The sequence below is a fragment of the Kitasatospora phosalacinea genome (genome assembly GCF_000717185.1).
GTDB classification, from domain to species: Bacteria; Actinomycetota; Actinomycetes; order Streptomycetales; family Streptomycetaceae; genus Kitasatospora; species Kitasatospora phosalacinea_A.
Genome location: NZ_JNYE01000003.1, coordinates 1 through 55,316 on the forward strand (window position 1 = coordinate 1; position 55,316 = coordinate 55,316).

The following is a 55,316-nucleotide window of genomic DNA, read 5'->3' on the forward strand; positions in this document are numbered from 1 at the left end:
AGGGGGGACCCTGTGGGAGAGTAGGACGCCGCCGAACAATCATTCAGAGAAAGCCCCCTGACGGGATGTCAGGGGGCTTTCTCGCGTTTCCGGGCCGGATGGTTTCAGCAGCGACGACGGCGCCGTCCCATCCGCTCACTTGGCGCATCCGGCGGGGTGCCTGGTGATCAGCGCGGTGGTGAACATCGCGGCCGGCCCAGGACGAGGAGGTGGCGGAGTTCCTGCGCGCTCTGCGGGCGGAGAACCTGCGGCTGTTCGAGGAGCGGCTGGGCGGGGGCGGGGGCGGGGGGCGCCAGCGGGGAGTAGTGCCCGTACGGAATTCGGAGGGGAGAACGTACGCTCGCTGGTATGCGGACTTCTGAGAACACGTCAGGCGCGGGCCCGGTCGAGCGGGTCGAGGTGCTGACGGCGGAGCAGGCCGGGCAGGTGCGGGAGCTGCTGGCGGCGGCGGCCCGGGCGGACGGGCGGGAGGCGGTGTCGGAGGCCGGGCGGCTGCGGATCCGGCCGGACAGCCCGCGCGAGGGGGTGCGGCACCTGCTGCAGCCGGTGGACGGCACGGTGGTGGGCTACGCGCAGGTCGAGGGGGAGCGGCCGGGGACGGTCGAGCTGACGGTCGCCCCGGCCGAGCGCGGCCGGGGCCTGGGCGGCGAGCTGGTCCGCGCGGTGCTGGCCGGGGCCGGGGGCGGGCTGGACTTCTGGGCGCACGGCGGCCTCCCGGCGGCCCGGCACCTGGCGGAGGTGCACGGGGCGGTGCTGGTGCGCGAGCTGCGCCAGATGCGGCGCACCGCGCCCGCGCCGGACGCGGTGCCGCTGCCCGCGGGCGTGCGGCTGCGGACCTTCGAGCCGGGCCGGGACGAGGCGGCCTGGCTGGCGCTGAACGCGCTGGCCTTCGCGCACCACCCGGAGCAGGGCTCCTGGACGGAGCGCGACCTGGCGGAGCGGATCGCCGAGCCCTGGTTCGACCCGGAGGGCTTCTTCCTGGCGGAGCGGGACGGCCGGCTGGTGGGCTTCCACTGGACGAAGACCCAGCCGGACGGGCCGGGCGAGGTGTACGTGGTGGGGGTGGATCCGGCTGAGCAGGGTAATGGCCTGGGTAAGGCGTTGACGGCGGTGGGCCTGCGGCACCTGGTCCTGGAGCGAGGCCTGCCGACGGTGATGCTGTACGTGGACGCGGACAACGCGGCCGCCGTCCGGGTGTACGAGCGGCTCGGGTTCGAGGTCCACGAGGTCGACCTGATGTACCGCTGGGAGCCGTCCGGCCCGCGCTGAGCCGGTCGGGGGCGGGCGGAAGGGAGCGTCCGCCAGCAGCCACGGGGGTGACGGACTCAGCTTTCCTCCTGGCCATGCGGTGTTTACCGTGGATTCAATTGACGCCGCGAAGATCACAGAATGTCGTCCGTATTGCCGCGTCCGCGTCACCGCTCCACCCACCGCCCGTCCGGGCGGATCCCGGCGTCCCCGGGCGGGTGGACGTGGGTCGACGAGGACGAGCAGCCTGCGGAGTCATGTCCTTCGCCCCACCGGGGCCGCGTCCTGCAGGAGGAGCTGGAACCGATGAGCATCCCCCGCCCCGTCTCCGACTCGGCCGGTCCGGCCGAGCGCAGCAGTGAGCAGCAGAAGCCGGCCGTGCGGTCGGGTGTGAGGTCCGGGTCCGGTGCCCGCGGCAGGGCCGCGACCGGCAAGGACACGGGCAAGGACGCCGAGAACGAGAAGGAGGCGCGGCCGCGCCCGGTGCCGGTGCGCGGCAAGGCCAAGGCGGTCGAGCTCAAGGCCGACGCGAAGGCCGCCGTCAAGCCCGCCCCCAAGCCCGGTGCGAAGGCCGGCCCCGAGCCCGGGGCCGGGTCGCCGCGGGCGGCCACGGCGCTGCCCGCCGCGGTGTCGGCGGCCTTCCCGGCGGGGTCGCCGGGCGGCGGCCCGGGCTCCGGGGCCGCGGAGGAGGTCGAGCTGCCGCAGGGCCGGTTCCTGGACCGGGAGCGCAGCTGGCTGGCGTTCAACGAGCGGGTGCTGGAGCTCGCGGAGGACCCGGAGATCCCGCTGCTGGAGCGGGCCAAGTTCCTGGCGATCTTCGCGTCCAACCTGGACGAGTTCTTCATGGTGCGGGTGGCGGGCCTCAAGCGCCGGATCGCCACCGGGGTGGCGCAGCGCTCGGCGTCGGGGCACCAGCCGCGCGAGGTGCTGGACCTGATCTGGCGGCGCTCGCGCGAGCTGATGGCGCGTCACGCGGCGACCTTCCAGCAGGAGGTGCTGCCGGACCTGGCGGCCGAGGGCATCGAGCTGGTGCGCTGGCCGGACCTGGCGGAGACCGAGCAGGCCCGGCTGCACACGCTGTTCCGGCAGCAGATCTTCCCCGTCCTGACGCCGCTGGCGGTCGACCCGGCGCACCCGTTCCCGTACATATCGGGGCTGTCGCTGAACCTGGCGGTGGTGGTCCGCAACCCGGTGTCCGGCCACAAGCACTTCGCCCGGGTGAAGGTGCCGCAGTCGCTGTCCCGGTTCCTGGAGGCGTCGCCGCAGCGGTACGTGCCGCTGGAGGACGTGATGGGGGCGCACCTGGAGGAGCTGTTCCCGGGGATGGAGGTGCTCGCCCACCACGCGTTCCGGGTCACCCGCAACGAGGACCTGGAGGTGGAGGAGGACGACACCGAGAACATCCTGAAGGCGCTGGAGAAGGAGCTGATGCGGCGCCGCTTCGGGCCGCCGGTGCGCCTGGAGGTCGAGGAGTCGATCGACCCGTACATCCTGGACCTGCTGGTGCGGGAGCTGAACATCACCGAGGCGGAGGTCTTCCCGCTGCCCGGGCCGCTGGACCTGACCGGGCTGTTCGGGATCGCCGACCTGGACCGGCCGGAGCTGCGCTACCCGAAGTTCGTGGCGGGCACGGCGCGCGGGCTGACCGACGTGGAGTCGGCGACGCTGCCGGACATCTTCGCGGCGATGCGCGAGCGGGACGTGCTGCTGCACCACCCGTACGACTCGTTCTCGACCTCGGTGCAGGCGTTCCTGGAGCAGGCCGCCGCGGACCCGCACGTGCTGGCGATCAAGCAGACGCTGTACCGCACCTCCGGCGACTCGCCGATCGTGGACGCGCTGATCGACGCGGCGGAGTCCGGCAAGCAGGTGCTGGTGCTGGTGGAGATCAAGGCCCGGTTCGACGAGCAGGCGAACATCAAGTGGGCCCGGAAGCTGGAGGAGTCCGGCTGCCACGTGGTGTACGGCCTGGTCGGGCTGAAGACGCACTGCAAGCTGTCGCTGGTGGTCCGCCAGGAGGGCGAGACGCTGCGCCGCTACTCGCACGTCGGCACCGGCAACTACCACCCGAAGACGGCCCGGCTGTACGAGGACCTGGGCCTGCTGACGGCCGACCAGCAGGTCGGCGCGGACCTGTCGGACCTGTTCAACCGCCTGTCGGGCTACTCGCGGCGCGAGTCGTACCGGCGGCTGCTGACCGCGCCGCGCGGGCTGCGGGACGGGCTGGTGGCGCGGATCAACGGGGAGATCGCGCACCACCGGGCCGGGCGGCCCGCCTTCGTCAAGGTCAAGGTCAACTCGATCGTCGACGAGGTGGTCATCGACGCGCTGTACCGGGCCTCGCAGGCCGGGGTGCCGGTGGACGTGTGGGTGCGCGGCATCTGTGCGATCCGGCCGGGCGTGCCGGGGCTGAGCGAGAACGTCCGGGTGCGGTCGATCCTCGGGCGGTTCCTGGAGCACTCGCGGGTGTTCGTGTTCGGCAACGGCGGCGACCCGGAGGTGTGGATCGGCAGCGCCGACATGATGCACCGCAACCTGGACCGCCGGATCGAGGCGCTGGTGCGGGTCACCGACCCGGCGCACCGGGCCGAGCTGAACGGGCTGCTGGAGCTCGGCGTCTCCGACGAGACCGACTCCTGGCACCTGGGCGCGGACGGCACCTGGACCAGGCACGCGCAGGACGCCGAGGGCCGCCCGCTGCGCCACGTCCAGGACCTGCTGATCGACTCGCGCCGCCGCAACCGCGGCTCCGCCGCCGCGCGCTGAGCGGCACCCCGCCCGCGCCGGGAGCCCCGGCGCGGGCGGACTGCACCCCTGGGGCAGGCCCAGGGAGGGAATCGGGGAGAGCCACAGCCATGACCGATGCGCCGACGACGGCCCCGGTGGCGCGCGCCGCGACCGCCGGGGAGGTCCTAGCCGGCTACCTGACCGCCCAGGCGGGCGCGTTCCTGCGCGCCCTGCCGCAGGTGGTCGGCGAGGCGGGGTCCAGACCGGGGTCGCTCCCGGCGTCGGCGCAGGCCGCGGACGACCTGCTGCGCGCGGTGCGCCGGGTCGGCGGGGCGCTGCACACCTTCGCGGCGGCGTTCGACCCGCAGTGGGCGCAGGAGTCGCGCACCGAGCTGCGCTGGCTGCTGAACCTGCTCGCCCAGGAGCCGGGCTACCGGCGGCGGGCGGCGCGGCTGACGGGCGCGCTGGACTCGCTGGCCGACGCCTCCCCGGACGGGGCGGGCATGCTGGCCGGGCACGCGGGCGCGCCCAAGGCCCGGGCGCTGCTGGAGCGGCAGCTGACGCTGGCTAGGACCAGGGCGCACACCGCGGTGCTGCAGGAGCTGCGCTCGGCCCGGCTGCACGCGCTGGCGGACCGGATGACCCTGCTGGCCGGGGAGGTGCCGCTGACCGCGGCGGCCGCGGAGCCGGTGGCGGCGCTGCTGCCGCGGGCCGCGGCGGCGCTGGCGGCGCTGCTGGGCGCGGGCGAGCGGCTGCCGTGGCAGCGGGCGGCGCAGGCGTACGGCGGGGCGGGGCTGCACCGGCTGGGCGCGGCGCAGGCGGAGCCGGGCGAGGTGCCGGCGGCGCGCGCGGCGGCGGACGCGGACGCGGCGCTGGCGGCGGACGACGCGCCGTGGCTGCGGGCCCGGATCCTGGTGAAGCGGGCCCGGTACGCGCTGGAGGTGTGCGGGGCGCCGGGCGGGGGCCTGGCGGAGCTGGACGGGGTGCTGGCGCGCCACCGGGAGGCGTCGGACGCGGCGGCGACGGTGGCGACGGCGGCGCGCACGCCGCGGATCACCCCGGCGACGGCGTACGTGCTGGGCGTGGTGCACGCGGACCAGCGTTTGGAGGTCGAGTCGGCCCGGTACGCTTTCGGGCGCCAGTGGCCGGGGGTGGCCCCGGGGCTGGTGGGCCCGGTGGCGGCGCTGCCGGGCTGAGGACCTCGTCGCCCCCGCCCGGACGGACCGCGTACCGCTGATGCCCGATCGCCCCTCCCCGCCCGACCGCGCCCCGGCCCGGTCGGGCGGTGCCCGGCAGAGCCGCCGCCCGGCGGCGGGTTCCCGTTCGACGGTGCTGGCGGCGGGGGCGGTGCTGTGGGTGCCGGGGCCGCCGAAGAAGGGCGGCAGGGGGCGGAAGAAGCCGCGGATCGCGCTGGTGCACCGGCCCAAGTACGACGACTGGAGCCTGCCGAAGGGGAAGCTCGACCCGGGGGAGGGCTGGCGGGCGGCGGCGCTGCGCGAGGTGCTGGAGGAGACCGGGATGCGCTGCGTGCTGGGGGCGGAGCTGCCGGCCCAGCACTACCTGGCGCAGGGGCGGCCGAAGGAGGTCCGGTACTGGGCGGCGGTGCCGACGGGTGGCGCATTCCGGCCCAACCGGGAGGTGGACCGCCTGGAGTGGCTGCCGCCGAAGCGCGCCAAGGAGCGGCTGACCCACCCGCGGGACCGGGTGCTGGTGGACGCGCTGCTGGAGCTGCTGCTCGGTTGAGGGCCGTCCGGGTGGTTCGCGCAGGTCGTGCGGGTGATCTCACCGCGCCCCCACCGTGACGCAACCGTTACTACCGGCCGCAGTTTCCTGACGTCCCTTCGAGGTTCACTCCCCGTTCATTTGCGACCGGCTGACGCGTCACCTGTCCTGCCTAACTTCTGGGTTACCGGAGGGCCGGAAGGGCCCCGGACCACAGCAAAACCGGTCGTTCCGAGACCGGCATTGCCTCAGAAAGGGACACCCAGTGAACCTGCGGAACGGCCGCTCCAAGGCCCTCGCCATCGGTGCCGTCGCGCTCGTCTCCACGCTGTCGCTCTCGGCTTGCGGCACGGACGACAACACCTCGAAGACCACCTCGGGCTCCTCCACCGGTGGTTCGACGGCGGCCGCTCCGGCCAAGATCGCCTGCGCCGACAAGGGCGGTCAGCTGCTGGGCGCCGGTTCGACCGCGCAGGCTCCGGCCATCGACGTCTGGAAGGCCGCGTACAGCGCCGCCTGCTCCAGCGCCACCCTGACCTACTCCGGCGGCGGCTCCGGTGCCGGCGTCACCCAGTTCAACCAGGGCAAGATCGCCTTCGCGGGCTCCGACTCGGCCCTCAAGGCGACCGAGGTCGACGCCTCGAAGGCGGTCTGCACCGGCGGCCAGGCGATCGACCTCCCGATGGTCGGCGGCCTGGTCTCGATCGTCTTCAACATCGAGGGCGTCGACAAGCTGGTCGTGGACGGCCCGACCCTGGCGAAGATCTTCGACTCGCAGATCACCAAGTGGAACGACCCGGCGATCGCCGCCCTGAACCCGGGCGTCACCCTCCCGGCCGCCGACATCCAGGCGATCCACCGCTCGGAGGACTCCGGCACCACCGCCAACCTGACCGGCTACCTGGCCAAGGCCGGCGGCGGCAACTGGAAGTACCCGGCGGCCAAGGCCTGGGCGGGCCAGGGCGGCCAGTCCGCGAACGGCTCGGCCGGTGTCGCGGCCCTGGTCAAGCAGACCAAGAACTCGATCTCCTACGTCGAGCTCTCCTACGCCCAGACCAACAAGCTGAACAGCGCCGCGATCAACACCGGCGCCTCCAAGCCGGTCGAGGCCACCGCCGCCAACGCCGCCGCCACCCTGGCCTCCGCCAAGGTCGTCGGCACCGGCTCCGACCTGGCGCTGGACATCGACTACGCGACCAAGGCCGAGGGCAACTACCCGATCACCCTGGTCACCTACGAGATCGTCTGCGACAAGGGCAACAAGGCCGACACCCTGCCGGTCCTGAAGTCCTTCCTGAACTACACCGTCAGCGACGCCGGCCAGCAGGCCATCGGCGCGGTCGGCTACGTGCCGCTGCCGGCCGAGCTCGCGGGCAAGGTCAAGACCCAGATCGACGCCCTCGCCTGAGGCTGAGCGACGACCGGCCGGGCGGCCCCCGCAGGAGGGGGAGGGGCCGCCCGGCCGGGGCATTCGTCCACGCGCACCACGCACCACCACCACGAGAACGTCCGGGGCACCGCCGCCAAGGTGCCGCCCTCCGCGGGGCAGCGCCGCCAGACCGGAGTAAACGACCATGACTTCTGCACCCCCCGCCGACGCGCGGGGACGGGCTCGACGGAGCCGGGGCGACAGCCGCCGCGGCGACAACGTCTTCTTCAACCTCTCGCGCGGTTCGGGCATCCTGCTGCTGGTCGTCATGGCCGCCATCGCAGGCTTCCTCGCCTACCGCTCCTTCCTCGCCCTGGGAAAGAACGAGGGCAACTTCCTCACCACCTTCGAGTGGACCCCGGACGCCACCGAGCCGGTCTTCGGCATCGCCGTCCTCACCTTCGGCACCCTGGTCAGCGCGTTCGTCGCGATGGTCATCGCGGTGCCGGTCGCGGTCGGCATCGCGCTGTTCATCTCGCACTACGCGCCCCGCCGGATCGCCCAGCCCTTCGCCTACCTGGTGGACCTGCTGGCCGCGGTCCCGTCCATCGTCTACGGCCTGTGGGGCGTGCTGTTCCTCGTCCCGCACATGGACGGGCTGACCGGCTGGATGGACCAGTACCTCGGCTGGACGTACGTCTTCGACCAGTCCAGCACCGGCGTCCCGCCGCGCAACCTGTTCACCGTCGGCATCCTGCTCGCGATCATGGTGCTGCCGATCATCACCGCGGTCACCCGCGAGGTCTTCCGGCAGGTCCCGCGGATGCACGAGGAGGCGGCGCTCGCGCTCGGCGCGACCCGCTGGGAGATGATCCGCACCGCGGTGCTGCCGTTCGGCCGCCCCGGCATCATCTCCGCCTCGATGCTCGGCCTGGGCCGCGCGCTCGGCGAGACCATCGCCGTCGCCACCGTGCTGTCCACCAACAGCCAGCTGTCGCTGCACCTGCTCGACCCGGGCGGCGGCACCTTCGCGCAGAACATCGCGCTGAAGTTCAACGAGGCCCAGCCGCTCGGCCGGGACGCCCTGATGGCCTCCGGCCTGGTCCTGTTCGTCATCACCCTGCTGGTGAACGGCGCGGCCCGCATGATCATCGCCCGTCGCAAGGAGTACTCGGGGGCCGCCGCGTGAGCAGCACCGTGACCATCACCGACGCCACCCCGCCGCAGCTGGCCCACCGGCTGACCGCGGCCCGGCTGCCCCGCTGGGCACCGGCCGCCACCGCCGCCGCCTCGGTCGCCCTCGGCTGCGGCATCGGCGCCGCCGCCGGGCTGGAGAGCCGCGTGCAGTGGGGCCTGCTCTCCGCGCTGCTGTTCCTGGTCGTCAGCTACACCGTCTCGGCCTCGGTCGAGGGCCGCCGCCAGGCCAAGGACCGGTTCGCCACCTCGCTGGTCTGGGTCTCCTTCGTCTGCGCCGTGGTGCCGCTGGTCTCGCTGACCTTCTACACCGTCCAGCAGGGCATCGACGCGATCAGCCCCGAGTTCCTCACCCACTCGATGAAGGGCGTCGTCGCCACCCTCAGCCCGGACGGCGGCATCTACCACGCCATCATCGGCACCATCGAGCAGGTCCTGCTGGCCACCCTGATCGCCGCGCCGATCGGCCTGCTCACCGCCGTCTACCTGGTGGAGTACGGCCGCGGCCGGCTCGCCAAGGCGGTCACCTTCTTCGTCGACGTCATGACGGGCATCCCGTCCGTCGTCGCCGGTCTCTTCGTCCTCTCCCTCTGGAACATCGCCCTCGGCTTCCAGTACTCCGGCTTCTCGGGCAGCCTCGCGCTGGCCATCCTGATGATGCCGGTGGTGGTCCGCTCGACCGAGGAGATGCTCAAGCTCGTCCCGAACGAGCTCCGCGAGGCCTCGTACGCGCTCGGGGTGCCGCGCTGGAAGACCATCCTGCGGATCGTCCTCCCCACGGCCATCGGCGGGATCACCACCGGCGTGATGCTGGCGGTCGCCCGCATCACCGGTGAGACCGCCCCCGTGATGATGCTGGTGTTCGGTGCCGACTTCATCAACAGCGACCCGTTCGACGGGCCCCAGCAGTCGCTGCCGCTCTACATCTGGCAGCAGTACTCGCAGATCAACAACGACTTCGGATACCAGCGCGCCTGGGGCGCGGCCCTGGTGCTGATCGCCTTCGTGATGGGGCTCAACCTCGTCGCCCGGGGCGTCGCGCGCTGGCGCTCGCCCAAGGGCGGGCACTGACACCGACTGACGTACGAGAAGACGAGAAGAGACCAAGGATCATGGCCAAGCGCATCGACGTCAGCGGACTGTCCGCCTACTACGGCTCCACCCGCGCCATCGACGACATCTCGATGACCATCGAGCCCCGCTCGGTGACCGCCTTCATCGGCCCCTCGGGCTGCGGCAAGTCCACCTTCCTGCGCACCCTCAACCGGATGCACGAGGTGATCCCCGGCGCCCGCGTCGAGGGCAAGGTGCTGCTGGACGACGAGAACCTGTACGGCGCCAACGTCGACCCGGTCGCCGTCCGCCGCTCGGTCGGCATGGTGTTCCAGCGCCCCAACCCGTTCCCCACCATGTCGATCTACGACAACGTGGTGGCCGGCCTCAAGCTGGCGGGCGTGAAGAAGAAGTCCGTCCTGGACGGGGTGGTGGAGAAGTCCCTGCAGGGCGCCAACCTGTGGAACGAGGTCAAGGACCGCCTGGGCAAGCCCGGCGCGGGCCTGTCCGGCGGCCAGCAGCAGCGCCTGTGCATCGCCCGGGCGATCGCGGTCGAGCCCGAGGTGCTGCTGATGGACGAGCCCTGCTCGGCCCTCGACCCGATCTCCACCCTCGCCATCGAGGACCTGATCGGCGAGCTCAAGTCGCAGTTCACCATCGTGATCGTGACCCACAACATGCAGCAGGCGGCCCGGGTCTCCGACCGCACCGCCTTCTTCAACCTGGCGGGCGTCGGCCAGCCCGGCAAGCTGGTCGAGCTCGACGACACCCAGCGGATCTTCTCCAACCCGTCGGTCCAGGCCACCGAGGACTACATCTCCGGCCGCTTCGGCTGACCGGCCCGCGGTCCGGCCGGGCCCCGGGCCCGGTTCGGGCCCGCGTCCGGTCGGCCCCGCGCCGCAAGGACCGCTCCGCGGCGCTGCATGGCGGTGCCGCCGCGGAGCAAGCAGGAAGGGCCCGCCCCCGTGCTGTGGGGGCGGGCCCTTCCGTGTGCCGCCGCGGTGCCGTCCGCGGGTCAGAGGACCAGCAGGTCGGTGATCCCGAACACCGCGGCCGCCACGATCGCCGCGGCCGGCATGGTGATGAACCAGCCCATCACGATGTTCTTCGCCACCCCCCAGCGGACCGCGCGGACCCGCTTGGTGGCGCCCACGCCCATGATCGCCGAGGTGATCACGTGGGTGGTGGAGATCGGCGCCGCGTAGACGAACGAGGTGACGTACATGACCGCGGAGGCGGTCGCCTCGGCGGCGAAGCCCTGCGGCGGGTCCAGCTCGATGATCTTCCGGCCGAGGGTGCGCATGATCCGCCAGCCGCCCGCGTAGGTGCCCAGCGAGAGCATCGCGGCGCAGGAGATCTTCACCCAGATCGGGATGCCGGTGCCGGAGTGGTGGCCGGAGATGGTCAGCGCCATCACCACGATGCCCATGGTCTTCTGCGCGTCCTGCAGGCCGTGCGCCAGCGCCATCGCGGCCGCCGAGGCGGTCTGCGCGACCCGGAAGTTGCGCTTGGCCCGGTGCGGGTTGGCCCGCCGGAAGATCCACAGGATCGCCAGCATCACCAGGAAGCCGCCGACCAGGCCGACCACCGGCGAGACGATCATCGGAACGATGATCTTGTCGACCACGCCGTGCCAGACCACCCCGATGCCGCCCGCCAGCGCCGCGCCCACCATGCCGCCGAACAGCGCGTGCGAGGAGGAGGACGGCAGGCCGAAGTACCAGGTCACCAGGTTCCAGGCGATCGCCCCGACCAGGGCCGAGAACAGGATCGCCATGCCCCTGCTGCCGGTCGGGGTCTCGATGATCCCCTCGGAGACGGTCTTCGCGACCCCGCTGCCGAGGAACGCGCCCGCCAGGTTCATCACCGCGGCCATCGCCAGCGCCGCCCGGGGCGTCAGCGCCCGGGTGGAGACCGAGGTGGCGATCGCGTTGGCGGAGTCGTGGAAGCCGTTCGTGTACGTGAAGAAGAATGCGACGCCGATGACGACGATCAGTGCTGCCATGTCCACGGAGGTCAGGACTCCTTGACGGCGATGGTCTCCACCGTGTTGGCCACGTGCTCGAACGCGTCGGCGGCCTCTTCGAGGACGTCCACGACCTGCTTGAGCTTCAGCACCTCGATCGCCTCGTACTGGCCGGAGAACAGGTGGGCCAGCAGCTTGCGGTGGATCTGGTCCGCCTGGTTCTCCAGCCGGTTCACCTCGATCCAGTACTCGGTGAGGTTCGACATCGACCGCAGGTTGGGCATCGCCTCCGCGGTCAGCTCGGCCGCCCGGGCCAGCACCTCGATCTGCTGCTCGATGCCCTTCGGGAGGGTCTCGATGTCGTACAGCACGACCAGGTCGACGGCCTCCTCCATGAAGTCCATGATGTCGTCCAGCGAGGAGGCCAGGTTGTAGATGTCCTCCCGGTCGAACGGGGTGATGAACGAGGAGTTCAGCTGGTGGAAGATCGCATGGGTGGTGTCGTCCCCCGCGTGCTCGGCGGCGCGCATGCGCTCGACGATCTCCGCGCGGGCTGACACGTCAGAGCCCAGTAGTTCCAGCAGGAGCTTCGATCCGACGACCAGGTTCTCCGCCGCGGCGGCGAACATGTCGTAGAAGCTCGTCTCCTTCGGGGTCAGGCTAAAACGCACGGAAATCTCCGATGTGCGGGGTCGGTACTTGACGATGCTAGGCGCACGCCCCCCGCCCGTGAACACGGGGTTGCCGACGCGCGCCCTAAGTGTGTCCCACGACACGCCGGTTTGCTCCCGCTCTGCACGGGGATCTCTGACCTGACGCCCGGACGGCGGAACAGCGCACCGGTGCCGGGTGTTGGATCTGGGGGCACCTCCCGGCCGTAGGCTGGGGGCGGGCCGAGTACCGAGACCAAGAGGGCGGACCGGATGACCACCATCGACACCCCGAGCACCGAGACCGCTCCGGCGGCCTGCCACGGCGCCGCCGCGGCCGCCGGGCCGCACGGCTACAGCGGCGAGAAGGAGGCGCACCTCAAGCGGCTGCGCCGGATCGAGGGGCAGGTCCGCGGGCTGCAGCGGATGGTCGACGAGGACGTGTACTGCATCGACATCCTCACCCAGGTGTCCGCCTCCACCAAGGCCCTGCAGTCCTTCGCGCTCTCCCTGCTGGAGGAGCACCTGCGGCACTGCGTCGCCGCCGCGGCCGCCGCGGAGGACGGCGGCGAGGAGCTGAACGCCAAGGTGGCCGAGGCCAGCGCCGCCATCGCCCGGCTGCTGCGCACCTGAGACCGGCTGCGGCCCGTCCGCCGGGCGCGCCCGGGCCGCCGAACGCCGCAGAACGCCGCCGAACGCCGCCGACCGTGCGGCGGGCTGACGGCCGCTCAGTCCTCCGGCTGCTCAGTCCTCCGGCCGCTCCGGTCCGCGCCGGGCCAGCAGGACTTCGTCGATCTGCTCGGCGGCCAGCCGTTCGGCCCGGCTGGCCGAGGCGGCGATCATCAGCTCGCCGGTCAGGTCGATCTCGTCCAGCGCGGTTCTGTCGTGGCCGCCGGTGCCGTTCTCCCCGGATGCCATGGCCTCCACCCCTTCCGCGCCCCGTCCGCCCGCACCGGCTTGCCCGCCCCCACCAGGGTAAGGAGCGGAGGGCCGGGCCACATGGCACGGACGGGCCATCTCTGCCGCCCGAAACGGGTGGGCCCGGCACCGTCGGTCGCCGCCGCCGCCGGTCACTTCGGCGAGGGGCTGGCCTTCATCGAGTAGATGTCGGCGGCCGCGGGCTCGGCGGCCTCCACCGGCTCGCCGAAGGCGGCCAGCGACAGCGTGGACACCACCTTGACCTGGTCCTTCGCCGCGGTGGACCCGGCCACCCCGGCGAAGGTGAAGTGCTCCACCACCTTGTGCAGCCGCCCCCGGTCGTCCAGCCAGACCTCGTACGGGACCTCCTTCACCGTGAAGGTCTGGGCCGCCATCCGCAGCCCGTCCGCCCCGCGGCCGCCGGTCGCGTCGGCGGCCTTCGCCAGGTCCAGGGTGCCCCGGTAGTGCTTGAGCTCCACGCCGCCCACCTGCTCGGTGCCGACCAGCTCGGCGTGCTGCGCGCCGCGCAGCGCGCCCGCGGCGGAGGCCGGGTCGGTGGCGCCGGAGCTCACCAGGTTGCCGTCCGGCAGCTGGCGCACGTCCAGCCTGACCCACTTGCCCTCGGGGATCTTCGCGCCGCTGTTCTGCAGGTACACCGTGCCGGGCAGCACCACTTCGGTGATCTTCCCGGTGGTGGCGGCGCCGGGCGGGACGTCGACCTCCAGCCGGCCGATCCGCTTCACGTAGTCGTAGCCGCCGGTGCCGTTGAAGACCGCCTTCTTCTCGGCGGACTCGGTGATCAGCTCGGTCGTCGCGCGCACCGAACCCGTCCGGCCGGTGATGTCGGCGGCCGAGCGGACCGCCGTCAGCGGGTCGGAGGACAGCTGGTCGGCGGAGTTCGGCCGGTCCTGGCCGCCGCCGGTGCAGGCCGACAGCACCGTGACGAGCAGGGCCGCGGCGGCGGCGCGGTTGAGCTTCTTCACTTCTTCGACAACCCCCTCGGGCCCCGGATGACCCGGCAAGCAACCGCCCCGGATGGGCAGAGCGCTTGCCCGGCAAACGAGTTGGGGCGCAGAAGGTTACGCCGTTGTTCACCCGGAGGTCGGGAGGCCGGGCCGTCCGGCCGGGCTACGGTGAAGGGTGTGGCAGACCAGCGCCCAGGGGCACCCGGCGGGACAGCGCGCACCGACCACCCGGACGAGCACCGGGTGGAGGTGGAGGAGCGCGGCTCGTTCAGCTTCGCGCACTGCACGTGCGGCTGGTTCGCCCCCGGACGGCGCTCGCGCGACAAGTCCCGGCGCGACGCCGCGGGCCACCTGCTGGAGACCGGCGCCGAGGTCGCCTGAACCCGGCGGGCCCGCCGTCGGCGCCGCCGGTCAGGCGGCGAGGTCCTCCGACGCGCGCTCCCGCTCCGGCTGCGGCTCGCCCCGGCCCCGGCGCCGCCCGGCCCGGCGGCCCGCCGGAGCGGCCGACCGCCGCCCGCCCGGCTCCGCGGCGACCGAACGGGCCACCACCAGCGGACGCAGCGCGGTGCGCGACAGCGCGTGGCACAGCGGCACCAGGACGGCCATCGCGATCGGGGCGAGCAGCAGCACCACCGCGGTGGCCAGCGCGTAGCCGCCGATCACGTCGGTCGGGTAGTGCACGCCGACGAACAGCCGGCAGAACCCCTGCAGCAGCGCGAGCGCGCCGGCCGCCAGGCCCAGCCTGCGGTTGACCAGGAACAGCGCGACGGCGATGCCCATGGACATCGCCGAGTGGTCGCTGACGAAGGACAGCGTGTCCTCCTTGCCGGGCACCAGCACGTCCAGCTCGGGGTGGCTGACGAACGGCCGCGGCCGGTCCACCAGCTGCGAGATCGGCAGGTTGGCCAGCTCGGAGATGGCCACGGCCAGCGGCGCCCACAGCACCCCGGCCACCGCGACCGGGGCGTCCGGCCGGCGGCGGGCGACCAGCCAGGCGGTCAGGCCCAGCGCGGCCAGGCCCAGCAGGATGCCGTACTCGGCCGTCCAGGCGACCAGTGAGTCCAGCCAGCCCGGGGCATCGGCGGCCAGGCCGTTGACGGCCTTGAGCAGGCCGAGGTCGGGATCGCCCGAACCGGCTCCGGCGTCGGCGAGCAGCGTCGGCACGCCGCACCTCCCTGTCCGCTCTCCGCAGTGGTCCCAGGTCGTGGTGCTGCCGGGTGCGGACTTACCGGTAGCCTCCCCAGTCAACGCGATCAAGGCCGCCGCGGTTTCCGTCGAAACGCACCGTTATGCAAAATTGACTCACCGTCCACGGGGCGTGCACATGCCGGGGACGGACCGCGGTCAGCTGACCTTCGGCGCCTCGCTCCGCGTGATGGTGCCGTCGTTCGGGTTCCGGTTCGGCAGCGCGGCCGCGCCGTCCGAGGTGACCCGGGTCGCCCCGATGTAGTCCTTCTGGTCGATGGTGTCGTAGCGCACCTTCGCCCCGGTGTGCGGCGCGTCGATCATGTACCCGCCGCCGACGTAGATCCCGACGTGGTGGATGGTCCGCGGGTCCTCCAGGTCGTTGGCGAAGAACACCAGGTCACCCGGCCGGAGTTGGTCCCGCGACGGGTGCGGCCCGGCGTACCACTGGTCGTTCGCCACCCGGGGCAGCTGGATCCCGACGCTCTCGTACGCGGCCTGCGTCAGCCCCGAGCAGTCGAACCGCCCGTCCTCCCAGGTCTGCCCGGTCCCGCCCCACAGGTAGTCCGTCCCCAGCTTGCCCTGCGCGAACCAGATCGCCCCGGCCGCCTGCTGCGTCAGCGCCAGCTGCGCCCCCGGGTCGGCCGGCGCGGTGAAGGACTTCGCCAGCGCCTGGATGCTGCGGACGTAGCCCTGGGTCTCCTTGTACGGGGGGATGCCCCGGTGCTCGATCACCGCGTACGGACCGGCGTTGTACGCGGCCAGCATGTTGGCCTGCCGGTCCCCGGGCACCCCCGCCACGTCCCGGGCCAGCGCGCAGTCGTAGGTGGCGGCGGAGGCGATCGCGTCGAAGGCGTTCCAGATGTCCCGCTCGCCGTCGCCGTCGCCGTCCGTCCCGTACGTGGCCCAGGTGGCTTCCAGGAACTGCGCCATCCCGTACGCCTTCGCCGGGCTCTTCGCCCGCGGGTCGAAACCGCTCTCCTGGTACAGCTGCGCGGCCAGCATCGGCGCGGAGATCTCCGGGCAGAGGCCGCCCCACTGCTGGATGTGCGCCCGGTACGCGGCCGGCACCGTCCCGCCGGACAGCCCCGGGCGGGCGGAGGAGCGCTCCGGGACCCCGCTGGCCGCGTACGTCCCGAGCGTCACGACGCCCACGAAACCGATCGCGAGCACCGCCGTCGCGGCGCCCGCCAACCGAGCCTTCCGGAGCACCATCCAGCACCATCCCGACGGAACGTCAGCGGCCATGTCCTGTTGCGCATTTGCCCGGTGCAATCATCACAGATACCAGGGGCGGGAAGTATCCTTGAAGCACCGGACATCCTGGCGGAGGCGTCCGGCCAGCCACGAGCAATCCGCGAGAAGCAGCCAAGTCGACGTCAGATCTGGCCAAGAGTAGGCCCTGCCCCTTCGCTCGACCGTGGTCCGGGGCCTTGAATTTTCCTGATCGGGCGGTGAGATGGGATGGACCTGAACGTGGACAGCACAGTGATCCGGCACCTGGCGGAGGACCCGCCGAAGAAGGCCGACATCGACACCATCATCGGCGGGATCGCCCCCGACTGGGGCCCGTTCGCCACCCTCGGCTCCTCGGCCCGGGTGATGGTGCAGGTCGTGATGGCCATCGCGATCCTGGTCTGTCTCGCCATCGCCATCTGGGGCGCCGCCAAGCAGCGGATCGGCGCCACCGCGATGCGCGACACCTTCAGCGCCGAACAGGGCAAGGGGCTGATCATCGCCGGCCTGACCGGCGTGTTCATCATCGGTTCGCTCGGCACCCTGTTCACCATTGTCTACGGCATGGCCATCTGACGATCGGACCGCAACTCCCGCCCCGGAGCAGTTGATCCGTCCCGCCGCACCACCCCCGCCCCCGCCCCGTACCCCCGCCGAGCACCCGTAGCGCCGCCACCCGCACCCCGCGCGGCGGCGCCTCACCAGGAGGGCCCCCGTGCCGTTGTCCGACGACCAGCCGCACACCCGTACGCGGCTACCGGTCGCCGAACAGACCGCCCCCGTGACCGGCCGTCAGGCCAGGCCGCTGCGCACCCTCCTGACCGTCCTCGGCATCGTCACCCTGCTGGTCGTCGCCGTCTCCGTCGCCAACCGCGACAAACCCGCGGTCGACCGCGGCAACGGCACCACCACCTCCGGCGACCACGCCCCCGGCGCCGCCGCCTCCCCCGACCGCACCGCCGCCAGCGGCCAACAGCCCGTCACCACCACGGCCAACGGCATCGGCACCGGCTACCCGCACACCGACCAGGGCGCGGAGTCCGCCGCCGCCAACTACGCCGTCGCCCTCGGCTCCGCCGACATGTTCCGCACCGACAGCCGCCGCACCGTCCTCACCACCATCGCCGACCCCACCGTCCTCCCCACCCTCCAGGCCCGCCTGGACCAGGCGTTCACGCCGGAGACGGTCGCGCACTACGGGCTGGACGCCCAGGGCAGGGCGCCCAAGGGACAGACCTTCGTCAGCCGGATCGTCCCGGTCGGCACCCGCACCACCAACGGGGCCGACACCGCCACCCGGGTCGACGTCTGGTGCACCGGCCTGTACGGACTGGCCGGCGAGGGCTCCACCGTCCCGGTCACCCAGGACTGGTACACCCTGACCGTCACCATGCGCTGGACCGGCAGCGACTGGAAGCTCACCGACTACTCCCGCGCCGCGGGCCCCGCCCCCCTGCCCGCCGACCAGCAGGCGGCCACCGCGAAAGAGATCGCCGATGCCGTCCAGCAGTTCGGAGGGTTCCGCTATGCCCGCTGACGCCCAGCCCCGACTGCACCTGCTGCGCCGCGCCGGGGCGCTCGGCGCCGCGATGAGCGTCCTCCAACTCGCCGCGCTGGTGGTCGCGCAGCAGGTGGCGGCGGAGCCGTCGCCGAGCCCTTCGTCGACCTGCGCCGCGCAGAACGTCCCGCTGCCCGGGGCGGGCAGCCAGTGCGCCCCGCCCGGTGCCACCGTGATCCCCGGGACGGACGCCGTGTCCGGGGTCACCGATCCGCTGGGGTCGTTGGCGAAGGGGTGCGCGCAGGCGGCGGCCTGGGTGGTGCGGCAGTTGTCGGGGGCGATCGACGGGACGACGAAGGTCGACTTCACGAACGCGGCGTTCCTGCAGCAGTACGCGGTGGTGTTCGCGGTCTCGACGGTGGTCACGCTGGTGCTGTGGCTGCTGGCGGTGACGAAGCGGGCGGTGCGCGGCGCGGCGCTGGGGCAGGCGTTCGGCGAGGCGGTCGGGTACCTGTGGCTGACGGTGATCGCGTCGGCGTTCACGCCGCTGATCCTGTACACGGTGGTGACGGTCACCGACGGGCTGACGGACGCGATCGCGGCGGGGACGAAGTCGGACACCGGCACGTACCTGGGCGGGTTCGCGGACACCCTGGAGAAGGGGAGCATCGGCGGTGGCCCGCTGATCCTGATCCTGGTGTCGCTGGTGGCGGTGCTGGCCGCGACGGTGCTGTGGGTGGAGCTGGTGATCCGGGCGGCGATGCTGTACGTGGGTGCGCTGCTGGGGACGGCGGTGTACGCGGGGCTGGTGGACAAGCAGATGTGGAAGCACGTCCGCCGGTGGGCCGCGATGATGCTGGCGGTGGACCTGGCGAAGCCGATCGTGGTGATCATCCTGGGGCTGGCGGGCGCGGTGGCGACCGGTGCGGGGGCGGACGACGACTTCGGGCGGGTGCTGGCGGGGCTGGCGATCCTGTTCCTGTCGATCTTCGCGAGCGCGGCGGTGTACCGGTTCGTGCCGGGCTTCGGCGACGAGCTGATGGCGATGCGCCACGCCAGGGCGAGCGCGGTGCAGGCCGGCAGCGCGATGATCAACGGCCCGGCGAACTTCGTGAAGCAGGGCATCTCGACGCACGGTTCGCGCGGCGGCGCGGAGGGCGCGGGCGGTGGCGGCGCCCCGGCCGGTGGCGGCGGGGCGGGCGCGGGCATCGCGGCGCACGCCTCCCGGCCCGCGAACCCCCCGCGGGCGGCGGTGCCGCCCGCGCAGGGCCAGGTCCAAGCTCCGGTCAACAACCCGAAGGGAGGGTGACGGGTAGATGAGCAGCGACCAGCTCGGCCAGTACGGCACCCAGTACGCCCAGCCGTATGCCCACCAGCGCCGCAGCTACCTGATCGGCAAGGCGCGGCCGAACGCGCCGATCGGGCGCAACCGGGAGAACGGCGAGATCGTGCTGATCATCGCCGGTGCCGGCCTGGGCATGGTGTGGGGGCTGATCCCGAGCCTGCTGCCGCTGCGGATCGCGGGGCTGGTGGGCTTCCCGCTGCTGGCGATCATGGCGGTGTACGTGCCGTACCGGCGGCGGACGTTCTACAAGTGGGTGGAGATCAACCGGACGTTCCGGCGGACGGTGCGCAGCGGCCGGGCGGTGTGGAAGCCGGACGTGCACGAGGCGGGGACGCGGTTGGACGGGCGCGAGGTGGAGGTCGGCCCGCCGCCGGGGGTGGGGCGGCTGCGCTGGCTGGCCGCGCCGTTCGGGCCGGACGAGGTCGCGGTGCTGATGCACCTGGAGCGCCGGACGGTGACCGCGGCGATCGAGATCGAGGGCCCGGGCGTGGGCCTGCGCGACTCGGAGGACCAGGAGGCGCTGGTCGACCGGTTCGGGACGCTGCTCAAGCACGTGGCCAACGGCGACGGCTTCGTGACCCGGCTGCAGATCCTGGCCCGCACCCTGCCGGCCGACCCGGACGCGCACGCCAAGGACGTGGAGCGGCGCGGCGACCACACGGCGCCGCGCTGGCTGCAGGAGAGCTACGACCAGCTGCAGTCGATGGTGTCGACCTCCTCGGAGCAGCACCGGGCGTACCTGGTGGCGTGCATGCACTACACCCGTGACCTGGCGGCCGAGGCGCACGCGATGGGGCGCACCGCGTACGGGCGGGGCGAGAAGCGGGACCGCAGCGACGACGGTCTGGCGACCGTGATGGCGCGCGAACTGACCGACATCTGCGCGCGGTTGGCGGAGGCGGACATCCGGGTGCGGCAGCCGCTGGGGCAGGCCCGGCTGGCGTCGCTGATCCACTCGATGTACGACCCGGACCACCCGATCGACCACATCCAGGCGATGAGCCGGCGCAACGCCTGGCCGGCCGAACTGGACGCCACGCACCCGCAGTTCCTGCAGGCGAAGACCCGGGAGGCGGCGACCCGGGAGCCGTGGTGCCACGCCACCGCGTGGATCAAGGAGTGGCCGCTGACGCCGGTCGGGGTGAACTTCCTGGCGCCGCTGCTGGTGCACACGCCGGACGTGATCCGGACGGTCGCGGTGACCATGGACCTGGAGCCGACCGACGTCGCGATCGAGCGGATGCTGACCGAGAAGACCAACGACGAGGCGGAGGCCAGCCGGGCGGCGAAGATGAACCGCACGGTGGACCCGCGCGACCTGGCGCACACCGGCCGGGTGGACCAGCGCGGCGACGACCTGGCGTCCGGCGCGGCCGGGGTGAACCTGGTGGGGTACCTGACGGTGTCCTCGCGCAGCCCCGAGGCGCTGGCCCGGGACAAGCGCACCATCCGCGCGTCCGCGGGCAAGAGCTACCTGAAGCTGGAGTGGTGCGACCGCGAGCACCACCGGGCGTTCGCCAACACCCTGCCGTTCGCCACCGGCATCCGCCGCTGACGCCGCTGACCCCCGGAGGCCCGTCGATGCTCGGCAAGCTCACCGATTCCTTCACCAGCACCCTGTTCGGCCGGGTGGAGACCACCCGGCTGCCGGTGCGCACCTCCAGCGGCCAGGCGCAGGCGGTGTACCTGCCGACGGCGGCGCCCGGGCTGGGCGACTCCGGGGTGATCATCGGCCGCGAGGTGTACAGCGGCAAGGGCTACGTCTACGACCCGTTCCAGCTGTACGGCCAGCAGCTGCCGGCCCCGCACTGGCTGGTGCTGGGGGAGTCCGGCAACGGCAAGTCGGCGCTGGAGAAGACGTACGTGCTGCGGCAGTTGAGGTTCCGCGACCGCCAGGTGGTGGTGCTGGACGCGCAGGGCGAGGACGGGGTCGGCGAGTGGAACCTGATCGCCAACGCGCTGGGGATAAAGTCCGTCCGGCTGGACCCGATGGCGGCCCTGGACGGCGGGGTGAAGCTGAACCCGCTGGACCCGGCGATCACCACCACCGGCCAGCTGTCGCTGCTGCGCACCATCATCGAGGTGGCGATGGGCCGCGCCCTGGAGGAGCGGGCCGGGTTCGCGCTGAAGGCCGCGCACGCGTACGTGCTGGCGACGGTGAAGGACCGTCAGCCGGTGCTGAACGACATCATCGACACGCTGCGCAGCCCCGACCTGTCGGCGGTGGAGTCGCTGGGCGTGGAGGTCGGCGAGGTGCAGTCCTGGGGCCTGGACGTGGCCCTGGTGCTGGACCGGCTGGTCGACGGCGACCTGCGGGGGATGTTCGACGGCCCGACCTCGGCGGGCATCGACCTGGACGCTCCGCTGATCGTCTTCGACCTGTCGCACATCGACCGGAACTCGATCGCGATGCCGATCCTGATGGCGATCGTCGGGGTGTGGCTGGAGCACACCTGGCTGCGGCCGGACCGGGTGAAGCGGATCTTCCTGGTCGAGGAGGCCTGGCACATCATCAACAGCCCGTTCGTGGCGCAGCTGTTCCAGCGGCTGCTGAAGTTCGGCCGCCGCCTGGGCCTGTCCTTCGTCGCGGTGGTGCACCACCTGTCGGACGTGGTGGACGGGGCGGCGGCGAAGGAGGCCTCGGCGATCCTGAAGATGGCCTCCACGCGGACGATCTACATGCAGAAGGCCGACGAGGCGAGGGCCACCGGCCGGGTGCTGGGCCTGCCGCGCTGGGCGGTGGAGATCATCCCGACGCTGTCGCCGGGCATCGCGGTGTGGGACGTCAACGGCAACGTGCAGGTGGTCAAGCACATCATCACCGAGGCCGAGAAGCCGCTGGTGTACACCGACCGCGCGATGACCGAGGACGCGGTGGCCGAGCGGGACCGGGCCGACCAGCAACTGGCGGCGCAGCCGCGGATCTGAGGGCCCGCCCGCGGAGCGTTCGTCAGGTGCCGGATACCAGCTCGTTACTCGTAGGTTCCTGACAGCTACGCGCGTTGACCCTAGGCTGCACCCTGACAACGCCAGGCCGCGCTGCCGCGGCCCCGACGGTCCAGGGGACAGCCATGCCCATTTCCGGTTCCACCGGCCGCCGCTCGACCGCCCTCGCGGTCGCCGCGGCCGCCGCCCTGTTCGGCACGATGGCCCTGCCGGCCACCGCCGAGGCCCACGGCCGGGGCCACGACAAGCCCAAGTACGAGGACCTGCAGCTCCTCGCGATCAACGACTTCCACGGCAACCTGGAGCCCCCGGCCGGCTCCTCGGGCACGATCACCGAGATCGACCCCGCCACCGGCAAGACCGTCGCCACCCCCGCCGGCGGCGTCGAGTACCTGGCCACCGCGCTGCGCGACGCCCGCCAGGGCCACGCCAACAGCCTGACCGTCGCGGCCGGCGACATCATCGGCGCCAGCCCGCTGGTCTCCGGCCTGTTCCACGACGAGCCGACCATCGAGGCGATGAACGAGATCGGCCTCGACGTCACCTCGGTCGGCAACCACGAGTTCGACGAGGGCTCGGCCGAGCTGCTGCGCATGCAGAAGGGCGGCTGCCACCCGACCGACGGCTGCTACGAGGAGGGCCGCACCTTCGAGGGCGCGGACTTCCCGTACCTGGCGGCGAACGTCACCGACGAGAAGACCGGCAAGCCGCTCCTCAAGCCGTACTGGGTGAAGAACGTCCACGGCGTCAAGGTCGGCTTCATCGGCGTGACCCTGGAGGGCACCCCGAACATCGTCACCGCCGCCGGGGTCCAGGGCCTCGGGTTCGGCGACGAGGTCGAGACCATCAACAGGTACGCGGCCGAGCTCAAGCGGCAGGGCGTCAACTCGATCGTGGCGCTGATCCACGAGGGCGGCCTGCCCGCCAGCAACGTGTACAACTACGACTGCGGCGCGGCCGGCGCGGGCATCTCCGGCCCGATCGTGGACATCGCCCGGAACATCGACCCGGCCGTCGGGGCGATCGTCACCGGCCACACCCACAACGCGTACGCCTGCATGATCCCGGACCCGAAGGGCGTGCCCCGCTCGGTCACCAGCGCCGCCTCGTTCGGCCGCCTCTACACCGAGATCAACCTCAAGCTGGACAAGCGCACCGGCGCCATCGTCCGCCCGTCGGTCACCGCCGCCAACCACGTCGTGCGCCGCGACCTGCCGAAGGCGCCGGACCTGACCGCGCTGCTCGACCGGTACACCAGGCTGGCCGCCCCGATCTCCAACCGGGCCACCGGCTACATCACCGCCGACATCAACGGCCGCGGCTCCAGCGCGCTGGAGAAGCCGCTCGGCGACCTGATCGCCGACGCCCAGCTGGCCGGGCTCTCCGCCCCCGACAAGGGCGGCGCGCAGGTCGCGTTCATGAACCCCGGCGGCATCCGCGCCGACCTGGTGTACAAGGCCACCGGCGCCGAGGGCGACGGGGTGGTGACCTACGGCGAGGTGTTCGCCGTCCAGCCGTTCACCAACATGATGCAGGTCAAGACGCTGACCGGCGCCCAGCTGGTGCAGGTCCTGCAGCAGCAGGTCTCCGGCGCCAACGAGGCCTCCCCGAAGGTCCTGCAGATCTCGGGCAACCTGCACTACACGCTCGACCTGAACCAGGCCGGCGCGGCCCGCGTCCTCGTCGACTCGATCCGCCTGAACGGCGCGCCGATCGACCCGGCCGCCAGCTACCGGGTCGCCGCGAACGAGTTCCTGGCCGGTGGCGGCGACGGCTTCCCCGCCTTCGCGGCCGGCACCGACAAGCTGGTCGGCGCCTCCGACCTGGACGTCTTCAACGCGTACCTGACCGCCCACAGCTCGGCGGGCGCCCCGATCGCGCCGCCGGCCTCGGACCGGATCAACGTCGTCCCCGTGGTCAAGGCGGGCTGACCCCGCGGCACGGCGGAGGGCGGGGCACCCCGGTGTCCCGCCCTCCCGCGCGTCCTCAGCGCGGCTCCTCCGGCTGCCCGGGCAGCACGATCACCGCCTGCGTCCCCGCCCCGCCGTCCGGGGCCGGGCCCAGCGAGACCTGCCCGCCGGTGTCCCGCACGGTCTGCGCCACGATCGACAGGCCCAGGCCCGAACCCGGCAGCTGCCGCGAGGACGGCGAACGCCAGAACCGGTCGAAGACGTACGGGAGTTCCTCCGCCGGGATGCCCGGCCCGCGGTCCCGGACCGTCAACCGGCCGCCCTGCAACCGGACGTCGATCGTCCCCGCGGGCGGCGAGTACTTCACCGCGTTGTCCAGCAGGTTGACCACCGCCCGCTCCAGCGCCGCCGGGTCCCCGTGCACGTACCAGGGCCGCACGTCCGTGTCGAACACCAGCGAGGGGCCGCGCAGCCGCCCCCGCTCCAGCGCCCGTCCCACCGTCTCGTGGAACGGCACCACCGTCCGCACCGCCTCCGGGTTCGGCGTGTCCGGCCGGGACAGCTGCAGCAGGTCGCCGATCAGCAGCGTCAGCTCCTGCATCTGCGCCTTCATGTTCCCCAGCATCCGCGCCCGCGTCTGCGGCGGCAGCGCCCGCCCCTGCGCGTCCGAGCGGATCAGCAGGTCGACGTTGGTGCGCAGCGAGGTGAGCGGCGTGCGCAGCTCGTGGCCCGCGTCGGCGATCAGCCGGGTCTGCCGCTCCCGGGAGTTGGCGAGCGCGGTCGACATCGAGTTGAACGAGGTGGAGAGCCGGGCGATCTCGTCCTGCCCGTTGACGGGGATGGTGGTGCCGACCTCCTCGGTGCGGGCGATGTGCTCGACCAGGCCGGTCAGCTGGTCGACGGGCTTCAGCGCGGAACGGGCGATCAGCCGCCCGGTGACGCCCGCCCCGATCACGCCCAGCCCGGCCACCCCGGCCATCAGCAGGGCGAGGCTCTTGAGCGAGTCCTGCACGCCGTCGGTGGGCAGCGCGGTCAGCAGCGTCGCGGGCTGCCGCTCCCCGGTGGGGTACTGGACGCTGGCGCCGGTGCGGCGGATCAGCGCCGAGTCGCCGTTGAGGTAGCTGCCCTCGCGGTAGGTGACGCCCGTGCTGCCCGACGTGCCGCTCGGCAGGTCGCTCGACTTCACCTCCAGCGCCTTGGTGGCGCCGATCGGGAAGCACACGGTGCCGTCGGACGTCACGAACTGGAAGTCGTACTTCGGCGGGCCGAAGTGGCCGTCGGCGGGCGCCGAGGGCACCGCGGCCAGGGCCTCCTCGGGGGTCTTGCCGCAGTACAGGATCTGGTTGCGGCTGAGGCCGGGGCCCTCCTGGACGGCCGTGGAGAGGCTCTCGTGCACCTCCTGGTAGAGCTTCTCGCGCACCAGCAGCCAACTGGCCACCGACACCACCGCGATCGCCACCGCCACCGCGGCGGCCGTGAGCACGGCCAGCCTGCTCCGCAGCGACCTGCCGCGGAACCACCCCGTGAGCCGGCCGACGAGTCTCATGCCGCGGCGCCGGTCGCGGCGCGCAGCGCGTAGCCGACACCGCGGACGGTCTGGATGACGCGGGGCATGCCGTGCTGCTCGGTCTTGCGGCGCAGGTACATGACGTAGACGTCGAGGGAGTTGGAGGAGGGCTCGAAGTCGAAGCCCCAGACGGCCTTGAGGATCTGTTCGCGGGTCAGGACCTGGCGCGGGTGGGAGAGGAACATCTCCAGTAGCATGAACTCGGTGCGGGTCAGCTCGATGGGCCGGCCGTCGCGGGTGACCTCGCGGGTTGCGGTGTTCATCCGCAGGTCGGCGAAGGCGAGCACCTCGCCGCCGTCCTCGTCGGCGGCGGTGCGGGCGGCGGCCTCGGCGGCGAGCGCGTTGCGGCGCAGCAGGGCGCGGACGCGGGCGAGGAGTTCGTCGAGCTCGAAGGGCTTGGCGAGGTAGTCGTCGGCGCCGACGTCGAGGCCGGTGACGCGGTCGCCGACGGCGTCGCGGGCGGTGAGCATCAGGACGGGCACGGTGTCGCCGCGGGAGCGCATCCGGCGGACGGCGGTGAGGCCGTCCATCCGGGGCATCATGATGTCCAGCAGCACCAGGTCGGGGTGGTCGCGCTCGACGGCGGTCAGGGCCTCGTAGCCGTCGGTGGCGGTGGTGACCTGGTAGCCCTCGAAGGCGAGGCTGGATTCCAGCGCGTCGCGCAGCGCGGGCTCGTCGTCGACCACGAGGACGCGGGCGCCGCCGCCCGGGGCCTCGGCGGGAGTGCGGTCGTCGGCGGGGGGAGTCATCGGCGCGGGCCCTTTCTGAGTCCGGTGCGGTCCTGGCCATTGTCCGCCGGGTGCGGCGGAACGGGCGGTTGTCAGAGGGTCTTGCCGGCCTGCATCTGGGACAGGACCTGCTTGACGCTGTTGATCGGGATGGCGAAGCCGAGGCCGACGCTGCCCGCGTCGGAGCTGCCGGTGGAGCTGGAGCCGGAGGCGGAGTACATGGCCGAGTTGAGGCCGATGACCTGCCCGGCGGCGTTGATCAGCGGGCCGCCCGAGTTGCCGGGGTTGAGCGCGGCGTCGGTCTGCAGGGCCTGGTAGGTGGCGGTGTCGGCGGAGTTCCCGGACGAGGACCCGGAGCCCGAGGAGCCGCGCTGGCCGGGCAGCTCCGGGAAGCCGAAGCCGCCGTTGTTGCTGGTGGTGCTCTCGTCGACCTGGACGGAGACCTTGCGGTCCTTGGCGGAGACGATGCCGGAGGTGACGGTGCCGGTGAGGCCCTCGGGGTTGCCGATGGCGACGACCGAGTCGCCGACGGCGACGCCGTCGGAGTCGCCGAGGACGGCGGTGGTGAGGCCGCTGACGCCGGAGGCGGTGATGACGGCGGTGTCCAGGGACTTGTCGGTGCCGGTGACGGTCGCGGGGGCGGTGGAGCCGTCCTGGAAGGTGACGGTGGCCTGGCCGCCGCCGCTGACCGCGCCGGAGACGACGTGGTAGTTGGTGAGGATCCGGCCGTCCTCGGTGAGCACCACGCCGGTGCCGGTGGCGGTGCCGCCGGAGGTCTTGACGGTGATCTGCACGACGGCGGGGGAGACCGCGGCGGCGATCGCCGAGACGTTCGCGCTGCCGTCGGCGTTGGCGGAGACGGGGCGCACCAGGGTGCTGCTCGCGCTGGTGGAGCCGGTGTGCTCGTGGGCCAGCGCGCCGCCGGTGACGCCGCCGACCAGGGCGGCGACCGCGGCGACGGCGGTGGCCAGGGCGAGGCGGCCGCGCAGCAGGCCGCGGCGGGCGCGGTGCCCGGCGGGCGGCTGCTGGTCGGCGGGGCCGTCGGAGAGGCCGTCGGCGGGGCCGGGGGTCGCGGGCAGCAGCGCCGGGTCGCCCGCGTCGGCGGGCGGCAGCGCCGGGTAGGCGGCCTCCTGGTAGGGGGCGCCCTGGTACGGGGTGCCGGGGTGCGGCGGGTACGCGGGGGCGGCGGGCGGCTGCGGCGGGAGCCGGCCCGCGCCGCCGTCCTGGGGGTGGGGCTCGTGGGGGCTGCGGTGCTGGTCGCTCATGACGACCAAGCTCCGCCCGTTTCATGAAGACCGGATGAGAGCGTGCTAGAGGTTCCCCGAGAAGCGCGTCAGCTTCTCATAAAGCCTGGTCAGGCCGGGTCGCCCCCGCAGCCGCAGGAACGCCGCACCACCAGGCGCGACGGGAACTTGCGGACGCGCTCGGTGTCGCTGCCGGGCACCATCAGCGAGTCGTCGAGGACCAGGTCGACGGCGGCCCGGGCCATCGCGTCCCGGTCGGAGGCGACGGTGGTCAGCGGCGGGGAGGCGAAGGCCGCCTCGGGGATGTCGTCGAAGCCGACCACCGCGAGGTCCTCGGGGACGCGCAGGCCGAGTTCCTGGGCGGCCCGGAGCACGCCGATCGCCTGGTCGTCGGTGGAGCAGAAGAGCGCGGGCGGCCGCCGGTCGGAGCCGAGCAGCTCCAGCGCGACCTGGTAGGCGCCGTAGCGGTGGAACGGCGCGTCGATCAGGTGCGGTTCGGTGGGCAGGCCGTGCGCGGCCATCGCGAGCTCCCAGCCGGCCACGTGGTCGATGACCGGGTCGCCGGGGGCGGGGGACTCGACCGGGCCGCCGAAGCAGGCCACGTACGGGTGGCCGTGCACCTCGAGGAGGTGGCGGACGATCAGTTCGGAGCCGCCGATGTCGTCGGTGACCACGGCGACGTCGTCGATCGCCTCGGGGCGGCGGTGCAGCAGCACCACCTTGGCTCCCTCCATGGCGGCGAACTCCTCGGCGGCGCGCTGCGAGGGGCCCTGGCTGACCAGGATCAGGCCGGAGACCCGCATGCCGAGGAAGGCGCGGACGTAGTGCACCTCGCGGTCGTCCACGTAGTCGGAGTTGCCGATCAGCACGAGCTTGCCGCGCTCGGAGGCGGCGCGTTCCACGGCGTGCGCCATCTCGGCGAAGAACGGCTGCCGGGCGTCGGGGACGACCATGCCGATCAGGTTGGTGCGCCGGGAGGCCATCGCCTGGGCGACCGAGTTGGGTCGGTACCCGAGCTGCTCGATCGCGGCGAGCACCTTCTCCCGGGTGGCCGGGGCGACCGGCCGGGGACCGTTGTTGATCACATAGCTGACGACCGCGGTCGAGGTGCCAGCCAGTCGGGCTACGTCGTCGCGCGTCACCTTGGCCACGGGGGGAGTCTACGCGGGTCGTTCGGTGCTCCGGCCCGGGGTGACACCTGGTGGGACGGCCGTTTCCGGACCGATCCGGGCAAAGCCGGGCGAGTGTTCCCGCGGGCGCTCCCGGAGGCGTTCCCGCGGATCTTCCGCGGGCGTTCCGCGGGCGCTCCGCGGACGTTCCGGGCGCGTTCCCGGGGTCGTTCCCGCGGGGCCGGGCGAGTGCTGCGCAGTGCGGCCCGCCCGGCCCTCCGTCAGCGCTCCTGCGCCGCGCCGCTGCGGCTCTGCTCGGAGCGGTCGGCGCCCTTGTCGGGGCGCTCGGGCACCACGAAGCGGTAGCCGACGTTGCGCACGGTGCCGATCAACTGCTCGTTCTCGACGCCGAGTTTGGCGCGCAGCCGGCGGACGTGGACGTCCACGGTGCGGGTGCCGCCGAAGTAGTCGTAGCCCCACACCTCCTGGAGCAGCTGGGCCCGGGTGAAGACCCGGCCGGGGTGCTGCGCCAGGTACTTGAGCAGCTCGAACTCCTTGAAGGTGAGGTCGAGGACTCGGCCCTTGAGCTTGGCGGAGTAGGTGGCCTCGTCGACCGAGAGGTCGCCGTTGCGGATCTCCATCGGGCTGTCGTCGGTGGCCGCGTTTAGCCGCCCGAGGGCGAGCCGCAGCCGGGCCTCGACCTCGGCCGGTCCGGCGGTGTCGAGCAGCACGTCGTCGACGCCCCAGTCGGCGGTGACGGCGGCGAGGCCGCCCTCGGTGACCACCAGGATCAGCGGGCTGCCGATGCCGGTGGAGCGCAGCAGCTGGCACAGGCTGCGGATCTGCGGCAGGTCGCGCCGGCCGTCGACCAGGATCACGTCGGCGCTCGGGGTGTCGACCAGGGCGGACCCCTCGGCGGGGGCCACCCGGACGCTGTGCAGCAGCAGCCCGAGGGCGGGCAGCACCTCGGCGGAGGGTTGCAGGGCGTTGGTCAGCAGGAGCAGTGAACTCATACCCGGTTAGTCCCCTTTCCGGGTCGTCGCGGTCACGGCCGCCGGGGAACGTCGGCCGCAGTACGGGGTGGGGGAGCGCCGACGGGTCGGCGGGCGCGTCGGTGGACGCGGCGGCGGTGGCTCGCCCCGGGGTCCCGCAACCCCTGGCGTCCCGCTGGTGCCTCGTCCATCGGCGTGCCCTCCGGTCCGTCCCGCCGGTTGCGCACCTCGTCGTGCGGCCGGCGGCGGGGGCGTCCCGGCGGCGGGTGCGGGTGGGTGCACCGTTCGCAAGAACGTCCGCATGGCGTCCTGAAAGCACAAAAGGACCCGGGGGCGACTCTGCCCGGATCCCTCATTGGATCGAGGATAGCCGACCCGCCCCGGCCTGGGGAGAGGCGCGAGCGGGGCGCACGGGGCCGGGCCGCGCTCCGGTCGGCGGCCCGGACGCCGCCGCGGGGGCGGCGCGGGCCGGGGTGCTTGCCCGCGGGCGGGGGGTGCGGGCGATGATGGGGGCCGCACCGGCCGCACCGTACGTGTACCCCGACCAGCGGGTGGGCCGCCGGCACCGGGCCGGCCGCCGTACCGGGCGATGACCGTCGAGAGGCTTTGCCGTGAGCGCGACCACCGAGAACCGCACCGCCCCCGGATCACCCGCCCGGGTGAGCGGGACCGTCCGCTACTGGGCCGCCGCCAAGTCCGCGGCCGGCCGGGCCGAGCAGTCGTTCGAGGCGGCGACGCTGGCGGACGCGCTGGCGGCGGTGCGCGCCGCGCACGCCGACCGGCCGGAGCTGCTGCGGCTGCTGGAGGCGTGCTCGTTCCTGCTGGACGGCGAGCAGGTGGGCGGCCGGGAGCACGCCGGGCCGGCGCTGTCCGAGGGGTGGACGGTGGAGGTGCTGCCGCCGTTCGCCGGAGGCTGATCGCGGTTTCCCCGGCGGCCGTTCCGGAACTGGGTCACCCGTGCGATCGTCCCTATGTCCGTGGAACGGATTCCGTTCGCCTTCGAACGGTCTCCGGCTCGAACGTCTCAGGGGGAGTGCGATGCACGGCTCGGTGAAGCTGCTGATCGGTCTCGGCGTGGTGGGCGGCCTGCTGGTCGGCGCCGACCGGATCGCCGTCGGGGTCGCGGAGGACCAGGCGGCGGACGCGGCCGTCTCCTCCGGCTGGATGACCAGCCGGCCGGACGTCGAGATCGACGACTTCCCGTTCCTGACCAGCGCGCTCTCCGGCGAGCTGGACAAGGTCGTGATGAGCTCGGACGGGATGACCGTGACGGACGGGAAGGAGACCGTGACGGTGCACTCCTTCAAGGCGAACATGTCCGACGTGAAGTTCACCGACTCCTACCGCGGCGTCACGGTCGGGCGCGGCGACGGCCAGGGCGTCATCTCCTACCAGGACCTGTCGAAGTTCGTGGCGGGCGCGGCGGGCGGGCAGATCGTCCTGGAGTACGCGGGCCCGGGCAAGGTGAAGACCTCGGTGCTCGGCGCCACGGTCGAGGGGAAGCTGCGCAGCGAGGGCAACGAGGTCGTCGTGGACGGCTTCGAACTGGGCGGCCTGGCCGCCAAGTTGAAGCCCGTGGTCGGAGACCTGCTGAAGCCCCGGCGGTTCGCCCTGACCGGCCTGCCGACCGGTCTCTCGCTCTCCGAGGCCACCCCCGAACCGGACGGCGTCCGGCTGCGCTTCACCCTCGCCCCCGGCACCACGCTCGGCCACTAGGACTGCGCGGGCCCGCCGCGGTCCGTCCGCTGGGCGAGACGCGCTGTCCAGCGCGGCCGCCGGAACGTCCCGGAACGCCCGTTCGCCCGGTCCCCGCACCGGGGCCGGGTCGATCCCCGCGCGAGCGAAAACCGGTAAATCCCAGGATTCGGATGTTCCGGTCTCATTATTCGACACAATGGTGACAGCACCCCCACCGCTTCCCTAGCATCGTCGTCATGAAGCGACAGGCGGACCTCACGAAGCGGCGGGCGGTAGACCACTGCCGCGTGTCGAGCTGCCTGTGTCGAATGCGCTGATTCTGCGGTCACGTCCCGCAGTCCCGGCGCGTCAGCCCCGCTCCGAGGCCGCGAACCGGTAGCCATGGGCACCGGTGCGCCCGGAGCGACGAGCACACACTTCTGATTCACCCCGGCCGAAGCCGCACCCACCCCCGTCCCAGCATGCGGACAGGTGTGCGGACGCGTGCGGTCCGGAGCACTCCCAGCAGCCCTTCCGCCAACCGCCCCCGGATGGAGAAACCCACATGAGCCGCAGCGACGTCCTGGTCGACGCCGATTGGGTCCAGGACCACCTGGACGACCCGAAGGTCGTCATCGTCGAGGTCGACGAAGACACCGCCGCCTACGACAAGAACCACATCCGCAACGCGGTCCGGATCGACTGGAAGAAGGACCTCCAGGACCCGGTCCGCCGCGACTTCATCGACCAGGCCGGCTTCGAGGCGCTGCTGTCCGCCAAGGGCATCGCCAACGACGACACCGTGGTGCTCTACGGCGGCAACAACAACTGGTTCGCGTCCTACGCCTACTGGTACTTCAAGCTGTACGGCCACGGCGACGTCCGCCTGCTGGACGGCGGCCGCAAGAAGTGGGAGCTCGACTCCCGCGAGCTGGTCGTCGAGCAGCCCGAGCGGGCCGCCACCCAGTACACCGCGCAGCCGGCCGACTCCTCGATCCGCGCCTTCCGCGACGACGTGGTCAACGCGATCGGCACCCTGAACCTGGTCGACGTCCGCTCGCCCGACGAGTTCTCCGGCAAGCTGCTCGCCCCGGCCCACCTCCCGCAGGAGCAGTCGCAGCGTCCGGGCCACGTCCCGTCCGCCAGGAACATCCCGTGGGCGAAGAACGCCAACGACGACGGCACCTTCAAGAGCGACGACGAGCTCAAGGCCCTGTACGAGGCCGAGGGCGTCGACCTGGCGACCGACACCATCGCGTACTGCCGGATCGGCGAGCGCTCCGCGCTCACCTGGTTCGTGCTGCACGAGCTGCTCGGCCAGGAGAACGTCAAGAACTACGACGGTTCGTGGACCGAGTACGGCAGCCTGGTCGGCGTGCCGATCGAGCTCGGCAACTGAGCCCCGGCTCGCGCAACAGCAAGGAAGAGGGAAACAGACATGTGCGGTGCGAAGGCCGGCGGCCCGGACCTGGCAGGAGTTGACGTGGCCAACGAGACGATCATCCAGGGTTCGGTGACCCGCAACGACGAGCCGGTCAACGGCTACGTGCGGCTCCTCGACGAGAACGGCGAGTTCACGGCCGAGGTCCCGACCTCGGCGACCGGGCAGTTCCGGTTCTTCGCCCGCCCGGGCAAGTGGACGCTGCGGGCCCTGGTGCCCGGCGCCACCGTGGACCGCCAGGTGGTCGCCACCCAGGGCGAGTTCACCGAGGTCGCGATCGCGGTCTGACGACCGCGGCGGCAGCGTGACAGCGTGACGAGGGGCCCGGACGCCTTCTGGCGGCCGGGCCCCTCGGCTTACCCTGGAGGGGTGCAGGCACACCGGCGGCACGTGCGCTACTTCGTGATGATGGGCGTCTGCCTGGCGCTGTTCGTACTGGCTTGGGGCGTGGTGCGCTTCTGGTCGGTCGGCGCCGCCATCGGCATGTGCGCGGTCGCGATGGTGATCCCGCCGGTGGCCGCCGTCCTCGCCAACAGGCGCGACCGGGACGACGACTGGTGGAACGACCCGCGCTGGGACGACCCCCGCTGGGAGCAGCGCGGCCACGACCGGGACCGGCCGGACCGCGAGCCCCCGGACGACGACCCCCGGCGTCAGTAGACCAGCGCCCTGGCGTCGTCCGCCATCACCTCGGACAGGAACACCTGCGCCCCGGCGATCCGCACGCCCTCGATCACGTCGGCCTGCGCGATGTCCCGGCGCGCCGCGCACTGGGTGCACAGCGTGACGCTCCCGCCCGCCAGGACGGCCTCCAGCAGGTCCGGCAGCGGCGCCGAGTGCGGCAGCTCGAACCCGGCGGCCTTCCCCGGCAGGGCGAACCAGGCGGACTCCCCGGTCAGCCAGAGCGAGACCGGCACGCCGCTGGCGACGGCGACCGAGGCGACCGTGAAGGCCTGCGAGCAGCGTTCCGGCGCGTCCGCCCCGGCGGTGACCTTGATGACCAGCTTCTTCGACATGCCCCAGAGACTACGGGCGCGAGGGGCGCCGGATAGACTCGCGCCGTACCACAGTCCGTCGAACCCGCCCCTGGGAGCGCACCGTGTCCGGTCTTGAGATCTTCTTCGACAGCCTGCTGGCTCTGATGGCCGTGCTGATCACCTGGTTCGCCGTCTTCTCCGTCATGAAGCTCTACCAGGGCCAGCGCTGACGACTGCCGTACGGTTGACCCGGTAACCGTCCGACGACACCAGCCAGGACCATGATCGAGATTCCTTCCGACCTCCACCGCGACGTCGTCCCGCTCGCCTTCCTCCTCGGCACCTGGGAGGGCGCGGGCGTCCACGACTTCCCGGGTTCCGAGAAGTGCAACTTCGGCCAGGAGATCGTCTTCCGGCACGACGGCCGTCCCTTCCTGGAGTTCCGCTCCCGCACCTGGGTGCTGGACGAGCAGGGGGAGAAGGTCCGCGCGCTGGAGAACGAGCACGCCTTCTGGCGGGTCACCAGCAACCAGCACGGCACCAGCGGCGAGCGCGAGATCGAGGTCTCCTCGGTCCGCGACGACGGCACCGTGGAGATCTGGTACGGCAAGCTGCACGACGGCAAGCCGCAGATCGACCTGGCCACCGACGCGGTCGCCCGGATCGAGGGCGCGGCCCCCTACAGCGGCGGCAAGCGGCTGTACGGCCTGGTCAAGGACGAGCTGCTCTGGGTCGGCGAGAAGGCCGCCCCCGAGGTGCCGCTGCGGCCGTACATGTCGGCCCAGTTGAAGAAGGTGCTCAACCCGGCGCAGCTGATCAAGGACGTCAACGACCTGCCGGACGACGGCATCGCGTTCTTCCGCTGATCCGCCCGGCACGCACGGAGTAGGGGCCGACCGTCCGGTCGGTCCCTACACTTGTCGGCACGACCTCTCACCGGGCAGGGACACACGTGGCGAACAGCGAGACCACCGACTGGAAGGCCGACCTGCGCGAGCGCGGCTACCGGCTGACCCCGCAGCGCCAGCTGGTGCTGGAGGCCGTCGACGTGCTCGACCACGCGACCCCGGACGAGATCCTCTGCCAGGTCCGCAGGACGGCCAGCGGCGTCAACATCTCCACCGTGTACCGCACGCTGGAGCTGCTGGAGGAGCTCGGCCTGGTCTCGCACGCGCACCTCGGCCACGGCGCCCCCACGTACCACCTGGCGGGCCGGCACACCCACCTGCACCTGGTCTGCCGGGACTGCGACAAGGTCACCGAGACCGACACCGCGATCGCCGCCCCGCTGATCGACAGCCTGCGCACCGAGCACGGCTTCGACACCGACCTCAAGCACTTCGCCATCTTCGGGCGCTGCGCCGACTGCACCGCCAAGCTGGAGAACGGGCAGTCGTAAGCTGGCGGGTATGAAGAGCCCGCTGCTTGCCCTGCCCGGCGCCGTCCCGGCCGAAGGTCCCGACGAGGGGGTCGCCGCCCACTACGGCGACCTGTTCCGCGAGCAGCGCGCGCTGGCCGCCGGTCGCGGCTTCACGGACCTGTCGCACCGCGGCGTGATCACCGTGACCGGCCCGGACCGGCTGAGCTGGCTGCACCTGCTGCTCACCCAGCACGTCAGCGACCTGCCGCCGCAGCAGGCCACCGAGGCGCTGGTGCTCTCCCCGAACGGGCACGTGGAGCACGCGCTCTACCTGGTCGACGACGGGGAGACCACCTGGATCCACGTCGAGCCGGGCGGCGCCCCCGCGCTGGTGGCGTACCTGGAGTCGATGAAGTTCTGGAACCGGGTCGAGGTCGCCGACGCCACCGAGCAGTACGCCGTGGTGTTCCTGCCCGCGGGCTCCACCGCCCCGGTCGGGAGGGCCGCCGCGGTGCGCGAACTCCCCTGGGGCCGCGACCTGTTCCTGCCGCGCGCCGAACTCGCCGCGGCCGCCGAGGAGTTCGGCCCGGCGGCGGGCGTCTGGGCGTACGAGGCGCTGCGGATCGAGGGGCACCGGCCGCGGCTCGGCTTCGAGACCGACCACCGCACCATCCCGCACGAGGTGGACTGGCTGGGCAGCGCCGTGCACCTGCAGAAGGGCTGCTACCGCGGCCAGGAGACGGTCGCCCGGGTGCACAACCTGGGCCGCCCGCCGCGCCGCCTGGTCTTCCTGCACCTGGACGGCACCGAGGAGAAGCTGCCCGCGCACGGCACCGAGGTCCGGGTCGCGGGCCAGGACCGCCCGGTCGGCTTCGTCACCTCCTCGGCCCGGCACCACGAGCTGGGCCCGGTCGCGCTGGCCCTGGTCAAGCGCAACACCCCGGTGGACGCGGTGCTGCTGGCCGACGGCGTCCCCGGCACCCAAGACATGATCGTCTGACTGTCCTCGCTCGCCTCCGGGCGCTCCGACCCGGCGCCGACACTCCTCGCTCCGGCACTCCCTCCTCCGTCGGTCGCTAGTCGCTCGTCGCTTTCGGCACCGGCGCGCCCTTCGGCTCACAGGGGGTGTAGAGGGCTCAGACCTCCAGCAGGACGGTGAACGGCCCGTCGTTCACCAGCGACACCTTCATGTCGGCGCCGAACCGCCCGGTCTCCACCTTCGCGCCCAGCGCCCGCAGTTCGGCCACCACCGCGTCCACCAGCGGCTCGGCGACCGGGCCGGGCGCGGCGGCGTTCCAGGTGGGGCGGCGGCCCTTGCGGGCGTCGCCGTAGAGGGTGAACTGGCTGATCACCAGCAGCGGGGCGCCCAGCTCCGAGCAGGAGAGCTCGGGGCTGCCCGGGAACAGCCGCAGCGTCCAGAGCTTGCGGGCCAGTTGGGCGGCCTGCGCGGGGGTGTCCTCGTGGGTGGCGCCGACCAGGACGCACAGGCCCGGCCCCTCGATCGCGCCGACCGTCTCGCCGTCCACCGTCACGGCCGCCCCGGCGACCCGCTGCACCACTGCTCGCATGCCGCCCATTGTGCCGGGCCCGCTCCGCGGGGGGCGCGCGGCCTCCGGTCGCACGCCGGGGTCGCGCGTGCTGCGCCCCGATCCGTGCAGGTGAACCCGTGGCGCGGATTCTTCGTACTAGCCAGGGGTGTTCGCCAGGGGGCCGTTCGGGTACTCGGGCGTGCGGCGCCGGGGCCCGGGGTGGCACGCTGTCCGACGGCCCGGGGCCTTCCGGGCCCCGCGGGGGCGTCCGCCGTCCCGGCGAACCGCGTCACCCGCACGAGTGGCACCGCCCGCCGGGGGGAACCCTGGGTGGCGGGCGGCCCGTGCTACCGGCGGGCACTGGTACTACGGCAGGTGGTCGGATTGATGGACGTGAGCGCGGTCGACGAGGGCCTGGCCGGCCTGGCCCTGGAGGAACTGCGGGTGCTCCGCCGGGACGCGCTGGAGCAGGAGGCCGACCTGTCCTACCTGCGCCGCCTGCTGCACGGCCGGATGGACATCCTCCGGGCCGAACTGCAGCGCCGGGAGATCATCCCGCAGCAGGCCGCCGACGAGCCCCCCTGCGCCCTGCTGGACCGGCTCCCGGCCATCCTCGCCGACGCCCCCTCCGCGACCCGCCGCCCGGCCCGGCACGTCACCCTCGGCCCGCCGCGCGGCGAGCGCTACCAGCAGGAGGCCGACGCCCTGATGGGCGACGTCCAGCTGGCCGACCTGGCCGCGCACGCCACCGCCGAGCTGCTGGCCGCCGTCGAGCGCCTGGACGAGCACCAGCGCGAGGTCTCCGGCCGCCGCCAGGCCCTGCAGCGCACCGCGGACGACTGCGGGGCCGAGATCACCCGCAGGTACCGTGAGGGGGAGGCCCGGGTCGACGACCTGCTCAGCGAGCGCTGAGCGGGGCGGACGCGGCCGGGGCCCACCCTCACCCTCACCGCCCCGCCCCTGGAGACCCACCCGTGTCGCAGTCCGCTCTGCCCGCCCTCGCCGAGGTCATACGCTCCGGCTTCACCGAGGGCCGCCACCGCGGTTCGCTGGTCCTGCTCGACGCCGACGGCGCCGTCGAGTACGCGCTCGGCACCCCCGAACTACCGGTCTACCCGCGCTCCACCGCCAAGCCCTTCCAGGCGGTCGCCACCCTGCGGGCCGGACTCGACCTGCGCGGCGAACAGCTCGCGCTGGCCGCCTCCAGCCACTCCGCCGAGCCCTTCCACCGCGCCGCGGTGCGCAAGGTCCTCGCCGACGCGGGCCTCACCGAGGCCGCCCTGCGGCTGCCCGCCGACCTCCCGCTGGACGAGGTGGAGGCCGAGGAGCTGCTCCGCTCCGGCGGGGAGCGCGCCCCGATCCTGATGGACTGCTCCGGCAAGCACGCCGCCTGGCTGGCCGCCTCGGCCGCCAACGGCTGGAGCTTGGAGGGCTACCTCGACCCGGCCCACCCGATCCAGCAGCTGGCCCGCGCCGCCCTGGAGGAGGCCGTCGGCGAGCGCGCCGCCCACCTGGGCACCGACGGCTGCGGCGCCCCGCTGCTGGCCGTCTCGCTCACCGGCCTGGCCCGCGGCTACCGCGCCCTGCTGCTGGCCGACCCGGGCACCGAGCAGCGCCGGGTCGCCGACGCGATGCGCGCCCACCCCGAGTACGTGGCCGGCACCCGCCGGGCCGACACCTGGCTGATGCGGGCGGTGCCCGGCGCGCTCTCCAAGATGGGCGCCGAGGCCGTCCAGGTGGTGGCGCTGCCCGACGGCCGGGCCCTCGCCTTCAAGGTCGAGGACGGCGCCGAGCGCGCCCGCGGCCCGGTGCTGGCCGCCGCGCTGCGCCGCCTGGGCGTCGCGGACCCGGTGCTGGACCGGATCGCGGCCGCCCCGCTGCACGGCGGCGGCACCGTGGTCGGCGAGGTCCGCGCGGCCTTCTGACGGCCCGGCGGCCCGGCGGCCCGACGTCCTGTCGGCCGACCCTGGGATGCCCGCGGCGGCACTTCGGTGCACGGTGGACGGCGGGGGAGCCACCCGCCGCCGCACCAGGGAGAGACCGCCATGACCGACCACACCTACCGGGTCACCGAGATCGTCGGGTCCTCGCACGAGGGCGTGGACGCCGCGATCCGCAACGGCATCGCCCGCGCCAACCGGACGCTGCGCAACCTGGACTGGTTCGAGGTGGTGCAGGTCCGCGGCCACATCAAGGACGGCGAGGTCGAGCACTACCAGGTCGGCCTGAAGGTCGGCTTCCGGCTCGACGACAACGACGGCGCCTGAGCCCGGACCCCCGGGACGCGCGAGGGGCGGGAGTCCGACCGGACTCCCGCCCCTCGCACGGGTGCGGCAGGGCGCCCCGCAGGGCGGCACGGCTCAGTGGCCGCCCTGCTCCTGCAGGCGCTTGATCGAGGCCTCGATCTCGGCCTCGGCCTCGGCCCGGCCGACCCAGTCGGCGCCCTGGACGGACTTGCCCGGCTCCAGGTCCTTGTAGACCTCGAAGAAGTGCTGGATCTCCAGGCGGTCGAACTCCGACACGTCCTGCAGGTCCTGCAGGTGCGACCAGCGCGGGTCGGTCGCCGGGACGCAGAGCAGCTTGTCGTCGCCGCCCGCCTCGTCCGTCATGTGGAACATGCCGATGGCGCGGCACTTGATCAGGCAGCCGGGGAAGGTCGGCTCCTCCAGGATGACCAGTGCGTCCAGCGGGTCGCCGTCGTCCGCGAGGGTGCCCTCGACGTAGCCGTAGTCGGCCGGGTAGCGGGTCGAGGTGAAGAGCATGCGGTCCAGGCGGAGCCGGCCGGTCTCATGGTCGACCTCGTACTTGTTGCGCGAGCCCTTCGGGATCTCGATCAGGACGTCGAACTCCAACGGTTCCTCCAAGGGTTGGGACTGACAGAATCCAAGTGTCTCCTACGGCGGGGTGTGCTCAGGAAAGGGGCCGGTCGGTGAGATCAGGGACAGGGGCGGGACGCGGACGCAGAGCCGCGCTGGCGGCTGCGCTGGGGGTGGTGCTGGCGACCGGGACGACGTTCGCGGACCCGGCCCTCGCACAGCCCTCGCCGGACCCGGGGCACAGCAGGCGGGCCGACGACGGCCGCGACCAGCAGGGGGACCGGGACCGGGACGGAGACGGGGACGGGGACCGGCAGGGCGGCGACCGCGGCGACGGCGGGCAGCAGCGCCGCGGCGACCGGCACCGGGCGGTGCCGGTCAGGGGGCCGGTGCTGGCCGCGGGGGACGCCGCCGACAGCAAGGCGCCGACCGGCGGCGGACTGCGCACCGCGCTCGGCGGCACCGTCCAGGACAAGGCGTTGGGCACCCTGAACTTCGCCGTCGCCGACGCCGCCACCGGCGAGTTCCTGTTCGGCTCGCAGGAGAAGGTCCCGGCCACGCCCGCCTCCACCACCAAGCTCGCCACCGCCGTCGCCGCGCTCGCCCTGCTGCCCGCCGAGCACCGGATCGCCACCACCGTGGTCCGCGGCGCCCCCGGCGAGATCACCCTGGTCGGCGGCGGCGACCCCACCCTGACCGCCCTGCCCGCCGACCAGGTCCGGATCGGCGGCGCCCCCGTCGACCGGGACAGCGCCCCCGCCTCGATGGCCGAACTGGCCCACCGCACCGCCACCGCGCTCAAGGCCGCCGGCACCACCGGCGTCACGCTCTCCTACGACACCTCGCTGTACACCGGCCCGCTGCTGCACCACGACCACGACGCGATGAACATCGCCGCGGTCACCCCGCTGATGGTCGACGAGGGCCGGATCGACCCGCGCTCCCCCGACGAGGCCCCGGCCCGGGTGTTCGACCCCGCCGGGCAGGCCGCCGACTCCTTCGCCGGGTTCCTCAGGGCCGAGGGCATCACCGTCCAGGGCAAGCCGGCCCGGGCCGCCGCCGCCCCCGCGGCCGGAGCCGCCGAGATCGCCCGGGTGGAGTCGCCGACGATCGGACGGCTGGTCGAGCGGATGCTCACCACCTCCGACAACACGCTGGCCGAGGCCGTCGCCCGGCAGGCCGCGGTCGCCGCGAAGCAGCCCGCCAGCTTCGAGGGCGCGGCGAAGGCCGTCACCGGCGAACTGGCCGCGCTCGGCGTGCCGCTGGACGGCGTGGTGCTCACCGACGGCAGCGGCCTGGCCAAGGCCAACCTGATCCCGCCGATCACCCTGGTCGAACTGCTCGCCGCGGCCGCCGCCCCGGCCCACCCCGAACTCCGCCCGGTCATCACCGGCCTCCCCGTCGCGGGCTTCTCCGGCACCCTGGTGAACCGATTCGGCACCAAGTCCGGGGCCAACGAGGCCGCCGGCATCGTCCGTGCCAAGACCGGCACCCTCCAGGGCGTCAACACCCTGGCCGGCACCGTGGTCGACGCCGACGGCCGGGTCCTCACCTTCGCCCTGATGACCCGCACCGACGCCGACCCCAACGCCGCCCGCGCCGCCGTCGACCGCATCGTCGCCAAGATCGCCGCCTGCGGCTGCTAGCCCCTGCGGGGCGGCCGAGCTCGCGGCCCGGGGGCGGGGCGTTCTGCGGGGTGCGGTGGGCCTGCGGCCCCGGGAGGGGTGGGCGAACACGGTTCGCAGGCCCGGGCCGTGGGCTGGCCCCTGCGGGGCGGGCGAGCCTGCGGCTGCTGGCCCCTGCGGGCGGCCGGTCCTGCGGTCCGGGGGTCGGGCTTCGGGCTGCGAGGTCCGGCTGGGCCTGCGGCCCTGGGTCGGGGCGCCTGCGGCTGCTGGCCCCTGCGGGTGGGCCGGGGGCGGGGCGTCCTGTGGCTGCCCGCTTCTGCGGGGTGGCCCGGGGCGGGGGCTGGTCCTTGTGGAGCGGTCGGCTCTGCGGGCGTTGGGGCGGGGGCGTCGGGGGCGGTCCGTGTTCTGTGCGGCTGTCGTTCCCGGTGCCCTGGCTGTTCCCCGTCCCCGGCGGAGCCGTTTCGCATGTCCTGGTCCGGGGTGGGTAGCCGTGCGCGGGGTCCCTCCCCGGGGAGGGGGCGAGCACGTACGGTGAGGGCATGACGAGCGCGAGCGGCGGTGCGGAGATGGTCGACTGGGATCTCGCGGTGGCGACCGCGACGCGGCTCGCCCGGCCGGGGCCGCGGATCGGTCGGGACGAGGCGCGGGCCGCGGTCGCCGAGTTGCGGCGGCACGCCGCGGAGGCGGAGCGGCACGTGCGGGAGTACACCCGGATGGGGTCGACCGCGGTGGCGGGGACGCCGGTGCTGGTGGTGGACCGGCCGGGCTGGGTGCGGGCGAACGTGGCGGGCTTCCGCACCGTGGTGCGGCCGTTGACGGAGAAGCTGGCGGCCCGCCGACAGGGCGGCGGCGGGGGTGCGGCGGCGGCCGGTTCGGCGGGGGCGAAGGCGACGGGGGTGGAGGTCGGCGTGGTGCTGGCCTTCCTGTCGGCGAAGGTGCTGGGCCAGTACGAGACCTTCGCCCCGGCGGAGCTGCCGAGCGCCCCGGACAGCCCGGAGGGCCTGTTCGACCAGCCGCGGCGCGGCCTGGCGGTGCCGCCGGGGCGGCTGCTGCTGGTCGCGCCGAACATCGTCCAGGTGGAGCGCGAACTCGACGTCGCCCCGCACGACTTCCGGCTCTGGGTGTGCCTGCACGAGGAGACCCACCGGACCCAGTTCACCGCGGTGCCGTGGCTGCGCGACCACATCCAGTCCGAGGTGCAGGAGTTCCTGGCGCAGACCGACGTCGACCCGGCGGCCTTCCTGGAGCGGCTGCGCGAGGCGTTCGGCGGCCTGCCGCTCCCGGGCCGGTCCGGTGCCCGCCGCGGGGGCGGGGAGGGCCGGGAGGCCGCGCCCAGCGTGACGGACCTGGTGCAGACGCCCGCGCAGCGGGAGATCCTGGCCCGGTTGACGGCGGTGATGTCGCTGCTGGAGGGCCACGCGGACGTGGTGATGGACGGGGTGGGCCCCGCGGTGGTGCCCTCGGTGGCGGAGATCCGGGAGAAGTTCCAGCGTCGCCGCGACCGGGGCAGCGGCCGGCTCGACCTGGCGCTGCGCCGGCTGCTGGGGATGGACGCCAAGCTGCGGCAGTACCAGGACGGCGCGGTGTTCGTCCGGGGCGTGGTGGACCGGGTCGGGATGGACGGCTTCAACCGGGTGTGGACCTCGCCGAACACGCTGCCGACGAAGGAGGAGGTCCACGACCCGGCGTCCTGGGTGTCCCGGGTGATCGGCTGAGCGCGGTTCCGGGACCGGTACGCGTCCGGTCGCGACCGGTCCGTCAACCCGTCGGGTCGTACACCTGGCGGCAGACGTAACGTTTCTCCATTCACCCGTACGTGGGACGGTGGATCCGCCGTTGGCGCGGGTGGCGTGGGCGGTGGCCGGATTCTGCGACCATCTGTGAGCGCCTGGTGACCGAGAGCTGACAGGCGGCCGACGTACCCCCCTCCGCCAAGGAGTGCCAACCATGGGCCCACACCCCGCTGTCGCGGCGATACGCCTCGCCGTCCGCCGTACCCTCGCCGAGCTCGCCGCGGAGGCGGGCGCCGTCCCCGGCGGGCAGGTCCGCCCGCGCACGCCCGCGCCCGTGCCGGTGCCCGTGCTGGCCGGTACCGCGACGGTGCCCGGCACGCTGATCGGCAACGCCCGCCGGCACCCCTCCGGCCTGCCCCGCACGCCCGCGGCGCCCGGTTCCCCGCTGGTGCTGGTGGCGGTCTCCGGCGGTGCGGACTCGATGGCGCTGGCCACCGCCACCGCCTTCGAGGCCCCCAAGCTCGGCCTGCGGGTCGGCGCGGTGACGGTCGACCACGGCCTGCAGGACGGTTCGGCCGAGCGCGCCGAGCAGGTCGCCGTCCGGCTGCGCGAGCTCGGGCTCGACCCGGTGGAGGCGGTCGCCGTCCGGGTGGGCCGCGGGGGCGGCCCGGAGAACGCCGCCCGGGACGCCCGCTACGCCGCCCTGGACCTGGCCGCCGAGCGCCACGGCGCGCTCGCCGTGCTGCTCGGCCACACCCGCGACGACCAGGCGGAGACGGTGCTGCTGGGCCTGGCCCGCGGCTCCGGCGCCCGCTCGCTGGCCGGGATGCCCGCGCAGAAGGGCCGCTACCGCCGCCCGCTGCTGGAGCTGGACCGGGCCGCCACCCGGCAGGCCTGCACCGCGCAGTCCATCCCGGTCTGGGACGACCCGCACAACGCCGATCCGGCCTACACCCGCTCCCGGGTCCGGCACGAGGTGCTGCCGGTGCTGGAGAAGCACCTGGGCGGCGGCGTGGTCGAGGCGCTGGCCCGCACCGCCCGGCTGTTCCGCGACGACGCCGACGCCCTCGACCAGTGGGCCGCCCTGGCCGAGCGCGACCTGCGCACCCCGGACGGCGCCCTGGACGTCGGCAAGCTCGCCGAACTGCCCCCCGCGGTGCGCCGCCGGGTGCTGCGCAGGGCGGCGCTGCGCGCGGGCTGCCCGGCCGGCGACCTGTTCGCCCGGCACCTGGAGACCGTGGACCTGCTGGTCACCGGCTGGCGCGGCCAGGGCCCGCTGCACCTACCCGGGGGCGTCGAAGCCGTGCGCCGGTGTGGCACGCTGGTGTTTCGGCGGCAGGGCGACTGAGCACGAACCAGTCGTACCGCCGCCGCCGAACCCAGACCCCGAACGTTTGAGGACGTATCCCCGGTGGACCAGAACGACATGGGCGCAGACCTCGCGAAGGTGCTCATCAGCAAGGACGAGATCGACGCCAAGCTGGTGGAGCTGGCCGCGCGGATCGACCAGGACTACGCCGGGAAGGACCTCCTGCTGGTCGGCGTCCTCAAGGGCGCCGTCATGGTGATGGCGGACCTGGCCCGGGCGCTGCACAGCCAGGTCACCATGGACTGGATGGCGGTCTCCTCGTACGGGATGGGCACCAAGTCCTCCGGCGTGGTCCGGATCCTCAAGGACCTGGACACCGACATCGCGGGCAAGGACGTGCTGATCGTCGAGGACATCATCGACTCCGGCCTGACGCTGTCCTGGCTGCTCGGCAACCTGGGTTCGCGCGGCCCGGCCTCGCTGAAGGTGTGCACCCTGCTGCGCAAGCCGGACGCCGCGAAGGTGGAGATCGACGTCGAGTACGTCGGCTTCGACATCCCCAACGAGTTCGTGGTCGGCTACGGCCTGGACTACGCGGAGAAGCTGCGCAACCTGCCGTTCATCGGCACGCTCGCGCCGCACGTGTACGGCGGCTGAGCGCGGCGGCTGAACCGTTCGGGCGACGGGCGGGAACAGGGCGCCGTTCCCGCCCGTTGTGCGGGGGTAGGAAAATAGGCCGCACCGTGGTGCGATCCCGCCGGTAGCGGGGTTCGCTGCGGTACGGTCCCATCAAACGCTCGTCTTACGAGCACATATCGGATGCGCCGAGGCCCCACAGCCGAGCAGCGCCCGTTGAACTGGCAGGAGGGACGGGGCGGTGACGCCCCGCATGGATGGACGTCAAGCGATACTTCCGTGCGCCGATCATGTGGGTCGTGCTGGCCGCCCTCGCCGTGTTCGCGTTGATGGAGCTCGTCTCGGATTCGAGCGGCTACAAGACTGCGGACACCGGGCAGATCGTCAGCGCCATCGACAACAACCAGGTGAAATCGGCGCAGCTCACCACCGGTGACTCGAACCTCATCAAGATCCAGCTGCAGGACGGCCAGAAGCTGAAGGCGGGCTCGAACGGCAAGTCGCCGTCCGGCACGCGCTTCCAGGCCTCCTACACCGGTCCCCAGCAGGCCGCCACCCTGGCCGACAAGCTCCAGGACAAGTACGCCCAGGGCCAGATCGCCGACGGCTACACCGTCAGCCCCGAGAAGCAGTCGACCTTCGTCAGCCTGCTCTTCTCGATGCTGCCGATCGTGATCATCGTCCTGGTCTTCCTGTTCCTGATGAACCAGATGCAGGGCGGCGGCTCCCGGGTCATGCAGTTCGGCAAGTCCAAGGCCAAGCTGCTCACCAAGGACACCCCGAAGACCACCTTCGCGGACGTCGCGGGCGCGGACGAGGCGGTCGAGGAGCTCCACGAGATCAAGGAGTTCCTGCAGGAGCCGGCCAAGTTCCAGGCCGTCGGCGCCAAGATCCCCAAGGGCGTGCTGCTGTACGGCCCGCCCGGCACCGGCAAGACCCTGCTGGCCCGCGCCGTCGCGGGCGAGGCGGGCGTGCCGTTCTACTCGATCTCGGGCTCCGACTTCGTCGAGATGTTCGTCGGCGTCGGCGCCAGCCGCGTCCGCGACCTGTTCGAGCAGGCCAAGGCCAACGCCCCGGCGATCATCTTCGTCGACGAGATCGACGCCGTCGGCCGGCACCGCGGTGCGGGCCTCGGCGGCGGCCACGACGAGCGCGAGCAGACCCTCAACCAGCTGCTGGTCGAGATGGACGGCTTCGACGTCAAGGGCGGCGTCATCCTGATCGCCGCCACCAACCGCCCCGACATCCTGGACCCGGCGCTGCTGCGCCCCGGCCGCTTCGACCGGCAGATCGCCGTCGACCGCCCGGACCTCCAGGGCCGGCTGGACATCCTCAAGGTGCACCAGAAGGGCAAGCCGATCGCGCCGGACGTCGACCTCTCGGCCGTCGCCAAGCGCACCCCCGGCTTCACCGGCGCCGACCTGTCGAACGTGCTGAACGAGGCGGCGCTGCTCACCGCGCGCTCCGAGAAGAAGCTGATCGACAACCAGGTGCTGGACGAGGCGATCGACCGCGTCGTGGCCGGTCCGCAGAAGCGCTCGCGGATCATGTCCGACAAGGAGAAGAAGATCACCGCGTACCACGAGGGCGGCCACGCCCTGGTCGCGGCGGCCTGCAACTACTCCGATCCGGTGCACAAGATCACCATCCTGTCCCGGGGCCGCGCCCTGGGCTACACGATGGTGCTGCCGGACGAGGACAAGTACTCGACCACCCGCAACGAGATGCTCGACCAGCTCTCGTACATGCTGGGCGGCCGGGCGGCGGAGGAGCTGGTCTTCCACGACCCGACCACCGGCGCCTCGAACGACATCGAGAAGGCCACCGCCACCGCGCGGGCCATGGTCACCCAGTACGGCATGAGCGAGCGCCTGGGCGCGATCAAGTTCGGCTCCTCCGACTCCGAGCCGTTCCTCGGCCGCGAGATGTCCCACCAGCGCGACTACTCGGAAGAGGTCGCCGGGCTGGTGGACGAGGAGGTCAAGAAGCTGATCGAGACGGCGCACAACGACGCCTGGGAGATCCTGGTCGAGAACCGCGACGTGCTCGACAACCTGGTCCTCGAACTGCTGGAGAAGGAGACGCTGAACAAGGAGCAGATCGCCGAGATCTTCACTCCGGTGATCAAGCGCCCCCCGCGTCCGGCGTGGACCGGCTCGGCCCACCGCACCCCGTCCACCCGGCCGCCGGTGCAGTCGCCGAAGGAGCTGGCGCTGACCAACGGCGCCGCGGCCGCCCCGGTCGACCCGGTGGACGTCGTGAAGCTCCCGCCGGTCGACGGCGGCCAGGTCGAGAGCTGAGCAACCGCATATCCGTTCGGAATGGATGCCGCGTTTCCCGGGTTTGTACCCTGGAGGCGCGGCATCCGTGCTGCGCCGACCCTCTTGACCGAGATTTTCCCGACTGACGAGCAGCGAGGCACGCATGATCGATCCGGTGACGCTCGACGGTGAGCACCCCGTCCGCGAGTTCGACCAGAAGCGGGCCGAGAACGCCGTCCGCGAGCTGCTGATCGCCGTCGGGGAGGACCCGGAGCGCGAGGGCCTGCTGGAGACCCCGGCCCGGGTGGCCCGCGCCTACCGGGAGATATTCGCCGGCCTGTGGCAGGAGCCGGAGGACGTGCTGACCACCACCTTCGACCTCGGCCACGACGAGATGGTGCTGGTCAAGGACATCGAGGTGTACTCCACCTGCGAGCACCACCTGGTCCCGTTCCGCGGCGTCGCGCACGTCGGCTACATCCCCTCCACCAGCGGCAAGATCACCGGCCTGTCCAAGCTGGCCCGGCTGGTCGACGTGTACGCCCGCCGCCCGCAGGTGCAGGAGCGGCTGACCAGCCAGGTCGCGGACGCGCTGATGCGGATCCTGGAGCCGCGCGGCGCCATCGTGGTGATCCAGTGCGAGCACATGTGCATGTCGATGCGCGGCATCCGCAAGCCCGGGGCGAAGACCATCACCTCCGCCGTCCGCGGCCAGCTGCGCGACCCGGCCACCCGCAACGAGGCGATGAGCCTGATCATCGGCCACTGACGCTCCGTCAACCGGCCGCAGGGGCACCACCCGTACGGGTGGTGCCCCTGCGGCGTCCTCAGCCGCGCGGTTCGCGGTCCGGCGGCGGGTCGAGGTGGTCGCTGAGCCACTCCAGGGTGGCGGGCAGCTCGCGGCGCCAGGTCTCGAAGGAGTGGCCGCCGTCGGGCAGGAAGACCGAGTCGACCTGCAGCTCCGGGTGGGCCGCCGACACCTGCCGGGCGTCGGCCAGGAACCGCTGGGTGGCCGGGAAGTCGTCCTCGGCCTCGGTGGAGACCAGCAGCAGGTCGGCCCGCGGCGCGGGCAGGTTCTTCAGCCGCCAGTCCAGGTCGGACTGCTGGGCGGCCGCCCGGTCGCCGCGGAACAGGTCGCCGTCCGTCCAGCGGTCGTCGGGCACCGTGTAGTCGGCGTGCATCCCGGCCGCGTTCCGGTACGCGTCCGGGTGCCGCATCGCCAGCCGCAGCGCGCAGGACCCGCCGGTGGAGTAGCCGAACACGCCCCAGGAGTCGGCCGACCGGCTGACCCGGTACGCCGAGCGCAGCGCCGCCGGGACGTCCGCGGCGAACCAGGTCTCCGCCTGCGGCCCGCCCGGGACGTCCACGCACTCGGTGTTGCGCGGCGGGGCGACGGTGGGGCGGGCCATCACGATCACGGTCGGCGCCATCTCCCCGCTGCGCTGCAGCTCCGACGCGGTCCGCGGCAGCCGCAGCCCCTCGACCAGGTGCAGCGACGGGCCCGGGTAGCCGGCCAGGGCCAGCAGCACCGGGAAGCGCTCGCGGGCGTAGCGCGGGTTGAAGTACTCCGGCGGCAGGTAGACGAAGACCTGGTCGGACAGGCCGGAGGCGGTGCCGGTGATCCGCACCGAGTCGACCCGGCCGACCTCCTCCGGGGTGCCCGCGGGCAGCACGTCCCGGACGGTCTCCAGCCCGCCCTCGTCGGTCGGTACCACCAGCCGCCCGGCCTCCGGGGCGGCGCCCGGGGACTTCGCCGCGACCAGCGCCAGCGGGGCGCCGCCGGGGTGCAGCAGGTCGTTCCAGGAGCTGTAGAAGCCGTACGCGTTGTTCACCGACAGCAGCAGCACCGCCAGCGCCGACGCCTGGGTGAGGGTCAGCAGCCCGAGCCGCGCCAGCACCGGCAGCAGGCGCTGCCGGGCCAGCCTGGGCCACAGCCAGAGCGTGCCGAGCAGGGCGGCCGCGGCCACCGCGGCCAGCGCGTACACCAGTGTCCGGCTGGTCAGCTCCATGGCTTCCGGTCCTCCTCGACTTCGGCCACGCCATCGTCATCTGACGGCCCGTCGGCAGCGAGCCGGGGTACGCTGACCGGGCGTCGGAAACCCGTGCGAACGGCTGCGGCCGGGCGGGGGGAACCGGCGCAGTGGAACGCGGCGTCCACCGGGGGGAGACGCGCCGAACCGTCGGACGGGCGGTCACGGGTGCGGGTGCGGCAGCAGTGCCGCGTCCCCCGGAGCGACGAGCGCAACCGTTCGACCGGGGGCCCCGGGAGAGCGGCCCGCACCGCTCCTTGGACCGCACTTGACGTGCGGATTGCCAGAAGAAGGAACTGTCATGAAGGACCGTCACACCCCCGTTCCCGGAGTGCGCGCACAGCGCCCCGGTGCCTCTAGGCTGAGTTCCCATGAGCGCTCCCGTGTCCGCTGAGACCACCACCGACGCGCCCCGTCCCCGGGGTCTGCAGGCGCTCCGCGACCAGGCCGCCGCGGTGCCGCGGCCCTGGCTGCCGGGAGCGGTCGGGTACGCCTGCCTGGCCATCGGCCTGATCGACATCGCCTGCGCGGTCTCCCCCCGGCTGCGGCTCACCCGGGTGCACACCGTGGTCGGCCAGCTGCCCGGCGGCACCACCACGCTGGCCGCCGCGGGCACCCTGATGGTCGGCCTGCTGCTGGTGCTGCTCGCGCACGCGCTGCGCCGCCGCAAGGCGCGCGCCTGGCGGGCCGTGTGCGTGCTGCTGCCGGTCGGCGCGGCGCTGCACCTGATGCGCTGGCACCAGTTCGGGCAGGCCGCGATCTCGCTGGCGCTGCTCGCCGTGATGCTGGTCCACCGGCGGGAGTTCTACGCCAAGGCCGACCCGCGCACCCGCTGGCGCGCCGTGCTCAACTTCGTCGTGCTGGGCTTCGTCTCGGTGCTGCTCGGCCTGGTCGTGGTCTCGGTCCGCTGGAAGGCCGAGCTCGGCGACCCCTCGCTGTTCCAGCGGCTGGAGCACGTCTGCTACGGCCTGTTCGGCTTCGAGGGCCCGATCGACTACACCTCCGACCGGATCGGCGACCTGGTCGGCTACTCGCTCGGCGCGCTCGGCCTGGTCACCGCCCTCACCACCGCGTACCTGGCGCTGCGCCCCGAGAAGCCCGAGCCCGAGCTCACCCCCGAGGACGAGCTGCGGGTGCGCGAGCTGCTCGCCCGGCACGGCCGGCGCGACTCGCTCGGCTACTTCGCGCTGCGCCGCGACAAGAGCGTGCTGTTCTCGCCCACCGGCAAGGCCGCGATCTCCTACCGGGTGGTCTCCGGCGTGATGCTCGCCTCCGGCGACCCGGTCGGCGACGTCGAGGCCTGGCCCGGCGCGATCAAGGTCTTCATGGCGACCGCCCGCGAGCACGCCTGGGCGCCCGCCGTGATGGGCTGCTCCGAGGTCGGCGGCGAGGTGTGGACCAGGGAGGCCGGGCTCGACGCCCTCGAACTCGGCGACGAGGCCATCGTCGACACCGCGACCTTCTCGCTCTCCGGCCGCGCCATGCGCAACGTCCGCCAGATGGTCAAGCGGATCGAGCGCAACGGCTACTCCTGCCAGGTCCGCCGGGTCGGCGACCTCACCCTCGACGAGAAGCGCCGGATCGGCGACGCGGCCGCCCGCTGGCGCGGCACCGACACCGAGCGCGGCTTCTCCATGGCGCTCGGCCGCTTCGGCGACGCGGGCGACGACGAGTGCATCGTGGTCACCGCCCACAAGGCCCCCGCCGAGGGGGAGGCCGGCGACGACCTGAAGGCGGTGCTGCACTTCGTCCCGTGGGGCGAGGACGGCATCTCGCTGGAGCTCATGCGCCGCGACCGGGAGGCCGACCCGGGCCTCAACGAGCTGCTGATCGTCGCCGCCCTCCAGGAGGTCGGGGCGATGGGCGTGCGCCGGGTCTCGCTGAACTTCGCGATGTTCCGCTCGGCCCTGGCCCGCGGCGAGCGGATCGGCGCCGGGCCGGTGCTGCGGGCCTGGCGCGGGCTGCTGGTGTTCCTGTCGCGCTGGTTCCAGATCGAGTCGCTGTACAAGTTCAACGCGAAGTTCCAGCCCAGCTGGGAGCCGCGCTTCCTGGTCTACCAGCACACCCGCGACCTCCCGCGGATCGGCTTCGCCGCGATGCAGGCGGAGGCGTTCATCACCCTGGGCATGCCGCGCTTCGGGCGCAAGCGGCAGCGGCAGGGCTTGATGCAGGAGCCCGCGGTGCAGCTCGACAAGGCCGCGTAGCCGGAGGGCGGGCGCACCCCCGGTGGTGCGCCCCACGGCCGTCACGCCTCCCCCGGGCGGTGGGCCGATAATGGGACGCATGAGCGAGAACGTCCCCGGTCTGCCCGTCCTCGAGCGCTGCGCGGTGATGGGGGTGGTCAACGTCACGCCCGACTCGTTCTCGGACGGGGGGATGTGGCTGGACCCGGCGAAGGCGGTCGCGCACGGGCTCGACCTGGTGGCGCGCGGGGCCGACCTGGTGGACGTGGGCGGGGAGTCGACCCGGCCGGGGGCGGTGCGGGTGACCGAGGCGGAGGAGCTGCGCCGGGTGGTGCCGGTGGTCGCCGAGCTGGCCCGGGCCGGGGTCGTGGTGTCGGTGGACACCATGCGGGCGGCCGTCGCGGCGGCGGCCCTCGCCGCGGGCGCCCGGGTGGTCAACGACGTGTCCGGCGGGCTCGCCGACCCGGCGATGGCCGAGGTGGTCGCCGGGACGGGCGCGCCGTTCGTGGTGATGCACTGGCGCGGCCAGTCCGCCGGCATGGACTCCCTGGCGGTGTACGACGACGTGGTCGCGGACGTGGTGCGGGAGCTGTCCGTCCGGGTGGAGGACCTGCTGGCCGCGGGCGTGAAGGAGGAGCAGCTGATCCTCGACCCCGGCCTGGGCTTCGCGAAGACCGGCGCCCACAACTGGGCGCTGCTGGGTCGGCTGGACGCGCTGACCGCGCTGGGACGGCCGGTGCTGGTGGCGGCTTCACGCAAGCGCTTCCTGGGTACGCTGCTGGCCAACCCGGAAACCGGGGAGCTGCGCCCGGCGCGGCAGCGGGACGACGCCACGGCGGCGGTCTCGGCGCTGTCGGCGAGGGCGGGTGCCTGGGCGGTCCGGGTGCATGACGTGTCCGGCACGGCTGACGCCGTACGAGTCGTCGCGGCCTGGGAGCAGGCGGCGCAGAGGGGGTAGACGTGGCGGAAGCAGTCAGCGGTGGCAACGACCGGGCGGCGGCGCTGGAGCCGGACCAGGAGGCGGTGCTGGCCGTCAACCAGGCGCTGTACGAGGCGCTGGAGAACGGCGACCTGGAGGCCGTCGAGTCGATCTGGCTCGGGGCGGACGAGGCCGACGACAAGAGCGGGGTGTACTGCGTGCACCCGGGCTGGCCGGCGCTGATCGGCCGGGCCCAGGTGACCCGCTCGTACATGCTGATCATGGCGAACACCGAGTACATCCAGTTCTTCCTGACCGACGTCGAGGTGGACGTCCGGGGCGACGCGGCCCTGGTGACCTGCACCGAGAACATCCTGTCCGGCGGCGAGCCGGAGGAGGAGGGCGAGCTGGGGCCGCTGGTCGGCGGCAAGGTGGTGTCGACGAACCTGTTCCGGCGGACGGCGGACGGGTGGAAGCTGTGGTCGCACCACGGCTCGCCGGTGCTCACCAGCGGGGACGACGAGGACGAGGACGAGGACGAGTAGCGCCGCCGGGACGGTGGCGTCAAGGGCCGCGGCGGCCGGTCCGATCGGGTGGGCGGCCGGGGAGGCGGTCCCGGGCGGTCGGTGCTCGAAGGTAGATTCGAGGGGCGGCGGGCGACGGTGCCCGCCCGTCCCCGCCCCGGGCGGGGCCGTCAGCTGGGAGCAGTGATTCTTTTGCTGGACCGCGTCACCCTGCGGGGGCTCCGTGCCCGCGGCCACCACGGCGTCTTCGAGCGCGAGCGCATCGAGGGGCAGACCTTCGTGGTCGACCTGGTGCTGTTCCTCGACACCCGCCCGGCCGCGGCGGGGGACGACCTGACCCGCACCGCGCACTACGGCGTGATCGCGGAGGAGGTCACCGCGGTGATCGCGGGCGACCCGGTCGACCTGATCGAGACGCTGGCCCAGCGGATCGCCGACCAGTGCCTGCGCCACGAGGTGGTCGAGGAGGTCGAGGTCACCGTGCACAAGCCGGACGCCCCGATCACCGTCCCGTTCGACGACGTCACCATCACGATCCGCCGGGGCCGCGCCTGACCGCGCCCGGTGGAGCCCGAGCAGAGGGAACTCCATTGGCCACGACCGACCCGACCGCCACGCCGACCACGTTCGACCTGCAGGGCAGGGTGGACCGCGTGGAGTCCACCCTGCACGACTCCCGCACCGCCGCCGTCGCCCTGGGCAGCAACCTGGGCAACCGCCTGGAGACCCTCCAGGGCGCCGTGGACGCCCTGGAGGACACCCCGGGGGTGCGGGTGACCGCGCTGTCCGCCGTGTACGAGACGGACGCCGTGGGCGGCCCCGAGAACCAGCCGAGCTACTTCAACGCCGTCGCGGTGCTGCGCACCTCGCTCCCGCCGCAGGACCTGCTGGAGCGGGCCAACGCGGTGGAGGACGCGTTCGGCCGGGTCCGCGAGGTCCGCTGGGGGCCGCGCACCCTGGACGTCGACGTGCTCGCCTACGAGGGCGTCACCAGCGACGACCCGCACCTGACGCTGCCCCACCCGCGGGCCCACGAGCGGGCGTTCGTGCTGGCCCCCTGGCAGGACGCCGACCCGGCGGCCGAGGTCCCGGGCCACGGCCCGGTGGCCGAGCTGCTGGCGGGCCTGGGCGGCGCCTCGGCGCAGGGCGTGCGGCTCCGCGCCGACCTGCAGCTGCGGCTGCCGGAGTGAGCCCGGGAACTTCCGGGCGCACGCGGGCGTAGCTCCCTGGGGGCGCGGCCGGGCCGGTACGGTGGCCTGGTCGCGGCGCCCGCCGTCGAACCACTGGAAGGAAGCCCGTCCGCGTGAAGCCGCTCCGTCTCCGCCTGCTGCTCGGCATCACCGCGATCACGGGGCTGCTGTCCTGGGGCGGGGCCCGGCTGTGGGACTCGCTGGGCACGCTGCCCGGGGTGCCCGCCTACGCGCCGTACGTGCTGGCGGCGATCGCCGTGGTGCTGCTGGCCGCGGCGATCTCGCTGCGCTCCCGGCTGAAGGCGGTGCGCGAGCGCCAGCCGGGCGCCAAGGGCGTGGACCCGCTGCACGCGGCCCGGGCGCTGGTGCTGGGGCAGGCCAGCGCGCTGGTCTCCGCGGTGGTGACCGGGATCTACGCGGGCGCCGGGGTGTTCCTGCTCGGCTCGCTGGACGTCGCGGCCCGCCGGTCGCAGGCGCAGACCGCGCTGTTCGCGGTGCTCGCCGGGGCCGCGGTGATCGCGGTGGCGCTGTGGCTGCAGCACGTCTGCAAGCTCCCGGACGACCACGACGACCCCGAGCACCCGCACGGGACGGCCGCCTCCTCCCGCTGACGGTCCGTCACCGGGCGGTGCCCTTCCGTGCCCATCACGGACTGTCAAGGCCCGAATGGGGGGCGAGGCTGACAGCGCCGCGATTCGCACGCTAGTTTCTAGCCATGTCTCGCGGACGCCACCGTCATTCCTCCGTCCTCGGCCGGCTGCTGCCGCCGGTCGCCTCCGGCGTGCTCGTGGTCGCGGCGGTGGCCGCGCTGGTGGCCAGTCCGGACCAGGTCGTGGCCCGCTCGGTCGGGGTCGCTGCGGTGGTCGCCGTGGTCGGCCTGGCCCTGGTGCTGCGCCAGCGCGACCGGGCGGCCCGGACCGCCGCCCAGCTCGCGGTGGTGCGCCGGCTGCGGGCCGAGGAGCGCTACGAGGAGCAGATCGCCGAGGCCGAGTACGCGGCCGAGGTCGCCGAGGAGCGCGCCACCCGGTTCGGGCGGCGGCTGACCGCGGAGAAGTCCCGGCTGGCCAAGGCCGAGACCGAGATCGCCCGGCTGCTGCGCGAGCGCGCCGTGATGGTGGCCGAGCAGGCCATGAAGGAGGCCGAGGCGGCCCGCCGGGCCCTGGAGGCCACCCGCCCCAAGCACCCCGTCACTCCCGCCTCGTTCGTCCGGGCGCAGGCCGCGGTGCGGCACCTGGAGCGGCAGGCGGCGGCCGCCGAGGCGCGCCGCGCGGTGGACGAGCGGGCCCAGGTCGAGCTGCGCCCGAAGATGCCGGACCCGGTGCCGGCCTCCGGTTCGGCCGCGCTGCGCCCGGTCGGCCCGGCGCTGCCCGGGCAGGAGGCCGCCCGCCCGGTGGTGCCCGCGCCGCAGCGTCCGCGGGCCACCGCGTTCAGCTTCTTCGGCCGCCCCGGCGCCGCCCGGGCCGCGCTGCGGGCCGGTGCCCCGGCGCCCGCGGTCGGCGACCTGGCGGACGTGGTGGGCGACGAGGCGCTGGCC

Annotated in this window: 55 protein-coding genes (1 of these 55 running past the window's edge); 40 read left to right on the top strand and 15 right to left on the bottom strand. The window is 73.3% G+C overall.

Annotated features, from left to right (window positions below):
* Positions 1 to 348 precede the first annotated feature (348 nt).
* The 8 genes from mshD (at position 349) to pstB (ending at position 10,149) form a co-directional block, all read left to right on the top strand.
* Positions 349 to 1,269, top strand: a complete 921-nt coding sequence (gene mshD / locus OO57_RS01935; protein WP_033250473.1) for a mycothiol synthase — start codon at positions 349 to 351, stop codon at positions 1,267 to 1,269.
* Between the two features lie 285 nt (positions 1,270 to 1,554).
* Positions 1,555 to 4,014, top strand: a complete 2,460-nt coding sequence (locus OO57_RS01940; RefSeq protein ID WP_033250474.1) for an RNA degradosome polyphosphate kinase — start codon at positions 1,555 to 1,557, stop codon at positions 4,012 to 4,014.
* Positions 4,015 to 4,103: 89 nt separating this feature from the next.
* Positions 4,104 to 5,171 (top strand): CHAD domain-containing protein, encoded by a 1,068-nt coding sequence (locus OO57_RS01945; protein WP_051776388.1) that lies wholly within the window; start codon positions 4,104 to 4,106, stop codon positions 5,169 to 5,171.
* Between the two features lie 40 nt (positions 5,172 to 5,211).
* On the top strand, positions 5,212 to 5,718 hold the full coding sequence (locus OO57_RS01950; protein ID WP_106973877.1) for an NUDIX hydrolase: 507 nt from the start codon (positions 5,212 to 5,214) through the stop codon (positions 5,716 to 5,718).
* A gap of 244 nt (positions 5,719 to 5,962) precedes the next feature.
* The gene (gene pstS, locus OO57_RS01955; protein WP_033250475.1) at positions 5,963 to 7,105 is read left to right on the top strand and encodes a phosphate ABC transporter substrate-binding protein PstS; all 1,143 of its coding nucleotides are present in this window, start codon (positions 5,963 to 5,965) and stop codon (positions 7,103 to 7,105) included.
* Between the two features lie 166 nt (positions 7,106 to 7,271).
* Positions 7,272 to 8,255 (top strand): phosphate ABC transporter permease subunit PstC, encoded by a 984-nt coding sequence (gene pstC, locus OO57_RS01960; RefSeq protein WP_033250476.1) that lies wholly within the window; start codon positions 7,272 to 7,274, stop codon positions 8,253 to 8,255.
* Positions 8,252 to 9,331 carry a phosphate ABC transporter permease PstA gene (pstA, locus tag OO57_RS01965; protein ID WP_033250477.1) on the top strand — a complete coding sequence of 360 codons (1,080 nt, stop codon included), beginning with the start codon at positions 8,252 to 8,254 and terminating at the stop codon, positions 9,329 to 9,331. The genes pstC and pstA overlap by 4 nt, the downstream gene beginning before the upstream one ends.
* 41 nt (positions 9,332 to 9,372) lie before the next feature.
* A complete protein-coding gene (pstB, locus tag OO57_RS01970) occupies positions 9,373 to 10,149 on the top strand; it encodes a phosphate ABC transporter ATP-binding protein PstB (RefSeq protein WP_033250478.1) in 777 nt (258 codons plus the stop codon).
* Positions 10,150 to 10,328: 179 nt separating this feature from the next.
* On the opposite strand, the gene OO57_RS01975 is transcribed toward pstB, so the two are convergent.
* Entirely contained in the window at positions 10,329 to 11,324 is a 996-nt protein-coding gene (locus OO57_RS01975) for an inorganic phosphate transporter (protein WP_033250479.1), read from the bottom strand.
* 5 nt (positions 11,325 to 11,329) lie between these two features.
* Positions 11,330 to 11,950, bottom strand: coding sequence for a DUF47 domain-containing protein (locus OO57_RS01980; RefSeq protein ID WP_014137429.1), 621 nt, complete (start codon positions 11,948 to 11,950; stop codon positions 11,330 to 11,332).
* Between the two features lie 252 nt (positions 11,951 to 12,202).
* On the opposite strand from OO57_RS01980, the gene OO57_RS01985 reads away from it, so the two are divergent.
* Positions 12,203 to 12,562 (top strand): metal-sensitive transcriptional regulator, encoded by a 360-nt coding sequence (locus OO57_RS01985; protein WP_033250480.1) that lies wholly within the window; start codon positions 12,203 to 12,205, stop codon positions 12,560 to 12,562.
* 111 nt (positions 12,563 to 12,673) lie between these two features.
* Here OO57_RS01985 and OO57_RS43475 read toward each other — a convergent pair whose 3' ends face one another.
* Both OO57_RS43475 and OO57_RS01990 read right to left on the bottom strand, forming a co-directional pair.
* Entirely contained in the window at positions 12,674 to 12,847 is a 174-nt protein-coding gene (locus tag OO57_RS43475; protein ID WP_158714998.1) for a hypothetical protein, read from the bottom strand.
* A 152-nt stretch (positions 12,848 to 12,999) separates the two neighbouring features.
* Positions 13,000 to 13,830, bottom strand: a complete 831-nt coding sequence (locus OO57_RS01990; RefSeq protein ID WP_033250481.1) for a hypothetical protein — start codon at positions 13,828 to 13,830, stop codon at positions 13,000 to 13,002.
* 159 nt (positions 13,831 to 13,989) lie between these two features.
* Between OO57_RS01990 and OO57_RS43480 the strand changes: the two genes are divergently transcribed.
* Positions 13,990 to 14,193, top strand: a complete 204-nt coding sequence (locus OO57_RS43480) for a hypothetical protein (RefSeq protein ID WP_081973404.1) — start codon at positions 13,990 to 13,992, stop codon at positions 14,191 to 14,193.
* Between the two features lie 30 nt (positions 14,194 to 14,223).
* Here the strand turns inward: OO57_RS43480 and OO57_RS02000 are convergent, their stop codons facing one another.
* Together OO57_RS02000 and OO57_RS02005 are read right to left on the bottom strand one after the other, a co-directional pair.
* Complete coding sequence (locus OO57_RS02000) at positions 14,224 to 14,976, bottom strand: phosphatase PAP2 family protein (protein ID WP_033250483.1); 753 nt, start codon at positions 14,974 to 14,976, stop codon at positions 14,224 to 14,226.
* A 180-nt stretch (positions 14,977 to 15,156) separates the two neighbouring features.
* Positions 15,157 to 16,212 (bottom strand): bifunctional lytic transglycosylase/C40 family peptidase, encoded by a 1,056-nt coding sequence (locus OO57_RS02005; RefSeq protein ID WP_033250484.1) that lies wholly within the window; start codon positions 16,210 to 16,212, stop codon positions 15,157 to 15,159.
* Positions 16,213 to 16,461: 249 nt separating this feature from the next.
* Between OO57_RS02005 and OO57_RS02010 the strand changes: the two genes are divergently transcribed.
* The 6 genes from OO57_RS02010 (at position 16,462) to OO57_RS02035 (ending at position 23,953) form a co-directional block, all read left to right on the top strand.
* Positions 16,462 to 16,809, top strand: a complete 348-nt coding sequence (locus OO57_RS02010) for a hypothetical protein (RefSeq protein ID WP_051776390.1) — start codon at positions 16,462 to 16,464, stop codon at positions 16,807 to 16,809.
* Positions 16,810 to 16,948: 139 nt separating this feature from the next.
* The gene (locus tag OO57_RS02015; protein ID WP_033250485.1) at positions 16,949 to 17,770 is read left to right on the top strand and encodes a hypothetical protein; all 822 of its coding nucleotides are present in this window, start codon (positions 16,949 to 16,951) and stop codon (positions 17,768 to 17,770) included.
* The gene (locus tag OO57_RS02020) at positions 17,760 to 19,040 is read left to right on the top strand and encodes a hypothetical protein (protein WP_051776392.1); all 1,281 of its coding nucleotides are present in this window, start codon (positions 17,760 to 17,762) and stop codon (positions 19,038 to 19,040) included. The genes OO57_RS02015 and OO57_RS02020 overlap by 11 nt, the downstream gene beginning before the upstream one ends.
* A 7-nt stretch (positions 19,041 to 19,047) precedes the next feature.
* On the top strand, positions 19,048 to 20,631 hold the full coding sequence (locus OO57_RS02025; protein ID WP_033250486.1) for an SCO6880 family protein: 1,584 nt from the start codon (positions 19,048 to 19,050) through the stop codon (positions 20,629 to 20,631).
* Between the two features lie 26 nt (positions 20,632 to 20,657).
* A complete protein-coding gene (locus OO57_RS02030; protein WP_033250487.1) occupies positions 20,658 to 22,004 on the top strand; it encodes an ATP-binding protein in 1,347 nt (448 codons plus the stop codon).
* Positions 22,005 to 22,147: 143 nt separating this feature from the next.
* Positions 22,148 to 23,953 carry a bifunctional metallophosphatase/5'-nucleotidase gene (locus tag OO57_RS02035; RefSeq protein WP_051776395.1) on the top strand — a complete coding sequence of 602 codons (1,806 nt, stop codon included), beginning with the start codon at positions 22,148 to 22,150 and terminating at the stop codon, positions 23,951 to 23,953.
* 55 nt (positions 23,954 to 24,008) lie between these two features.
* Here OO57_RS02035 and OO57_RS02040 read toward each other — a convergent pair whose 3' ends face one another.
* From OO57_RS02040 to OO57_RS02060, 5 genes are all read right to left on the bottom strand, one after another.
* The gene (locus OO57_RS02040; protein ID WP_033250488.1) at positions 24,009 to 25,478 is read right to left on the bottom strand and encodes a sensor histidine kinase; all 1,470 of its coding nucleotides are present in this window, start codon (positions 25,476 to 25,478) and stop codon (positions 24,009 to 24,011) included.
* A complete protein-coding gene (locus OO57_RS02045) occupies positions 25,475 to 26,248 on the bottom strand; it encodes a response regulator transcription factor (protein WP_033250489.1) in 774 nt (257 codons plus the stop codon). The genes OO57_RS02040 and OO57_RS02045 overlap by 4 nt, the downstream gene beginning before the upstream one ends.
* A 71-nt stretch (positions 26,249 to 26,319) precedes the next feature.
* Entirely contained in the window at positions 26,320 to 27,492 is a 1,173-nt protein-coding gene (locus OO57_RS02050) for a S1C family serine protease (protein ID WP_234337183.1), read from the bottom strand.
* A gap of 89 nt (positions 27,493 to 27,581) precedes the next feature.
* Positions 27,582 to 28,622, bottom strand: coding sequence for a LacI family DNA-binding transcriptional regulator (locus OO57_RS02055; RefSeq protein ID WP_033250491.1), 1,041 nt, complete (start codon positions 28,620 to 28,622; stop codon positions 27,582 to 27,584).
* A gap of 239 nt (positions 28,623 to 28,861) precedes the next feature.
* Positions 28,862 to 29,593, bottom strand: coding sequence for a response regulator transcription factor (locus OO57_RS02060; protein ID WP_033250492.1), 732 nt, complete (start codon positions 29,591 to 29,593; stop codon positions 28,862 to 28,864).
* A 590-nt stretch (positions 29,594 to 30,183) separates the two neighbouring features.
* On the opposite strand from OO57_RS02060, the gene OO57_RS02065 reads away from it, so the two are divergent.
* The 5 genes from OO57_RS02065 to OO57_RS02085 all read left to right on the top strand — a co-directional run bounded on the left by OO57_RS02065 (position 30,184) and on the right by OO57_RS02085 (position 33,350).
* Positions 30,184 to 30,489, top strand: a complete 306-nt coding sequence (locus OO57_RS02065) for a MoaD/ThiS family protein (protein WP_081973405.1) — start codon at positions 30,184 to 30,186, stop codon at positions 30,487 to 30,489.
* A gap of 121 nt (positions 30,490 to 30,610) precedes the next feature.
* Positions 30,611 to 31,288, top strand: coding sequence for a DUF2993 domain-containing protein (locus OO57_RS02070; RefSeq protein ID WP_033250493.1), 678 nt, complete (start codon positions 30,611 to 30,613; stop codon positions 31,286 to 31,288).
* A 526-nt stretch (positions 31,289 to 31,814) separates the two neighbouring features.
* Positions 31,815 to 32,648, top strand: coding sequence for a sulfurtransferase (locus tag OO57_RS02075; protein WP_033250494.1), 834 nt, complete (start codon positions 31,815 to 31,817; stop codon positions 32,646 to 32,648).
* A 39-nt stretch (positions 32,649 to 32,687) separates the two neighbouring features.
* Entirely contained in the window at positions 32,688 to 32,978 is a 291-nt protein-coding gene (locus OO57_RS02080; protein WP_014137449.1) for a DUF1416 domain-containing protein, read from the top strand.
* Positions 32,979 to 33,059: 81 nt separating this feature from the next.
* On the top strand, positions 33,060 to 33,350 hold the full coding sequence (locus OO57_RS02085; protein WP_033250495.1) for a DUF3099 domain-containing protein: 291 nt from the start codon (positions 33,060 to 33,062) through the stop codon (positions 33,348 to 33,350).
* Here the strand turns inward: OO57_RS02085 and OO57_RS02090 are convergent.
* Positions 33,344 to 33,706: a DsrE family protein gene (locus tag OO57_RS02090; RefSeq protein WP_033250496.1), complete on the bottom strand. Its 363-nt coding sequence runs from the start codon at positions 33,704 to 33,706 to the stop codon at positions 33,344 to 33,346. The two genes, OO57_RS02085 and OO57_RS02090, sit on opposite strands and share 7 nt — an antisense overlap.
* 242 nt (positions 33,707 to 33,948) lie before the next feature.
* Between OO57_RS02090 and OO57_RS02095 the strand changes: the two genes are divergently transcribed.
* From OO57_RS02095 to OO57_RS02105, 3 genes are all read left to right on the top strand, one after another.
* Positions 33,949 to 34,533, top strand: coding sequence for an FABP family protein (locus OO57_RS02095; RefSeq protein ID WP_033250497.1), 585 nt, complete (start codon positions 33,949 to 33,951; stop codon positions 34,531 to 34,533).
* Positions 34,534 to 34,619: 86 nt separating this feature from the next.
* Positions 34,620 to 35,066, top strand: a complete 447-nt coding sequence (locus OO57_RS02100) for a Fur family transcriptional regulator (protein WP_033250498.1) — start codon at positions 34,620 to 34,622, stop codon at positions 35,064 to 35,066.
* 10 nt (positions 35,067 to 35,076) lie between these two features.
* Entirely contained in the window at positions 35,077 to 36,027 is a 951-nt protein-coding gene (locus tag OO57_RS02105) for a YgfZ/GcvT domain-containing protein (protein ID WP_033250499.1), read from the top strand.
* 136 nt (positions 36,028 to 36,163) lie between these two features.
* On the opposite strand, the gene dtd is transcribed toward OO57_RS02105, so the two are convergent.
* Entirely contained in the window at positions 36,164 to 36,595 is a 432-nt protein-coding gene (dtd, locus tag OO57_RS02110) for a D-aminoacyl-tRNA deacylase (RefSeq protein WP_033250580.1), read from the bottom strand.
* 348 nt (positions 36,596 to 36,943) lie between these two features.
* On the opposite strand from dtd, the gene OO57_RS02115 reads away from it, so the two are divergent.
* The 3 genes from OO57_RS02115 to OO57_RS02125 all read left to right on the top strand — a co-directional run bounded on the left by OO57_RS02115 (position 36,944) and on the right by OO57_RS02125 (position 38,823).
* A complete protein-coding gene (locus OO57_RS02115; protein WP_033250500.1) occupies positions 36,944 to 37,468 on the top strand; it encodes a hypothetical protein in 525 nt (174 codons plus the stop codon).
* A gap of 62 nt (positions 37,469 to 37,530) precedes the next feature.
* Complete coding sequence (locus tag OO57_RS02120; protein ID WP_033250501.1) at positions 37,531 to 38,481, top strand: asparaginase; 951 nt, start codon at positions 37,531 to 37,533, stop codon at positions 38,479 to 38,481.
* A gap of 120 nt (positions 38,482 to 38,601) precedes the next feature.
* A complete protein-coding gene (locus OO57_RS02125) occupies positions 38,602 to 38,823 on the top strand; it encodes a dodecin (RefSeq protein ID WP_033250502.1) in 222 nt (73 codons plus the stop codon).
* 93 nt (positions 38,824 to 38,916) lie between these two features.
* Here OO57_RS02125 and OO57_RS02130 read toward each other — a convergent pair whose 3' ends face one another.
* A complete protein-coding gene (locus OO57_RS02130) occupies positions 38,917 to 39,408 on the bottom strand; it encodes an inorganic diphosphatase (RefSeq protein ID WP_033217614.1) in 492 nt (163 codons plus the stop codon).
* 140 nt (positions 39,409 to 39,548) lie between these two features.
* Here OO57_RS02130 and dacB point away from each other — a divergent pair, with 140 nt between their 5' ends.
* The 6 genes from dacB (at position 39,549) to folE (ending at position 47,705) form a co-directional block, all read left to right on the top strand.
* Positions 39,549 to 41,018, top strand: coding sequence for a D-alanyl-D-alanine carboxypeptidase/D-alanyl-D-alanine-endopeptidase (gene dacB / locus OO57_RS02135; protein WP_158714999.1), 1,470 nt, complete (start codon positions 39,549 to 39,551; stop codon positions 41,016 to 41,018).
* Between the two features lie 518 nt (positions 41,019 to 41,536).
* Positions 41,537 to 42,712, top strand: a complete 1,176-nt coding sequence (locus tag OO57_RS02140; RefSeq protein WP_033250504.1) for a zinc-dependent metalloprotease — start codon at positions 41,537 to 41,539, stop codon at positions 42,710 to 42,712.
* Positions 42,713 to 42,944: 232 nt separating this feature from the next.
* Positions 42,945 to 44,078 (top strand): tRNA lysidine(34) synthetase TilS, encoded by a 1,134-nt coding sequence (tilS, locus tag OO57_RS02145; RefSeq protein WP_033250505.1) that lies wholly within the window; start codon positions 42,945 to 42,947, stop codon positions 44,076 to 44,078.
* A gap of 78 nt (positions 44,079 to 44,156) precedes the next feature.
* Positions 44,157 to 44,696: a hypoxanthine phosphoribosyltransferase gene (hpt, locus tag OO57_RS02150; RefSeq protein WP_033217699.1), complete on the top strand. Its 540-nt coding sequence runs from the start codon at positions 44,157 to 44,159 to the stop codon at positions 44,694 to 44,696.
* Between the two features lie 236 nt (positions 44,697 to 44,932).
* The gene (gene ftsH / locus OO57_RS02155) at positions 44,933 to 46,975 is read left to right on the top strand and encodes an ATP-dependent zinc metalloprotease FtsH (RefSeq protein ID WP_033250506.1); all 2,043 of its coding nucleotides are present in this window, start codon (positions 44,933 to 44,935) and stop codon (positions 46,973 to 46,975) included.
* Positions 46,976 to 47,099: 124 nt separating this feature from the next.
* On the top strand, positions 47,100 to 47,705 hold the full coding sequence (folE, locus tag OO57_RS02160; protein WP_033250507.1) for a GTP cyclohydrolase I FolE: 606 nt from the start codon (positions 47,100 to 47,102) through the stop codon (positions 47,703 to 47,705).
* Positions 47,706 to 47,763: 58 nt separating this feature from the next.
* Here folE and OO57_RS02165 read toward each other — a convergent pair whose 3' ends face one another.
* Positions 47,764 to 48,945, bottom strand: a complete 1,182-nt coding sequence (locus OO57_RS02165) for an alpha/beta hydrolase (protein ID WP_051776398.1) — start codon at positions 48,943 to 48,945, stop codon at positions 47,764 to 47,766.
* A gap of 392 nt (positions 48,946 to 49,337) precedes the next feature.
* Here OO57_RS02165 and OO57_RS02170 point away from each other — a divergent pair, with 392 nt between their 5' ends.
* The 7 genes from OO57_RS02170 to OO57_RS02200 all read left to right on the top strand — a co-directional run.
* On the top strand, positions 49,338 to 51,170 hold the full coding sequence (locus OO57_RS02170) for a phosphatidylglycerol lysyltransferase domain-containing protein (protein ID WP_033250508.1): 1,833 nt from the start codon (positions 49,338 to 49,340) through the stop codon (positions 51,168 to 51,170).
* Positions 51,171 to 51,240: 70 nt separating this feature from the next.
* Positions 51,241 to 52,107: a dihydropteroate synthase gene (folP, locus tag OO57_RS02175; protein WP_106973878.1), complete on the top strand. Its 867-nt coding sequence runs from the start codon at positions 51,241 to 51,243 to the stop codon at positions 52,105 to 52,107.
* A gap of 2 nt (positions 52,108 to 52,109) precedes the next feature.
* Positions 52,110 to 52,613, top strand: coding sequence for a nuclear transport factor 2 family protein (locus OO57_RS02180; RefSeq protein WP_081973407.1), 504 nt, complete (start codon positions 52,110 to 52,112; stop codon positions 52,611 to 52,613).
* Between the two features lie 174 nt (positions 52,614 to 52,787).
* Positions 52,788 to 53,147, top strand: coding sequence for a dihydroneopterin aldolase (gene folB, locus OO57_RS02185; RefSeq protein ID WP_033250583.1), 360 nt, complete (start codon positions 52,788 to 52,790; stop codon positions 53,145 to 53,147).
* A gap of 35 nt (positions 53,148 to 53,182) precedes the next feature.
* Positions 53,183 to 53,782 carry a 2-amino-4-hydroxy-6-hydroxymethyldihydropteridine diphosphokinase gene (folK, locus tag OO57_RS02190; RefSeq protein WP_033250510.1) on the top strand — a complete coding sequence of 200 codons (600 nt, stop codon included), beginning with the start codon at positions 53,183 to 53,185 and terminating at the stop codon, positions 53,780 to 53,782.
* 113 nt (positions 53,783 to 53,895) lie between these two features.
* Positions 53,896 to 54,393, top strand: coding sequence for a DUF3180 domain-containing protein (locus OO57_RS02195; RefSeq protein WP_033250511.1), 498 nt, complete (start codon positions 53,896 to 53,898; stop codon positions 54,391 to 54,393).
* 104 nt (positions 54,394 to 54,497) lie between these two features.
* A protein-coding gene (locus OO57_RS02200; RefSeq protein ID WP_158715000.1) for a hypothetical protein crosses the window boundary here: on the top strand, positions 54,498 to 55,316 show its 5' portion. 189 nt of this gene lie beyond the right edge of the window; the window shows 819 of its 1,008 coding nt (coding positions 1-819); its start codon is at positions 54,498 to 54,500; its stop codon lies off the right edge, out of view.

What these genes read in the sequence shown, in the direction of transcription:
- mshD (WP_033250473.1), top strand. Translation starts at nt 349, where the DNA reads ATGCGGACTTCTGAGAACACGTCAGGCGCGGGCCCGGTCGAGCGGGTC.
- OO57_RS01940 (WP_033250474.1), top strand. Translation starts at nt 1,555, where the DNA reads ATGAGCATCCCCCGCCCCGTCTCCGACTCGGCCGGTCCGGCCGAGCGC.
- OO57_RS01945 (WP_051776388.1), top strand. Translation starts at nt 4,104, where the DNA reads ATGACCGATGCGCCGACGACGGCCCCGGTGGCGCGCGCCGCGACCGCC.
- OO57_RS01950 (WP_106973877.1), top strand. Translation starts at nt 5,212, where the DNA reads ATGCCCGATCGCCCCTCCCCGCCCGACCGCGCCCCGGCCCGGTCGGGC.
- pstC (WP_033250476.1), top strand. Translation starts at nt 7,272, where the DNA reads ATGACTTCTGCACCCCCCGCCGACGCGCGGGGACGGGCTCGACGGAGC.
- pstB (WP_033250478.1), top strand. Translation starts at nt 9,373, where the DNA reads ATGGCCAAGCGCATCGACGTCAGCGGACTGTCCGCCTACTACGGCTCC.
- OO57_RS01985 (WP_033250480.1), top strand. Translation starts at nt 12,203, where the DNA reads ATGACCACCATCGACACCCCGAGCACCGAGACCGCTCCGGCGGCCTGC.
- OO57_RS43475 (WP_158714998.1), bottom strand. Translation starts at nt 12,847, where the DNA reads ATGGCATCCGGGGAGAACGGCACCGGCGGCCACGACAGAACCGCGCTG.
- OO57_RS02005 (WP_033250484.1), bottom strand. Translation starts at nt 16,212, where the DNA reads ATGGTGCTCCGGAAGGCTCGGTTGGCGGGCGCCGCGACGGCGGTGCTC.
- OO57_RS02010 (WP_051776390.1), top strand. Translation starts at nt 16,462, where the DNA reads ATGGACCTGAACGTGGACAGCACAGTGATCCGGCACCTGGCGGAGGAC.
- OO57_RS02020 (WP_051776392.1), top strand. Translation starts at nt 17,760, where the DNA reads ATGCCCGCTGACGCCCAGCCCCGACTGCACCTGCTGCGCCGCGCCGGG.
- OO57_RS02025 (WP_033250486.1), top strand. Translation starts at nt 19,048, where the DNA reads ATGAGCAGCGACCAGCTCGGCCAGTACGGCACCCAGTACGCCCAGCCG.
- OO57_RS02030 (WP_033250487.1), top strand. Translation starts at nt 20,658, where the DNA reads ATGCTCGGCAAGCTCACCGATTCCTTCACCAGCACCCTGTTCGGCCGG.
- OO57_RS02035 (WP_051776395.1), top strand. Translation starts at nt 22,148, where the DNA reads ATGCCCATTTCCGGTTCCACCGGCCGCCGCTCGACCGCCCTCGCGGTC.
- OO57_RS02040 (WP_033250488.1), bottom strand. Translation starts at nt 25,478, where the DNA reads ATGAGACTCGTCGGCCGGCTCACGGGGTGGTTCCGCGGCAGGTCGCTG.
- OO57_RS02045 (WP_033250489.1), bottom strand. Translation starts at nt 26,248, where the DNA reads ATGACTCCCCCCGCCGACGACCGCACTCCCGCCGAGGCCCCGGGCGGC.
- OO57_RS02050 (WP_234337183.1), bottom strand. Translation starts at nt 27,492, where the DNA reads ATGAGCGACCAGCACCGCAGCCCCCACGAGCCCCACCCCCAGGACGGC.
- OO57_RS02060 (WP_033250492.1), bottom strand. Translation starts at nt 29,593, where the DNA reads ATGAGTTCACTGCTCCTGCTGACCAACGCCCTGCAACCCTCCGCCGAG.
- OO57_RS02070 (WP_033250493.1), top strand. Translation starts at nt 30,611, where the DNA reads ATGCACGGCTCGGTGAAGCTGCTGATCGGTCTCGGCGTGGTGGGCGGC.
- OO57_RS02075 (WP_033250494.1), top strand. Translation starts at nt 31,815, where the DNA reads ATGAGCCGCAGCGACGTCCTGGTCGACGCCGATTGGGTCCAGGACCAC.
- OO57_RS02080 (WP_014137449.1), top strand. Translation starts at nt 32,688, where the DNA reads ATGTGCGGTGCGAAGGCCGGCGGCCCGGACCTGGCAGGAGTTGACGTG.
- OO57_RS02090 (WP_033250496.1), bottom strand. Translation starts at nt 33,706, where the DNA reads ATGTCGAAGAAGCTGGTCATCAAGGTCACCGCCGGGGCGGACGCGCCG.
- OO57_RS02095 (WP_033250497.1), top strand. Translation starts at nt 33,949, where the DNA reads ATGATCGAGATTCCTTCCGACCTCCACCGCGACGTCGTCCCGCTCGCC.
- OO57_RS02105 (WP_033250499.1), top strand. Translation starts at nt 35,077, where the DNA reads ATGAAGAGCCCGCTGCTTGCCCTGCCCGGCGCCGTCCCGGCCGAAGGT.
- dtd (WP_033250580.1), bottom strand. Translation starts at nt 36,595, where the DNA reads ATGCGAGCAGTGGTGCAGCGGGTCGCCGGGGCGGCCGTGACGGTGGAC.
- OO57_RS02115 (WP_033250500.1), top strand. Translation starts at nt 36,944, where the DNA reads ATGGACGTGAGCGCGGTCGACGAGGGCCTGGCCGGCCTGGCCCTGGAG.
- OO57_RS02125 (WP_033250502.1), top strand. Translation starts at nt 38,602, where the DNA reads ATGACCGACCACACCTACCGGGTCACCGAGATCGTCGGGTCCTCGCAC.
- OO57_RS02140 (WP_033250504.1), top strand. Translation starts at nt 41,537, where the DNA reads ATGACGAGCGCGAGCGGCGGTGCGGAGATGGTCGACTGGGATCTCGCG.
- tilS (WP_033250505.1), top strand. Translation starts at nt 42,945, where the DNA reads ATGGGCCCACACCCCGCTGTCGCGGCGATACGCCTCGCCGTCCGCCGT.
- hpt (WP_033217699.1), top strand. Translation starts at nt 44,157, where the DNA reads ATGGGCGCAGACCTCGCGAAGGTGCTCATCAGCAAGGACGAGATCGAC.
- ftsH (WP_033250506.1), top strand. Translation starts at nt 44,933, where the DNA reads ATGGACGTCAAGCGATACTTCCGTGCGCCGATCATGTGGGTCGTGCTG.
- folE (WP_033250507.1), top strand. Translation starts at nt 47,100, where the DNA reads ATGATCGATCCGGTGACGCTCGACGGTGAGCACCCCGTCCGCGAGTTC.
- OO57_RS02165 (WP_051776398.1), bottom strand. Translation starts at nt 48,945, where the DNA reads ATGGAGCTGACCAGCCGGACACTGGTGTACGCGCTGGCCGCGGTGGCC.
- OO57_RS02170 (WP_033250508.1), top strand. Translation starts at nt 49,338, where the DNA reads ATGAGCGCTCCCGTGTCCGCTGAGACCACCACCGACGCGCCCCGTCCC.
- folP (WP_106973878.1), top strand. Translation starts at nt 51,241, where the DNA reads ATGGGACGCATGAGCGAGAACGTCCCCGGTCTGCCCGTCCTCGAGCGC.